Origin of the sequence: Streptomyces murinus (assembly GCF_002154555.1) — a bacterium.
Taxonomy (GTDB): domain Bacteria; phylum Actinomycetota; class Actinomycetes; order Streptomycetales; family Streptomycetaceae; genus Streptomyces; species Streptomyces murinus.
In genome coordinates, this window is the sequence record NZ_MUNF01000119.1 from 1 (window position 1) to 55,912 (window position 55,912).

The following is a 55,912-nucleotide window of genomic DNA, read 5'->3' on the forward strand; positions in this document are numbered from 1 at the left end:
GTCACCGTGGCCGACGACGGCGGCTCCAGCGGACGGCTGCGCGACGAGCTGGGCGTGCTGCCGCCCGGCGATCTGCGCAAGGCGCTGGCCGCGCTGTGCGGGGACGACGACTGGGGCCAGACCTGGTCCCGCGTCATCCAGCACCGCTTCCAGTCCCAGGGCGATCTGCACGACCACGCGGTGGGCAATCTGCTGATCGTCGCCCTGTGGGAGCAGCTCGGCGACCATGTCCAGGCGCTGGACCTGGTCGGCAAGCTGCTCGGCGCGCACGGGCGGGTGCTGCCCATGTCCGCCGTGCCGCTGGAGCTCCAGGCCCTGGTCAAGGGGCACGATCCGGAGCACCCGGAGGCCGTGGACACCGTGCGCGGGCAGGCCACCGTGGCGCTGACGCCCGGCGAGGTGCAGTCCGTGCACCTGGTGCCGAACGACCCGCCGGCCGTCCCGGAGGCCCTCGCGGCGGTCCTGGACGCGGACTGGGTGGTGCTCGGCCCCGGGTCCTGGTTCTCCTCGGTGATCCCGCATCTGCTGGTGCCCGAGCTGCTGGACGCCCTGACCGAGACCAAGGCCCGCAAGGTCCTTTCCTTGAACCTCGTTCCGCAGCCGGGGGAAACCGAGGGCTTCTCCCCGCAGCGTCATTTGGAGGTTTTGGGGCGACACGCCCCTAAACTCGCCCTGGACGTGGTGCTGGCCGACGAGGCCGCCGTGCCCGACCGCGACTCGCTCACCGAAGCCGCCAAGCGGCTGGGGGCCGCGGTCGAGCTGGCCCCGGTGGCCCGGACCGACGGAACACCCCGGCACGACCCGGAGCTGTTGGCCGCCGCGTACGACCGTATTTTTCGGATGCATGGAAGGATCGGCCCATGGCGATGACGGCAGCGGTGAAGGACGAGATCTCCCGGCTCCCCGTCACCCGGACCTGCTGCAGGAAGGCGGAGGTCTCCGCCATTCTGCGGTTCGCCGGCGGCCTGCACCTGGTGAGCGGGCGCATCGTGATCGAGGCGGAGCTGGACACGGCGATGGCGGCCCGCCGCCTCAAGCGGGACATCCTGGAGATCTTCGGCCACAGCTCGGAGCTGATCGTGATGGCGCCCGGCGGACTGCGCCGCGGCTCGCGCTATGTCGTCCGGGTCGTCGCGGGCGGGGACCAGCTCGCCCGGCAGACCGGCCTGGTCGACGGCCGCGGCCGGCCGATCCGCGGGCTGCCCCCGCAGGTGGTCTCGGGGGCCACCTGTGACGCGGAGGCGGCCTGGCGCGGGGCGTTCCTCGCGCACGGCTCGCTGACCGAGCCCGGCCGCTCCTCCTCCCTGGAGGTGACCTGCCCGGGCCCGGAGGCCGCGCTGGCACTGGTCGGCGCCGCCCGCAGGCTGTCGATCGCCGCCAAGGCCCGGGAGGTGCGCGGGGTGGACCGCGTGGTCGTCCGGGACGGTGATGCGATCGGCGCGCTGTTGACGCGGCTCGGCGCGCACGAGTCGGTGCTGGCCTGGGAGGAGCGCCGGATGCGCCGCGAGGTGCGGGCCACGGCCAACCGGCTCGCCAACTTCGACGACGCGAACCTGCGGCGTTCGGCGCGCGCGGCGGTGGCCGCGGGGGCGCGGGTGCAGCGGGCGCTGGAGATCCTCGGCGAGGAGGTGCCCGAGCACCTCGCGGCGGCGGGACGGCTGCGCATGGAGCACAAGCAGGCCTCGCTGGAGGAGTTGGGCGCCCTCGCCGACCCACCGCTGACGAAGGACGCGGTCGCGGGCCGGATCCGCCGGCTGCTGGCCATGGCCGACAAGCGCGCGTCGGATCTGGGCATTCCGGGCACGGAGGCCAATCTGGCGGACGAACTGGCGGACAACCTGGTCGGCTGACCCGACCCACGCCCGACACGCCGGTGCCGAACCCCCGTCCGAGGGGGTCCGGCACCGGCTTTCGTCTGTCCGCGTCCGGTGAACCGGAGTGCTCATACCACAGGTGAGCGGAGCCCCCATCAACGGTGCGGAATCGGGGTAGTCAACAGGTGAGCCGACCCGCTCACGAACGAGTGACACTGGCGTCAACAAGGGGCGACATTAGATAGCAAAAACGGGTGAATCCACTGCCGATCCGAGACGGTCCGTACCTCTACTGCCAGGTACGGAAGGCCTGCCCATGTATGCGTCATCTCGATGTCACCGAGGGGGTCGCGGAGAGGTAGGGTCGGTGGTGGTCGGGGACATCCCAAACAGAGCTCGCCGGCTCGCATGCCGGCGTACCACGAGGAGATCGGTTCGTGACGATCCGCGTAGGCATCAACGGCTTCGGCCGCATCGGTCGTAACTACTTCCGCGCACTGCTGGAGCAGGGTGCGGACATCGAGGTTGTGGCTGTCAACGACCTGGGTGACACGGCCACCACGGCCCACCTGCTCAAGTACGACACGATCCTGGGTCGCCTCAAGCAGGAGGTCTCCCACACCGCCGACACGATCACCGTCGACGGTCACACCATCAAGGTGCTGTCCGAGCGCAACCCGGCCGACATCCCCTGGGGTGAGCTGGGCGTCGACATCGTCATCGAGTCGACCGGCATCTTCACCAAGCGCGAGGACGCCGCCAAGCACCTGGCCGGCGGCGCCAAGAAGGTCCTCATCTCGGCTCCGGCCAAGGACGAGGACATCACCATCGTGATGGGCGTCAACCAGGACAAGTACGACGCGGCCAACCACCACGTCATCTCGAACGCGTCCTGCACCACCAACTGTGTGGCCCCGATGGCGAAGGTCCTGGACGAGAACTTCGGCATCGTCAAGGGTCTGATGACCACGGTGCACGCGTACACCAACGACCAGCGCATCCTGGACTTCCCGCACAAGGACCTGCGCCGCGCCCGCGCCGCCGCCGAGAACATCATCCCGACCACCACCGGTGCCGCCAAGGCCACCGCCCTGGTCCTGCCGCAGCTCAAGGGCAAGCTGGACGGCCTGGCCATGCGCGTCCCGGTCCCGACCGGCTCGGTCACCGACCTCGTGGTCGAACTCAGCCGCGAGGTCACCAAGGAAGAGGTCAACGCCGCCTTCCAGAAGGCCGCCGAGGGCGAGCTGAAGGGCCTCCTCGACTACACCGAGGACCCGATCGTCTCCTCGGACATCGTCAACGCCCCGGCGTCCTGCACCTTCGACTCCTCCCTGACCATGGTCCAGGAGGGCAAGAACGTGAAGGTCATCGGCTGGTACGACAACGAGTGGGGCTACTCCAACCGTCTCGTGGACCTCACGGCCTTCGTCGGCAACCAGCTCTGATCGCCGAAGACCGCAGCAGTACGACCGTGACATGAGAGCAGGGCTCGGTCAGCGCACCGTCGCGCTGACCGGGCCCTGTCTCGCGCACGGATCACGTCCTCATACGATCAAGGTGCACCACGAGCCCTCCTCAGGAGTCCACTCAATGAAGACGATCGACGAACTTCTCGCCGACGGCGTAAGCGGCAAGCGGGTCTTCGTCCGCGCCGACCTCAATGTGCCGCTGGCCGACGGGACGATCACCGACGACGGCCGCATCCGCGCCGTGCTGCCCACCGTCAAGGCGCTCGCCGACGCGGGCGCCAAGGTGATCGTCGCCTCGCACCTGGGCCGCCCCAAGGGCGCCCCGGACCCCGCCTTCTCGCTGCTGCCCGCCGCCGAGCGCCTCGGTGAACTGCTCGGCTCCCCGGTCGCCTTCGCCCAGGACACGGTCGGCCCCGCCGCCCACGACGCCGTCGACGGCCTTCAGCCCGGCCAGGTCGCCGTCATCGAGAACCTGCGTTTCAACCCGGGCGAGACCTCCAAGGACGACGCCGAGCGCGGCGAGTTCGCGGACCGGCTGGCCGCCCTCGCCGATGTGTACGTCGGCGACGGCTTCGGCGCCGTGCACCGCAAGCACGCCTCCGTCTACGACCTCCCGGCCCGGCTGCCGCACTACGCCGGCTACCTCATCGCCACCGAGGTCGGCGTCCTGAGGAAGCTCACCGAGGACGTCAAGCGCCCCTACGTCGTCGCGCTCGGCGGCGCCAAGGTCTCCGACAAGCTCGCCGTCATCGACCAGCTGCTCGGCAAGGCCGACCGGCTGCTCATCGGCGGCGGCATGGCCTACACCTTCCTCAAGGCCAAGGGCTACGAGGTCGGCATCTCCCTCCTCCAGGAGGACCAGATCCCGGCCGTCACCGAGTACATGGAGCGCGCCGAGAAGCTCGGCGTGGAACTGCTGCTCCCCGTCGACGTCCTGGTCTCCCGGGAGTTCCCGGACCTGAAGACCAAGGCGCCGAGCCAGTACAACACCGTCGACGCGGACAAGATCCCCGCCGACCAGGAGGGCCTGGACATCGGCCCGAAGACCCGGGAGCTGTACGCCTCGAAGCTCGCCGACGCCCAGACCGTGTTCTGGAACGGGCCCATGGGCGTCTTCGAGCACCCGGACTACGCCGAGGGCACCAAGGCGGTCGCCCGGGCGCTCGTAGACTCGAACGGTTTCACCGTCGTCGGCGGCGGTGACTCCGCCGCGGCCGTGCGCACGCTCGGCTTCGACGAGAACGCATTCGGCCACATCTCGACCGGTGGCGGCGCCTCCCTCGAATACCTCGAGGGCAAGACGCTTCCCGGTCTCGCCGCACTGGAGGACTGACCCCGTATGACCACCCGCACGCCGCTGATGGCGGGCAACTGGAAGATGAACCTCAACCACCTCGAGGCCATCGCCCACGTCCAGAAGCTCGCCTTCGCCCTGGCCGACAAGGACTACGAGGCCGTCGAGGTCGCCGTCCTGCCGCCCTTCACCGACCTGCGCTCCGTACAGACCCTGGTCGACGGCGACAAGCTCAAGATCAAGTACGGCGCCCAGGACATCTCGCAGCACGACTCCGGTGCCTACACCGGCGAGATTTCCGGCCCGATGCTGTCCAAGCTGAAGTGCGCCTATGTGGTCATCGGCCACTCCGAGCGCCGCCAGTACCACGCCGAGACCGACGAGATCGTCAACGCCAAGGTCAAGGCCGCCTACAAGCACGGCCTGACCCCGATCCTGTGCGTCGGCGAGGAACTGGACGTCCGTGAGGCGGGCAACCACGTCGCCCACACCCTCGCCCAGGTCGAGGGCGGTCTCAAGGACCTCCCGGCCGAGCAGGCCGAGACGATCGTGATCGCCTATGAGCCCGTGTGGGCCATCGGCACCGGCAAGGTCTGCGGCGCCGACGACGCCCAGGAGGTCTGCGCCGCCATCCGCGCCAAGCTCGCCGAGCTGTACTCCCAGGACGTGGCCGACCAGGTCCGCATCCAGTACGGCGGCTCCGTGAAGTCAGGCAATGTCGCCGAGATCATGGCCAAGGCCGACATCGACGGCGCCCTGGTCGGCGGCGCCTCGCTGGACACCGACGAGTTCGTCAAGATCGTGCGCTTTCGCGATCAGTGACGGGTCGGCTACGCCATCCATGAGTAGGCGGTAGCCGCGATACGTCGTACTCTTGCGGGGGCACGGCCCAGGTGCTGTGCCCCCGTCGTCCATCCGAATCCGAGGAAGTTGGTCCAGCCGTGGTTTTGGGGTTCTCGATCGCCCTGATCGTCTTCAGCCTGCTGCTGATGCTGCTGGTGCTGATGCACAAGGGAAAGGGCGGCGGTCTCTCCGACATGTTCGGTGGCGGCATGCAGTCCTCCGTCGGCGGCTCCTCTGTCGCCGAGCGCAACCTCGACCGGATCACCGTCGTGATCGGCGTGCTGTGGATCGCGTGCATCGTGGTCCTCGGCATCCTGATGAAGACGAACAGCTGATCCCGGCCTTCCAGGCACACTCATTCCGTACGTTGAGCCCCATGTTCGGTACGCGCTCCCGAGCGCGGCCTATCATGGGGCTTGCGTCTGGGCGCGGGGGCGGTAACTCCCATCACTGGACGCGCGTTGGGCCTTACGTAGACTGAGGCGCTCGCAGCGAAGCGGTACGCCGACTCGCTTCGCGGCACCATCACGCAGGGAGTTACGACCGTGGCAAGTGGCAACGCGATCCGAGGAAGCCGGGTCGGGGCGGGGCCGATGGGCGAGGCCGAGCGCGGCGAGTCCGCACCGCGGCTGCGCATCTCCTTCTGGTGCTCCAACGGGCACGAGACCCAGCCGAGCTTCGCCAGCGACGCACAGGTCCCCGACACCTGGGACTGCCCGCGCTGTGGCTTTCCGGCCGGCCAGGACCGGGACAACCCGCCGGACCCGCCGCGCACCGAGCCGTACAAGACGCATCTCGCGTATGTGCGGGAGCGGCGCAGCGACGCGGACGGCGAGGCGATCCTCGCCGAGGCACTCGCCAAACTGCGCGGCGAGATCTAGACGTTGAGCCCGGCCGGGCACCCTCGGGGTGCCTGGCCGGAGCTGTTTCGCCGCTCGCTCCCGATCGATTGTCAGTGGCACCCTCTACGGTTCTCGTGAAGGCGACGACCGTGAGGGGGAGTTGTGACGACGGTGGCGGCGGGGGAGTCGCGGGCGCCCGCGTGGCGCGGGGGTTTCGGGCGGCTGTGGAGTGCCGCCGTGCTGTCCCGCTTCGGTGACGCGCTGCGCACCGCCGCCCTGCCGCTGCTCGCCGCCTCGCTGACCGACCGGCCCCTGCTCATCGCCGCCGTGACCGCCTGCGGCTATCTGCCCTGGATCCTCTTCGGGTTGTGCGGCGGGGCGATCGCCGACCGGGTCGACCAGCGGCGCGCCATGTGGACCGTGGACACGGTACGAGGGATGCTGGTCGCCGCCTTCGCGGTGGCCGTGGCTCTCGGACACGCCTCGATCGCGCTGCTCGTCGCGCTGGCCTTCACCCTGACCACGCTCCAGACCCTCTTCGACAACGCCTCCACCGCCCTGCTGCCCGCCCTGGTCGGCCCCGAGGCCCTCGGCAATGCCAACGCCCGGCTGATGACCGGGCAGAAGATCGCGGGCGGGCTGTTCGGAGCGCCCGTCGTACCGGTGCTGCTCGCCGCGGGGGCCGCCGCGCCCTTCCTGGCCGACGCGGGCACCTTCCTGCTGGCCGCCGCGCTGGTCGCCTCGCTGCGCACCGGTGCGCCCGAGCGGGCCCCGAGACCGGCGGGCAGCACCCTGCGCCGGGAGATCGCCGCCGGAGTGCGCACCCTGTGGCAGGACCGGCCGCTGCGCGGACTGTGCGCCGCCACGGCGCTGTGCAACATCGGCATGGGCGCCCTGATCGCCACCCTGGTCGTGCTCGTGACCGGCTGGCTGCACGCGGGCACCGCCGGCTATGCGGCGGTCACCACCGCGTACACCGTCGGCGGTCTGGCCGGGGGCGCGGTGAACCGGCGGCTCACGGCCGCGCTGGGCCCGGTGCGCACCGTCCTGCTCGCCGGTACGGCACAGACCGCGGCGCTCGTCGTCATGGGCTCCGTGCCCCGCCTGACCGCTCTGGTGGCGGCCATGGCGGCCTTCGGGTTCATGGGGATGCTGTGGAACGTCAACAGCACCACCCTGATGCAGCAGCGCGCTCCCGCCGGCGCCCTCGGCCGGGTCAGCTCCGCCTTCCGCACCCTGGGCGCCGCCGGAGCCCCGCTGGGCGCCCTGCTCGGCGGCGCCGCGGCCACCGCCTGGGGCCGGGGCACACCGGCCCTGCTCGCGGCCGCCTTCTTCGTCCTCTCCGTCCTCGCGCTCATACCGGCCGCCCGGCCGGACGCACCCGTCGCCGCGCCGGGGGACGGCGCCACGACGGCTCGCGTCCCCGGGTGATCAATTAGGTTGGAACCGCTGGGACAGGCACGAAAGAAGGCGGAAGTCGGAAATGAACGCAGACGGCCGTACCAGGCTCAACCAGATGCCCGAGTGGACCGCTCTCGCCAAGCACCGGGAGGAGCTGGCCGACACCGGTCTGAGGGAGTTGTTCGCCGCCGACCCCGAGCGCGGCACCGGGTACACGCTGCGGGTCGGCGATCTCCACATCGACTACAGCAAGCACCTGGTCACCGGCGAGACGCTGCGGCTGCTGCGCGAGCTGGCCGCGGCGACCGATGTGTTCGGGCTGCGGGACGCCATGTTCCGCGGCGAGAAGATCAACGTCACCGAGGGCCGTGCGGTGCTGCACACCGCGCTGCGCGCGCCCCGGGACGCGGTGATCGAGGTCGACGGCGAGAACGTGGTGCCCAAGGTGCACGCCGTCCTCGACAAGATGAGCGACTTCGCGCAGCGGGTGCGCTCCGGTGCCTGGACCGGTCACACCGGTCGGCGGATCCGCAATGTCGTCAACATCGGCATCGGCGGCTCCGACCTCGGGCCCGCGATGGCGTACGAGGTGCTGCGCAGCTTCGCCGACCGGGATCTGACGGTCCGTTTCGTGTCGAATGTGGACGGCGCCGATCTGCACGAGGCCACCCGCGATCTGGACCCGGCCGAGACGCTGTTCATCATCGCCTCCAAGACCTTCACCACCATCGAGACGATCACCAACGCCACCTCCGCGCGCACCTGGCTGCTGCATGCGCTCGGTGACGACGCCGCGGTGGCCATGCACTTCGTGGCGCTGTCCACCAACGCGGAGAAGGTGACCGAGTTCGGTATCGACCCGGACAACATGTTCGAGTTCTGGGACTGGGTCGGCGGCCGCTACTCGTACGACTCGGCGATCGGCCTCTCGCTGATGATCGCCATCGGCCCGGACCGGTTCCGGGAGATGCTGGACGGCTTCCACCTGGTCGACGAGCACTTCCGCACCGCGCCCGCCGAGACCAACGTCCCGCTGCTGCTGGGCCTGCTGGGCATCTGGTACGGCAACTTCCACGACGCCCAGTCGCACGCCGTACTGCCGTACAGCCACTACCTGTCCAAGTTCACCGCGTACCTCCAGCAGCTGGACATGGAGTCCAACGGCAAGTACGTGGCGCGGGACGGCAAGCAGGTCGACTGGGGGACCGGGCCGGTCGTGTGGGGCACGCCGGGCACCAACGGGCAGCACGCGTACTACCAGTTGATCCACCAGGGCACCAAGCTGATCCCGGCCGACTTCATCGGCTTCGCCGAGCCGGTGGCCGAGCTGAGCGGTGAACTGAAGGCGCAGCACGACCTGTTGATGGCCAACTTCTTCGCCCAGACCCAGGCGCTGGCCTTCGGCAAGATGGCCGAGGAGGTCCGCGCGGAGGGCGTGCCCGAGGAGCTGGTGCCGCACAAGACCTTCCAGGGCAACCGGCCCACGACCACCGTCCTGGCGAGGGAACTCACCCCGTCCGTGCTGGGCCAGCTGATCGCCTTGTACGAGCACAAGGTGTTCGTCCAGGGCGCCGTGTGGAACATCGACTCCTTCGACCAGTGGGGCGTGGAGCTGGGCAAGGTCCTCGCCAAGCGTGTCGAACCCGCCCTCACCGAGGGCGCGGAGGTACCCGGCCTCGACGCCTCGACCAAGGCGCTGGTCGCCACGTACCGGGAGCTGCGCGGCCGTAGCTGACGCGGCCGTAGCTGACAAGAGCGGGGAGCGCGGGGCATCGAGCGGTCCGCCGGCCGGTGTCCCGTACACTCCGATGATCATGAAGAACGCTACTCGGGGGAGTGTGCAGTGGCACGGGGGAACGGGGCGCGGAGCGCCCGGGGCGATCGCAACTATCTGAAGGCCCATCACGCGGCATGGGCGGTGTTCCATCCCGCCTGGATACCGGAACCACTCGATCCGGGCGTCGAACAGCTCAAGCGGATCCGGGTGGCCGCGGGCACGGTCGCCGCCGTCGGCGTCTACACCTTCGTGGAGGGCGGCTTCGCCGTCACGGAGATGCTGGAGAACCTGCTGGTCGCCTGCGGGGTCCTGCTGGTGATCGCCCCGCTGACGGTCGGGGTGATGCTGTGGATCTGGCGGCGCGGTGGCAGCCTGCGCGCCCTGCGGCCGCCGCTGCTGCGGGCCCTGGGACTGCTGCTCACCTTCGTGGCCGCGGCCGCCCTGACCCTGTTCCTGCTCCAGAACAGCAGCCGGACGGACATGGGACTGCTGATCCTCCCGCTGGGCCTGCTGACGCTGTGGCTGGTCTGGTTCGTCGGCGCCGGGGCCCTGCGCGTCACCGGGAACTTCTTCGGCACGGCCGCCGTGCACCGCGGTCTGCCGCCGCTGCTCGCCATCGTCACCACTTGGCTGATGGCGCTGCCCGACCTGTTCACCGGTGATCTGCACGGCCTCGGGCTCACCCTCGGCATCGTCTTCATCCTCGGCGCCCCGCTGACGGTCACCGGCATAGCGCTGTACGAACTGGCCGTCCTGAAGCGGAGGTTCGGCATACGGCTGGCGGACCATCCAGCGCTGCACCTCGGCCGGACACCGTACGACCCCCGGTACTCGTACGGCCGCTGAGCCCCGAAACGGGAGACGGCGGGGAACATCGGCCCCCGCCGTCTCCTCCGCCTACCCGTCGAGCGATGTCACGGGGACGCCGGCGGATACAGCGAGCGCGGCAGCTGGGAGGCCGCCGCCGAGTCCAGCAGCCACAGGGTGCGGCTCCGGCCGCGGGCGCCCGCCGCCGGGGCCTGGATCTCACCCGCGCCGGACAGCGCGATGGCCGCCGCCTCCGCCTTGTCCTCGCCCGCCGCGAGCAGCCAGACCTCACGGGCCGAGCGGATCGCGGGCAGGGTGAGCGAGATCCGGGTCGGCGGCGGCTTGGGCGCGCCGTGCACGCCCACCACCGTGCGCTCGGTCTCCCGTACGGCCGGCAGCTCCGGGAAGAGCGAGGCCACATGGGTGTCCGGGCCGACGCCCAGCATCAGCACGTCGAAGGTCGGTACCGAGCCGTGGTTCTCCGGCCCGGCCGCCTTCGCCAGCTCCGCCGCGTACGCCTCGGCCGCCGCCTCGACGTCCGTGCCGTACGGCCCGTCGGAGGCGGGCATGGCGTGCACGCGCGCCGGGTCCAGCGGGACGGAGTCCAGCAGGGCCGCGCGTGCCTGGGTGACATTGCGCTCCGGGTCGCCCTCGGGCAGATAGCGCTCGTCGCCCCACCACAGGTCGAGGCGGGTCCAGTCCACGGCGTCCCGGGCCGGCGCCTGGGCCAGCGCGGCCAGCAGACCGTTGCCGTTGCGGCCGCCGGTGAGGACCACGGACGCGCTGCCCCGGGATGCCTGCGCGTCCACGATCTTCGTGATCAGGCGGGCCGCGGCGGCCTGGGCCATCAGTTCCTTGTCGCGGTGGACGACCAGCTGAGGTGTGCTCACTTCGCCGACGCCTTCCTGGAGGGTGCCTTCTTCGCGGCCCGGGACGACGTCGCCTTCTTCGCGGGCGCCTTGGCCGCGGCCGGCTGCGCCCCGTCCGGAGAAGCCGAAGCCGAATCCGGAGTCGAAGCCGAAGCCTCCTGCTCCGGGACCGTGTTCAGCCGGTCCACCCCGTACCGCAGCGCCGACGCGTAGGTGTCGTCCGGGTCCAGCCGGCGCAGCTCCTCCGCGATCAGCTCGGCGGTGTCGCGCCGCTTGAGCGCCACCGCGCGGGCCGGCTGCCCCTTGATGGACAGCGTGGCCAGCGAGCCGTCCGCGCGGTCCAGGGTGATCGGGCCGCACGTGGTGTCCATGCGGACGCCGGTCAGACCGGGGCCCGCGGACGGAGAGCGCCGTACCGGCACGTCCAGCCGGTCCGCGAGCCACATCGCGAGCAGCTCGCAGCTCGGGTTGAACGCCTCGCCCTCCACCTCGACCGCCTGCACCCGGCAGTCGACCTGGTCCAGGGCGGCCGCCAGCATCGAACGCCAGGGCGTGATCCGGGTCCAGGACAGATCGGTGTCGCCGGGGGTGTAGGCGTCGGCGCGGGCCGTGAGTTCCCGTACCGGCTCCTCGGCGGTGTAGGTGTCGGTGACCCGGCGCTGGGCCAGCGCGCCCAGCGGGTCCTTCGCCGGGTCCAGCGGGGCGTTCACCGGCCACCACACGACGACGGGGGCGTCCGGCAGCAGCAGCGGCAGCACGACCGAGTCGGCGTGCTGGGACACCTCGCCGTACAGCCGCAGTATGACGGTCTCGCCGGTGCCCGCTTCCGCGCCCACCCGCACCTCGGCGTCGAGGCGCGAGCTGGTGCGGTCGCGCGGGGTGCGGGAGATCCGCTTGATGACCACCAGCGTGCGCGAGGGGTGCTCGCGTGAGGCGTCGTTGGCAGCCTTCAGGGCGTCGTACGCGTTCTCCTCGTCGGTGACGATGACGAGGGTCAGGACCATGCCGACGGCGGGGGTGCCGATGGCCCGACGCCCCTGCACGAGCGCCTTGTTGATCTCGCCGGCGGTGGTGTCGGTCAGGTCGATCTTCATGGCCTGCGCCAGCTCCGTCCGTCTCGTGCGAGCATCTCGTCCGCCTCGGCGGGGCCCCAGGTGCCCGAGGGGTACTGCGCGGGCCTGCCGTGCTTGTCCCAGTACTGCTCGATGGGGTCGAGGATCTTCCAGGACAGCTCGACCTCCTCCGTGCGCGGGAAGAGGTTGGCGTCGCCGAGCAGCACGTCCAGGATCAGCCGCTCGTACGCCTCCGGGCTGGACTCCGTGAACGACTCGCCGTAGGCGAAGTCCATGGACACGTCCCGGATCTCCATCGAGGTGCCGGGCACCTTGGAGCCGAAGCGGACCGTGATGCCCTCGTCCGGCTGGACGCGGATCACGATCGCGTTCTGGCCCAGCTCCTCCGTCGCCGTGTGGTCGAAGGGGGAGTGCGGGGCCCGTTGGAAGACGACGGCGATCTCGGTCACCCGGCGGCCGAGCCGCTTGCCGGTGCGCAGATAGAAGGGGACGCCCGCCCAGCGGCGGTTGTCGATGCCCACCTTGATCGCCGCGTACGTGTCGGTCTTCGACTTCGGGTCGATGCCGTCCTCTTCGAGGTAGCCGATGACCTTCTCGCCGCCCTGCCAGCCCGCCGCGTACTGTCCGCGCACGGTGCCCTTGCCCAGGTCCTTCGGCAGCCGTACGGCGCCGAGCACCTTGGTCTTCTCCGCGGCCAGCGCCTGCGCGTCGAAGGAGGCGGGCTCCTCCATCGCGGTCAGCGCGAGCAGCTGGAGCAGATGGTTCTGGATGACGTCGCGGGCGGCGCCGATGCCGTCGTAGTAGCCGGCCCGGCCGCCGATGCCGATGTCCTCGGCCATGGTGATCTGGACATGGTCCACGAAGGACCGGTTCCAGATCGGCTCGAACATCGTGTTGGCGAAGCGCAGCGCCAGGATGTTCTGGACGGTCTCCTTGCCGAGGTAGTGGTCGATCCGGAAGACCTGGTCCGGGGCGAACACCTCGTGCACGATGGCGTTCAGTTCCTCGGCCGACTTCAGATCGTGTCCGAACGGCTTCTCGATGACCGCGCGCCGCCAGGAACCGCCGGACTGGTCGGCGAGTCCGTGCTTCTTCAGCTGCTGGATGACCACCGGGAAGGAGCGCGGCGGCACCGACAGGTAGAAGGCGAAGTTGCCGCCCGTGCCCTGTGCCTTGTCCAGCTCCTCGATGGTGGAACGCAGCCTTTCGAACGCCTCGTCGTCGTCGAAGGTGCCCTGCACGAAGCGCATCCCCTGGATGAGCTGCTGCCAGACCTCCTCGCGGAACGGCGTACGGGCGTGCGCCTTGACGGCGTCGTGGACCTCCTGCGCGAAGTCCTCGTTGGCCCACTCGCGGCGGGCGAAGCCCACCAGTGAGAAGCCCGGCGGCAGCAGACCCCGGTTGGCGAGGTCGTACACCGCGGGCATCAGCTTCTTGCGCGACAGGTCGCCCGTGACCCCGAAGATGACCAGACCCGACGGCCCCGCGATACGCGGGAGCCGTCGGTCGGCCGGGTCACGGAGCGGGTTCGCTCCGGATCCCGAAACGGGTGACAAGTCAGCCCTCCGAAGGGGCGAGGCGCTCGAGCTCCGCCTGGGTGGACTTCAGCAGGTCGTTCCAGGACGTCTCGAACTTCTCGACGCCCTCGTCCTCCAGCACCTGGACGACCTCGTCGTACGAGATGCCGATCTTCTCCAGCGCGTCCAGGTCGGCGCGGGCCTCGGCATAGGTGCCGGTGACCGCGTCGCCGCGGATCTCGCCGTGGTCGTCGGTGGCCTCCAGGGTGGCCTCCGGCATGGTGTTGACCGTGTTCGGCGCGACCAGTTCCTCGACGTACATGGTGTCCTTGTACGCCGGGTCCTTCACACCGGTGGAGGCCCACAGCGGACGCTGCTTGTTGGCGCCCGCGTTCTCCAGCACGTTCCAGCGGTCGGAGGAGAAGACCTCCTCGTACGCCTGGTAGGCGAGGCGCGCGTTGGCCACGCCGGCCTTGCCGCGCAGCGCCTTGGCCTCGTCGGTGCCCATCTCGTCGATACGGCGGTCGATCTCGGTGTCCACCCGGGACACGAAGAAGGACGCCACCGAGTGGATCTTCGACAGGTCCAGGCCGCGCTCCTTGGCCTTCTCCAGACCGGAGAGGTAGGCGTCCATGACCGCGCGGTAGCGCTCCAGGGAGAAGATCAGCGTGACGTTGACGCTGATGCCCAGGCCGATGACCTCGGTGATCGCCGGCAGACCGCCCTGGGTGGCCGGGATCTTGATCAGGGTGTTGGGGCGGTCCACCAGCCAGGCCAGCTGCTTGGCCTCGGCGACGGTCGCCTTGGTGTTGTGCGCGAGGCGGGGGTCCACCTCGATGGAGACCCGGCCGTCCTGGCCGTCCGTGGCGTCGAAGACCGGGCGCAGGATGTCGGCGGCGTCACGGACGTCCGCCGTGGTGATCATGCGGATGGCCTCTTCGACGGTGACCTTGCGGGCGGCGAGATCGGAGACCTGGAGGTCATAGCCTCCCCCACTCTCGGCTGCGCTCGAGCGGGAGGTGCCCCCACCCCCCGAGATCGCCTTCTGGAAGATCGTCGGGTTCGTGGTGACGCCCACGACGTGCTGCTGGTCGATCAGCTCGGCGAGGTTGCCGGACGTGATCCGCTTGCGCGACAGGTCGTCCAGCCAGATCGCGACGCCTTCGTCGGAGAGGCGCTTGAGTGCGTCTGTCATGGAATTACATCTCCTACGTGTCGTATATGAGCGTCAGCGCTGGGCGGCGGCGATGGATTCCCGGGCCTTCGCGGCCACGTTCTCCGCGGTGAAGCCGAACTCCTGGAAGAGCACCTTGCCGTCGGCGGACGCACCGAAGTGCTCCAGGGAGACGATGCGGCCGGCGTCCCCGACGTACTTGTGCCACGTCAGTCCGATGCCCGCCTCCACGGAGACACGGGCCTTCACGGACGGCGGCAGCACGGAGTCCCGGTACCCCTGGTCCTGCTGCTCGAACCACTCGACCGAGGGCATGGACACGACCCGGGTCGGGACGCCGTCGGCCTGGAGCCGCTCACGCGCCTCGACGGCCACGTGCACCTCGGAACCGGTGGCGATCAGGATGACCTCCGGCTCGCCGCCCTCGGCCTCGAACAGGACGTAACCGCCCTTCGCGGCGTCCTCGTTGGGCTCGTACGTCGGCACGCCCTGGCGGGTCAGCGCGAAGCCGTGCGGCTGGCCCTTGCCGAACTCCTTGGTGTAGCGCTTGAGGATCTCGCGCCAGGCGATCGCGGTCTCGTTGGCGTCGGCCGGGCGGACGATGTTCAGGCCCGGGATGGCGCGCAGCGAGGCCAGGTGCTCGACCGGCTGGTGGGTGGGGCCGTCCTCGCCCAGACCGATGGAGTCGTGCGTCCACACGAACGTCACCGGCAGGTGCATCAGGGCCGACAGACGCACGGCGTTGCGCATGTAGTCGGAGAAGACGAGGAAGGTGCCGCCGTAGACACGGGTGTTGCCGTGCAGCGTGATGCCGTTCAGCTCGGCGCCCATGGAGTGCTCGCGGATGCCGAAGTGGATCGTACGGCCGTACGGGTCGGCCTCCGGCAGCGGATTGCCCTCCGGCAAGAAGGAGCTGGCCTTGTCGATCGTGGTGTTGTTCGAGCCGGCGAGGTCGGCGGAGCCGCCCCACAGCTCGGGGATCACCGGGCCGAGCGCCTGGAGCACCTTGCCGGAGGCGGCACGGGTGGCGACCGACTTGCCGGGCTCGAAGACCGGGATCTTCTCCTCCCAGCCGGTGGGCAGCTCGCCCGCCGCGATGCGGTCGAACTCGGCGGCGCGCTCGGGGTTGTCGTCCCGCCACACCTGGAGGGTCTTCTCCCACTCGGCCTTCGCGCGGGCGCCGCGCTCCAGGGCCTTGCGGGTGTGCGTGATCACGTCGTCCTCGACGGCGAAGGACTGCTCCGGGGCGAAGCCGAGGACGCGCTTGGTGGCCGCGACCTCGTCCGCGCCGAGCGCCGAGCCGTGCGCGGCCTCGGTGTTCTGCGCGTTCGGGGCCGGCCAGGCGATGATCGAGCGCATCGCGATGAAGGAGGGCCGGTCGGTGACCTGCTTGGCCGCCTGGATCGCGGCGAAGATCGCCGCCGGGTCCAGGTCGCCGTCCGCCTTCGGCTCCACGCGCTGCACATGCCAGCCGTACGCCTCGTAGCGCTCGGCGGTGTTCTCGGAGACGGCCGTCTCGGTGTCGCCCTCGATCGAGATGTGGTTGTCGTCCCACAGCAGGATCAGGTTGCCGAGCTTCTGGTGGCCGGCCAGCGAGGACGCCTCGGCGGAGATGCCCTCCTGGAGGCAGCCGTCACCGGCGATGCAGTAGATGAAGTGGTCGAACGGCGACTCGCCCTCGGCGGCCTCCGGGTCGAACAGACCGCGCTCGTAGCGGGCGGCCATCGCCATGCCCACCGCGTTGGCCACACCCTGGCCCAGCGGGCCCGTGGTGGTCTCGACGCCCTTGGTGTGTCCGTACTCCGGGTGGCCCGGGGTCTTGGAGCCCCAGGTGCGGAAGGACTCCAGGTCCGCCAGCTCCAGGCCGAAGCCGGCCAGGTAGAGCTGGGTGTAGAGGGTCAGGGAGGAGTGGCCGGCGGACAGCACGAAGCGGTCGCGCCCCACCCACTCCGGGTCGGCCGGGTCGTGCCGCATCACCTTCTGGAAGAGGGTGTAGGCGGCGGGGGCCAGGCTCATCGCCGTACCGGGATGGCCGTTGCCGACCTTCTGTACGGCGTCGGCGGCCAGGACTCGGGCGGTGTCCACGGCCCGCTGGTCCAGGTCGGTCCACTCAAGGTCTGTGGTGGTCGGCTTGGTGCTCACCCTGGGTCAGGGCTCCTCTCCACATGTCGGTCGCCGGTCTTTCGGGGCACATGCCCACCCGGCCGTCCGGCGTGCTTCTGCCCGCCGGACGTTGTCGAGCCTACCCTCGTAAGGACGTGCGTTTTCGCGGGTGATTCCAGACTGCCGGGCATCGACGGGATCCGCCTCCCGACTGGGCGAGACGGCATTTGGCACATGAATAAAGAGGCGCTCATCTGACCGCTCAAAAGAGTGGTGGGGGCCCTCTTCTGCGATCTCCGGCAAAGGGTGTTCCGAGAGGTCCCGGGAGCGCCCCGCGGGGGTCCGTCCGTGTGACCGCCAACACGACCCCACCCCCGCGAAGGCCGGGGTATGGGCAACGTCTAAAGTGGCGTGGTACGCGCGAGCCCTTCATGAAGACCTCATCCGGGGGAGGCTCGCTGGGATGTCTCTGTCAGGGGTGTGCGTGACGGCCGTCGAATCCCGTCCAGCTGCCGTGCTCGGTGGTACGAACCCGAGCCCGGCCCACCGGCCGTTCGGGGCCCGTGCCAAGGCATTCGTGGCGCTGACCAAGCCGCGGATCATCGAGCTGCTGCTCATCACCACCGTGCCGGTGATGTTCTTGGCGCAGCAGGGTGTGCCCGACCTGAAGCTGGTGCTGCTGACCTGCCTCGGCGGCTACCTCTCCGCGGGCGGCGCCAACGCGCTGAACATGTACATCGACCGCGACATCGACGCCGTCATGGACCGCACCGCGCAGCGGCCGCTGGTGACCGGCATGGTCAGCCCGCGCGAGTGCCTGGCCTTCGGCATCGGTCTCGGGGTCGTCTCCACGCTGCTGTTCGGGCTGACCGTCAACTGGCTCAGCGCCTGGCTGTCGCTCGGCGCGCTGCTCTTCTATGTCGTCGTCTACACGATGATCCTCAAGCGCCGCACCGCGCAGAACATCGTGTGGGGCGGCATCGCGGGCTGTCTGCCGGTGCTGATCGGCTGGTCCGCGGTCACGGACTCGATGTCCTGGGCGCCGATCATCCTCTTCCTGGTGATGTTCTTCTGGACGCCGCCGCACTACTGGCCGCTGTCCATGAAGGTCAAGGACGACTACGCGCGCGCCGGTGTGCCGATGCTCCCGGTGATCGCCTCCAACAAGGTCGTGGCCCGGCAGATCGTCATCTACAGCTGGGTGATGGTCGTCGTCTCGCTGCTGCTCACCCCGCTGGGGTACACGGGCTGGTTCTACACGGTCGTGGCCCTCGCGGCCGGCGGTTTCTGGCTGTGGGAGGCGCACGGGCTGCAGAACCGGGCCAAGGCCGAGGTCACCGGCGTGAAGCTCAAGGAGATGCGGCTGTTCCACTGGTCGATCACCTATGTGTCGATCCTCTTCGTCGCCGTCGCGGTGGACCCGTTCCTGCGCTGAGGCACCTTCTTCCTGACGCCGGCTTCCTCCGCGGGCGTTCTGCACGGGAGGGGCGCGTGGTCAAGGCCACGCACCCCTCCCGTCGCCGTTCGATCTACTCGTCGGTAGCATCCAGGCATGGCAGACACGCAGCAGGTTGACGCGAAGGCCGAGCGCACGGTGGCCCGGCTCGCCCGGAGGATCAGCGCCTTCTCCAAGGCCCATGGCGGTGCGGAGGGGCAGGTGGCGTACATCGGGGAGCGCGGGGCGCGGATCGTGCTCGTCGGCGAGGACGGCGGCTGGGGCGATGTGGTGGCCCCCTCCTACGCGATCGCCGAGCAGGCGGTGGCGAAGGCCGGGATCACCCGGCACGAGCAGTTCGACGGGGAGTTCGCGGCCAAGGTGACGACCGGGCCGTACGAGTGGAAGCGGATGGCGGGGATCCAGCTCGGGGGCTGATCCCCGGGCCGGCCACGGGAGCGCCGCGGTGTGCGCCCGCGTGGCGGAGCCGTATGCCTGATACCGAATACCGCCCCGCGCGCCCCGGTGGAGCGCCACACTGGGCGGCATGCGGACGCGGACGGAAGCCCTGCTCGGATGTTTTCTCGACGCCCTCACGCCGTTGCGCCCCCGTGCCGTCTGGGCGCACGGCTCGCTCGCCGGCGGTGACTACCAGGAGGGCCGCAGCGATCTCGATCTGATCGCGGTGCTTCCGGCGCCGCCGGGTCTGAAGACCGTACGCGAGGTCGTGTCCCTGCACCGGCGGCTGCGCCGGGAGCCGCTCGCCGCGCAGCTGCACTGCGGCTATCTCGCCCCGGCCACCCTCGACGATCCGGGCCGGGCGCATCTCACCTGGGCGCACGGCCATGTGCTGCGCCGCCCGGTCACCCCCGTCACCCGGCGCGAGCTGCACGCCTTCGGGCGGGTGCTGCACGGGGAGGTACCGGCGGGCCTCTTACCGCCGGTTCCGGATCAAAACCTGCGCGCGTTCGTCGTGGCGGACCAGCGGGACTACTGGCGGCCCGCCGTGGACCGGGCCCGGCTGTGGCGCCAGGACATCTGGGTCGACCTCGGGCTGCTGACCTTCGCCCGGGCGACCGTGACCCTGTGCGAGGGACGGCTGATCTCCAAGCGGGAGGCCCTGGCCGGGCTGCCGGACCTCGGCGCGCCCGCCGAGGTCGTCGAGGACATCACCCGCAGGCGGTACGAGGACCCGGCCCCGGTGGGTGACGACACCTGGCTCACCCGGCGCGCCGCGCTGACCCGGGCCTATCTGGGCCCGGCGATCGACGCGCTGGTCGCCGGGTACGGGTGAGCGAGGCGTACGGGTGAGCCAGGCGCTCGCAGGCGCTCGCAGGGGTGCGTCAGGCGTTCGTGGGAACCGTGGCCCCGGCCGCGGGCTCGGGCACCCCGAGCTCCGTCTCCGGGCGCTCGCGCAGCGCCAGCAGGACCCGCAGGACGCCGATCCACACCAGGCAGGAGCCGAGCATGTGGACGCCGACCAGCAGCTCGGGCAGGTGCGTGAAGTACTGCACGTAGCCGATGACACCCTGCCCCAGCAGGATCAGGAACAGCTCCCGGGTGCGGGCCAGCGGGCCGTGCGGGGCGTCGACGGCCTTGAGGATGAACCACAGGGCGAACGTCAGCGTCACCACGATCCACGCGAGCACCGCGTGCAGCTTGGCCACGGTCTCCCAGTCGATCGGGATCCGCTGCACATCGCTGGAGTCGCCCGCGTGCGGACCCGCGCCGGTGACCACGGTGCCGACCGCGATCAGCAGCACGGCCGCGACCACCAGGAACCACACCAGCTGCACCACGGCCTTGCCGACCAGCGGCCGGGGCGCGGCGTCGCCCTCGCGGGTGCGCTGCCACATCACCACGGCGACCGTGGTCAGCGCGGTCGCCAGCAGGAAGTGCGCGGCGACGGTGTACGGGTTGAGGCCGACCAGCACCACGATGCCGCCGAGCACCGCATTGCCCATCACCAGCCAGAACTGCGCCCAGCCGAGCCGGGTCAGACCGCGCCGGTACGGCTTCTGGGAGCGGGCGGCGATGATCGCCCAGCCGACCGCCGCGCACAGCACGTAGGTCAGCATGCGATTGCCGAACTCGATGGCGCTGTGATAGCTCAGCGCCTGTGTCGGCGTCAGGGAGCCGTCGGTGCACTCGGGCCAGGTCGGGCAGCCGAGGCCCGAGCTGGTCAGCCGTACGGCACCGCCGGTGACGACGATCACCACCGACATCACGAGCGCGATGAGGGCCGCCCGCTGCACGGTCCCCGGCTTCGGGGTCCAGCGGTCGGCGATGAAGGCGAGCGGATTACGCAGGGCCGCTACGGCGTCGGCGCGGTTCAGCTTTGGCACGCCCACCATCGTAGGCCGCCGCTTGTGCACGCTTTCACGAGGGTCCCGTACCGGCGCCGTGTCGCCGCTCACTTCCGGGCCCCCGCCCCCCTCGGGAGGGGGCCCGCTCACTCCCAGCGGAAGAACTTCCCCGCCGCCGCGAGCCCCACGACCGCCCACACCGCGAGGATCCCCAGATCGCCCCAGGGCATCCCGGCGCCGTGCTGGAGCACGTCCCGCAGACCGTCGGAGAGGGCGGAGATGGGCAGCAGGCCGAGGATGTGCTGTCCGGCCGAGCCGAACTTGTCCAGCGGCACGATGACCCCGCCGCCGACCAGCAGCAGCAGGAACACCAGGTTGGCCGCGGCCAGCGTCGCCTCCGCCTTCAGGGTGCCGGCCATCAGCAGGCCGAGCCCGGAGAAGGCGGCGGTGCCGAGGACCAGGAGGAGGAGTACGGCGGCCGGGTCGCCGTGCGGGGACCAGCCGAGCGCGAGGGCGATCACCGTCAGCAGGATCACCTGGAGCACCTCGGTGACCAGCACGGACGCCGTCTTCGCGGTCATCAGGCCCCAGCGCGGCAGCGGCGAGGCGGCGAGCCGCTTGAGCACGCCGTAGCGGCGCTCGAAGCCGGTGGCGATGGCCTGTCCGGTGAACGCGGTCGACATCACGGCGAGGGCGAGGATGCCCGGCGCGAGGAAGTCGACGGCCTTGCCCTTGCCGGTGTCCACGATGTCCACGGAGCTGAACAGCACCAGCAGCAGGGTCGGGATGACGACCGTCAGCAGCAGCTGCTCGCCGTTGCGCAGCAGCATCCTGGCCTCCAGGGCCGCCTGCGCCGCGATCATGCGGGGCAGGGGCGCGGCCCCCGGCTTGGGCGCGTACGTACCCGACGCGGTGGTCATGAGCGCAGCTCCTTGCCGGTCAGCTCCAAAAAGACGTCTTCCAGGGTGTGCCGTTCGACCGAGATGCGGTCCGGCATCACCCCGTGCTGGGCGCACCAGGAGGTCACGGTGGCCAGCAGCTGCGGGTCGACCTGGCCGACGACGCGGTAGGCGCCCGGGGTCAGCTCGGCGGCCGTGCAGCCGTCCGGGAGCGCCTTGAGCAGCGAGCCGACGTCGAGTCCGGGGCGGCCGGAGAAGCGCAGGGTGTTCTCGGCGCCGCCCTTGCACAGCTCCTCGGGGGAGCCCTGGGCGATGACCTTGCCGCCGTCGATGATCGCGACGTCGTCGGAGAGTTCCTCGGCCTCGTCCATGTGGTGCGTGGTGAGGATCACCGAGACGCCGTCGGCGCGCAGGTCCCGCACCAGGTCCCAGGTGGCCCGGCGGGCCTGCGGGTCGAGGCCGGCGGTGGGCTCGTCCAGGAAGACCAGTTCCGGGCGGCCGACGACGGCCATGGCGAGCGCGAGGCGCTGCTGCTGGCCGCCGGAGAGCCGGCGGTAGGAGGTACGGCCGCAGCTGCCGAGGCCGAGCCGTTCGATCAGGGCGTCCACGTCCAGCGGGTGGGCGTGCAGCTTGGCGACATGGCGCAGCATCTCGTCCGCGCGGGCGCCGGAGTACACACCGCCGGACTGGAGCATCACACCGATCCGGGGCCGCAGCTCGGCCGACTGCCGCACGGGGTCGAGGCCCAGGACGCGCACCGTGCCGGAATCCGGCTTCCGGTACCCCTCGCAGGTCTCGACCGTCGTCGTCTTGCCGGCTCCGTTGGGTCCGAGTACGGCGGTCACGCCCGCCCCGGCCTCCAGGTCGAGGCCGTTGACCGCGGTCTTCGCGCCGTACCGCTTCACCAGGGCCTGGACCTGGACGACAGGCTCACTTCGCATGGGACCTGAGTCTAGGGAGAGCGCTCACCGATCAGTCGCGGGGGTGCGGGAACCCCTGCGTGACGGGCCTGCGCGCCCTGAGCCACCCCTCGGCGTAGGCCACGGCGTCCGGCACCGGGAACAGCCGGGCGTCGGCCGCGCCCACCTCGCCCCGCAGGACGGGACGCTCCCGCTCGAAGTCGCGGCCCAGCTCCTCGAAGGGCTCGGAGCTGATCGACACCTCGGTCACCGTCTCCCAGCCGCCGCCGGGTGCGGGCCGCCCGACCCGGACGAGCGGGCCGGGCACGCGGTACTCGGCCAGGTGGAAGGCGGTGCAGGTGCCGTAGCCCGTGCCGAGCAGCAGGACCCGGGCGCCCAGTTCCTCCAGGCGGGCCAGGGGGCTTCGCTCGCCGAGCCGGCAGTCGGGGGCGTGGCCGCCGGTGATCTCCCGCGCGCGGGGGCCGAGGGCCGCGAAGGAGGTCTGCGGATGCGCGCTGCGCAGGGCGCCCGGCCAGGTGCGCACCGTCTCCGGGATCACCCCGACGCCGAGGGTGGGGGTGATCAGGGGGTCGTACGGCGGCATGGTGGCCCGGATCCGGTCCCACCATTCCTCGGGTACCGGCGGGTTCCCCCACTCGGCCGGGTCGGAGAGGTCGGAGGACTGGGCCGGGACGACCAGGGTGCCGTGCGGACCGAGGGCGTCGAGAAGTGCCCGGACGACCGCCACGGCCCCGCCGTTCACCCACCCGAGGGAACTTAGGGACGAATGTACGAGGAGTGTCTCGCCGCTTTCGACACCGAGCCGCCGCAGTCCGGTGGCGATGTCGTCCCGGGTGACAAGAGGCCCGGTCGGAGGGGGTGTGGCCATGGCCGGGGAGTCTTCCGGACGGGCGTGCGGGACGCCACCGGATTCCGCGCGGAGCGGGCTCAGGATGATCGATCAGAGATCATTTTCGCAGGTCAGATTAGGTATACCTAAGTGATGCAGGGCACCGTCGATGATCCCGACGGCGCTTGTCAGGCCCGGATGAATTACGCAACAATGGCGTTGTGAAAAACGTCGACGAGGCTCGGGAGGCCCTCACGGGGGCCCCGCAGGAGGAGCTCGCGACCGGTGAGCGCTCCACGCGCAACCGCGTCGTGCGATCCATCCTGGACCACGGGCCCTCGACCGTCGCCGAACTCGCGGGCCGGCTGGGACTGACCCAGGCGGCCGTCCGGCGCCATCTGGATGCGCTGGCCGCGGACGACGTCGTGGAGGCCCGCGAACAGCGGGTGTACGGCACGCGCACACGCGGCCGTCCCGCCAAGGTCTTCGCGCTCACCGACTGCGGTCGCGACGCCTTCGACCAGTCGTACGACAAGCTGGCCGCGGACGCGCTGCGCTGGATCGCCGAGCACGAGGGCGGGCCCGACGCGGTCTCCGCCTTCGCCCGCGCCCGGATCGCCTCCCAGGCGAGGGCGTACCGCCGGGCGATCGAGAGCGTGAGCCCCGACAAGCGCGCGGAAGCGCTGGCCAAGGCCTTGAGCGCGGACGGGTACGCTGCTACGGCGCGCAGCGCACCGGTCGGCGAGCAGCTCTGCCAGCACCACTGCCCGGTCGCCCATGTCGCGGAGAAGTACCCGCAGCTGTGCGAGGCGGAGACGGAGATCTTCGCCGAGCTGCTGGGTACCCACGTCCAGCGACTGGCGACCATCGCGCACGGCGACGGCGTCTGCACGACGTTCATTCCCAAGATTTCCACTGACGCACCTGCAAGCACGGCCGGGAGGAACCCCGCATGACTCTCCCCACGGAGACTGCCCACCCTGAGCTCGAGGGCCTGGGCAAGTACGAATACGGCTGGGCCGACTCCGACGTGGCCGGTGCCTCCGCCCGGCGCGGTCTGAACGACGACGTCGTCCGCGACATCTCCGGCAAGAAGTCGGAGCCGGAGTGGATGACCAAGCTGCGCCTCAAGGGCCTCCGGCTCTTCGAGAAGAAGCCCATGCCGAACTGGGGCTCCGACCTCTCGGGCATCGACTTCGACAACATCAAGTACTTCGTGCGCTCCACGGAGAAGCAGGCGGAGTCCTGGGAGGACCTGCCCGAGGACATCAAGAACACCTACGACAAGCTGGGCATCCCCGAGGCCGAGAAGCAGCGCCTGGTCGCCGGCGTGGCCGCCCAGTACGAGTCGGAGGTCGTCTACCACCAGATCCGCGAGGACCTGGAGGAGCAGGGCGTCATCTTCCTGGACACCGACACCGCCCTCAAGGAGCACCCGGAGCTCTTCAAGGAGTACTTCGGCACCGTGATCCCGGCCGGCGACAACAAGTTCGCCGCGCTGAACACGGCCGTGTGGTCCGGCGGCTCCTTCATCTACGTGCCGAAGGGCGTGCACGTGGAGATCCCGCTCCAGGCCTACTTCCGTATCAACACGGAGAACATGGGCCAGTTCGAGCGGACCCTGATCATCGTCGACGAGGGTGCCTACGTGCACTACGTCGAGGGCTGCACCGCGCCGATCTACAAGTCGGACTCGCTGCACAGCGCCGTGGTCGAGATCATCGTCAAGAAGAACGCCCGCTGCCGCTACACGACCATCCAGAACTGGTCGAACAACGTCTACAACCTGGTCACCAAGCGCGCCGTGGCGTACGAGGGCGCGACCATGGAGTGGATCGACGGCAACATCGGCTCCAAGGTGACGATGAAGTACCCGGCCGTCTACCTGATGGGCGAGCACGCCAAGGGCGAGACCCTGTCCATCGCCTTCGCGGGCGAGGGCCAGCACCAGGACGCCGGCTCCAAGATGGTCCACATGGCGCCGAACACGTCGTCCAACATCGTGTCGAAGTCCGTGGCGCGCGGCGGCGGCCGCACCTCGTACCGCGGTCTGGTCGAGATCGGCGAGGGCGCCCACGGCTCCAAGTCGAACGTGCTGTGCGACGCGCTGCTCGTCGACACCATCTCCCGCTCCGACACGTACCCGTACGTCGACGTCCGCGAGGACGACGTGTCCATGGGCCATGAGGCGACCGTCTCCAAGGTCTCCGAGGACCAGCTCTTCTACCTGATGAGCCGCGGTCTGACCGAGTTCGAGGCGATGGCGATGATCGTGCGCGGCTTCGTCGAGCCGATCGCCAAGGAACTGCCCATGGAGTACGCGCTCGAACTCAACCGGCTGATCGAGCTGCAGATGGAAGGCGCGGTCGGCTGACCGCCCACCGCCCCACCATCACGCCACTGACCTGAGAAAGCGAGCAATACGACAGCCATGGCTGAGGCCCAGAACATCCCGGTGGGCTCCACCACCGCCGGCCAGATCGCGGTGGCCGCGGAGTCGACCGTCGCCACGCGCATGAGCGTGCCCCCGTCCTACGACGTCGCGGACTTCCCCGTCCCGCACGGCCGCGAGGAGGAGTGGCGGTTCACCCCGCTGGAGCGCCTGCGCGGGCTGCACGACGGCACCGCCGTCGCCACCGCTGACGGCGTGAAGGTCGATGTGCAGGCCCCCGAGGGCGTCGTCGTCGAGACCGTGGGCCGCGAGGACGCGCGCCTCGGCCGGGCCGGCACCCCCGTGGACCGGATCGCCGCCCAGGCGTACTCCGCCTTCGAGCAGGCCTCGGTCGTGACCGTCCCCAAGGAGACCGTGCTCACCGAGCCGGTCCGCATCGCCGTGCACGGCCAGGGCGGCACCGCCTTCGCCCACCAGGTGATCGAGCTGGGCGCCTTCGCCGAGGCCGTCGTCGTCATCGACCACACCGGCGACGCGGTGCTCGCGGCCAACGTGGAGTACGTGCTGGGCGACGGCGCCAAGCTGACCGTCGTCTCCGTCCAGGACTGGGACGACAAGGCCGTCCACACCGCCCAGCACGACGCGCTGATCGGCCGGGACGCGTCCTTCAAGTCGGTCGTCGTCACCTTCGGCGGCGATGTCGTACGGCTGCACCCGCGCGTCTCCTACGCGGGCACCGGCGGCGAGGCCGAGCTGCTCGGCCTGTACTTCACCGACGCCGGGCAGCACCAGGAGCACCGCCTCCTGGTCACCCACAACACCCCGCACTGCAAGTCGCACGTCGTCTACAAGGGCGCGCTCCAGGGCGACGGCGCGCACGCGGTCTGGATCGGCGACGTGCTCATCGAGGCCAAGGCCGAGGGCACCGACACCTACGAGATGAACCGCAACCTGGTGCTCACCGACGGCGCCCGCGTCGACTCGGTGCCGAACCTGGAGATCGAGACCGGCGAGATCGTCGGCGCCGGCCACGCCTCCACCACCGGCCGCTTCGACGACGAGCAGCTCTTCTACCTGATGGCCCGCGGCATCGCCGAGCAGGACGCCCGCCGCCTGGTGGTCCGCGGCTTCTTCGCCGAACTCGTCCAGCAGATCGGCGTCGCCGACATCGAGGAGCGCCTGCTCGCCAGGATCGAGCAGGAGCTGGAGGCCTCGGTCGCATGAGTTTCGTACGCGCCTGTGGGCTGAGCGAGCTGACGGAGGACACCCCCAAGCGGGTGGAACTCGACGGCACGCCGGTCTCGGTCGTCCGTACCGAGGGGGAGGTGTTCGCGATCTACGACATCTGCTCCCACGCGAACGTCTCGCTCTCCGAGGGCGAGGTGGAGGACTGCCAGATCGAGTGCTGGCTGCACGGCTCCGCGTTCGACCTGCGCACCGGCAAGCCGTCCGGCCTCCCCGCGACGCGCCCCGTACCCGTATACCCCGTAAAGATCGAAGGGGACGACGTGCTCGTCTCCCTCACCCAGGAGTCCTGAGGCATCCATGGCAACGCTTGAAATCCGAGACCTGCACGTCACCGTCGAGGCCGACAACGCCACGAAGGAGATCCTCAAGGGCGTCGACCTGACCGTGAAGCAGGGCGAGACGCACGCCATCATGGGCCCCAACGGCTCCGGCAAGTCGACCCTCGCCTACTCGCTCGCGGGTCACCCGAAGTACACGATCACCGAGGGCACCGTGCTGCTCGACGGCGAGGACGTCCTGGAGATGTCCGTCGACGAGCGCGCCCGCGCCGGCCTGTTCCTGGCCATGCAGTACCCGGTCGAGGTCCCCGGCGTCTCGGTCTCCAACTTCCTGCGCACCTCCGCCACCGCCGTGCGCGGCGAGGCCCCGAAGCTGCGCACCTGGGTGAAGGAGGTCAAGGAGGCCATGGAGCGTCTCCACATGGACCCCGCCTTCGCCGAGCGCAATGTCAACGAGGGCTTCTCCGGCGGCGAGAAGAAGCGCCACGAGATCCTTCAGCTCGAACTGCTCAAGCCGAAGATGGCGATCCTGGACGAGACCGACTCGGGCCTGGACGTCGACGCGCTGCGCATCGTCTCCGAGGGCGTCAACCGCGTCCGCGAGACGGGCGAGGTCGGCACCCTGCTGATCACGCACTACACGCGCATCCTGCGCTACATCAAGCCCGACCACGTCCATGTGTTCGCCGGCGGCCGCATCGTCGAGTCCGGCGGCCCGGAGCTCGCGGACAAGCTGGAGAACGAGGGCTACGAGGCATATGTGAAGGGTGGCGCATCCGCGTGACACAGCTGTCGGGCCTCCTCGACACCGAGGCGATCCGCAAGGACTTCCCCGTTCTGGACCGTGTCGTCCATGACGGCAAGAAGCTCGTGTACCTGGACAACGCGGCGACCAGCCAGAAGCCGCGCCAGGTACTGGACGCCCTCAACGAGTACTACGAGCGTTACAACGCCAACGTCCACCGCGGCGTGCACGTCCTCGCCGAGGAGGCCACGGCACTCTACGAGGGCGCGCGCGACAAGGTGGCGGAGTTCGTCAACGCGCCGAGCCGCGACGAGGTGATCTTCACCAAGAACGCCTCCGAGTCCCTCAACCTCGTGGCCAACATGCTCGGTTGGGCCGATGAGCCCTACCGGGTCGACCATGAGACCGAGATCGTCATCACGGAGATGGAGCACCACTCCAACATCGTGCCGTGGCAGCTGCTGGCGCAGCGCACCGGCGCGAAGCTGAAGTGGTTCGGCCTGACCGACGACGGCCGCCTGGACCTGTCGAACATCGACGAGGTCATCACCGAGAAGACGAAGATCGTCTCCTTCGTGCTGGTCTCCAACATCCTCGGCACCGTCAACCCGGTCGAGGCGATAGTGCGCCGCGCCCAGGAGGTCGGCGCGCTGGTGTGCATCGACGCCTCCCAGGCCGCGCCGCACATGCCGCTGGACGTGCAGGCTCTGCAAGCCGACTTCGTGGCCTTCACCGGCCACAAGATGTGCGCTCCGACCGGCATCGGTGTGCTGTGGGGCCGCCAGGAGCTGCTGGAGGACCTGCCGCCGTTCCTGGGCGGCGGCGAGATGATCGAGACCGTCTCGATGCACTCCTCCACGTACGCCCCGGCGCCGCACAAGTTCGAGGCGGGCACGCCCCCGATCGCGCAGGCGGTCGGCCTGGGCGCGGCGATCGACTATCTCCAGGCCATCGGCATGGAGAAGATCCTCGCGCATGAGCACGCGCTCACCCAGTACGCGGTGGAGCGCCTGGCCCAGGTCCCCGATCTGCGGATCATCGGCCCGACCACGGCCGAGGACCGGGGCGCCGCGATCTCCTTCACCCTGGGCGACATCCACCCGCACGACGTGGGCCAGGTCCTGGACGAACAGGGCATCGCGGTCCGCGTCGGCCACCACTGTGCCCGTCCGGTCTGCCTGCGCTACGGAATTCCCGCGACCACGCGAGCGTCGTTCTATCTGTACTCCACGCCGGCCGAGATCGACGCTCTGGTCGACGGCCTGGAGCACGTACGGAACTTCTTCGGCTGAGAGGCGTGTCGAAAACCGTGAAGCTGGACTCCATGTACCAGGAAGTCATCCTGGACCACTACAAGAACCCGCACGGGCGTGGTCTTCGGGATGGCGACGCCGAGGTGCACCATGTGAACCCGACGTGCGGCGACGAGATCACCCTCCGTGTGAAGTACGACGGCACGAAGATCGCGGATGTCTCGTACGAGGGCCAGGGCTGCTCCATCAGCCAGGCCTCGGCCTCCGTGCTCAACGAACTCCTCGTCGGCAAGGACCTGCCCGAGGCGCAGAAGATCCAGGAGACCTTCCTGGAGCTGATGCAGTCCAAGGGCAAGATCGAGCCGGACGACGCGATGGAGGAGGTCCTGGAGGACGCGGTCGCGTTCGCCGGTGTCTCCAAGTACCCCGCGCGGGTCAAGTGCGCCCTCCTGAGCTGGATGGCGTGGAAGGACGCGACGGCCCAGGCGCTGGATGGCGCCGAAGCCGAAAGGAAGACCGCATGAGCGACACCGTCGAGATGAAGCCGGCCTCGGAGGAGGAACTCCGTGAGGCCCTGATGGACGTGGTCGACCCCGAGCTGGGCATCGACGTCGTCAACCTCGGTCTGATCTACGGCATCCACGTGGACGACTCCAATGTGGCCACCATCGACATGACCCTGACCTCGGCGGCCTGCCCGCTGACGGACGTCATCGAGGACCAGGCCAAGTCCGCCACGGACGGCATCGTCAACGAGCTCCGGATCAACTGGGTCTGGATGCCGCCGTGGGGCCCGGACAAGATCACGGACGAGGGCCGCGAGCAGCTGCGCGCGCTGGGCTTCAACGTCTGAGGACGGTCTGAGGACGGCCTGAGGGCGGTCCGGCACAGGGCTTGTGCGAGGGGCTGCGGCAGGAATGCCGTGGCCCCTTTCGCATGCCTGTCGCCCGCCCCGGCGCCCACTGTTCGCCGACCTGTCCCACAGTCGTTATGTACGGTCGTACGCATCATATGTACGCTCGTACACATGGGATATCTGACGCTCGCCGGTGCCATAGCCGCCGAGGTGACCGCCACGACGGCGATGAAGTACAGCCATGGGTTCAGCAGGCTCGGGCCCTCGCTGGTGACGGCGCTGGGGTATCTGGTGTCCTTCCTGCTGCTGGCGCAGACGCTGAAGACGGTGCAGATCGGTACGGCGTACGCGATCTGGTCCGGGGTGGGGACCGCGGCCATCGCCGTGCTCGGGCTGCTGCTGTTCGGGGAGGGGCTCGATACGGTCAAGGTCGCGGGGATCTTGCTGATCATCGGGGGAGTGGTGGTGCTGAACCTCGGCGGGACGAGTCACTGATGGCCCGGCGCTACGACCCCGACCGGCGCCGGCGGATCATCGACGCGGCGATCCGGGTGGCCGGGCGGGACGGGCTCGCCGGGCTGAGCCATCGCACGGTCGCGGCCGAGGCGGACGTACCGCTCGGCTCCACCACGTACCACTTCGCCACCCTGGACGATCTTTTGGTGGCCGCCCTGTGCCAGGCGAACGAGGGGTTCGCCGCGGTGCTCGACGCCAGTGGGGCGCTGGCCGACGACGACCTCGCGGCCGGGCTCGCCCGGGTCCTCGGCGACTGGCTGAACGGCGACCGCGCGAGTGCGGAGCTGGAGTACGAGCTGTACCTCGCCGCGCTGCGCCGCCCGGCCCTGCGGCCCGTCGCCGCCCGGTGGGCCGAGGAGACCGGCGCGCGCCTGTCCGCCCGGGTCGACGCGGTGACGGCGCGGGCGCTGCTCGCGCTGATGGACGGGATCTGTCTCCAGGTGCTGCTGACGGGCGGCTCGTACGACGAGGAGTACGCGCGGGAGGCGTTCGGGCGGGTGATCGGCTGAACGCGAGGCGGCCGGCCGAGGGCGGGCGGACGGGGCCGGGCGAACAGGGCTGAGCGGACGGGGCCGGGCGGATGGGGCTGGGCGGACGGGGTGAAGGCGGATCCCGCGACCGGCACATGAGACACGGTTCGCCCCCGCACCCCGCGCCACGTTAGGTTTTGTCCCATGACCGACACTGCTTCCCGTACCACCGGCGCCGTCGCCGCCGGCCTCGCCACGATCGCCTCCGACGGCACCGTTCTCGACACCTGGTTCCCCGCGCCCGAGCTGGTCGCCGAGCCGGGCCCGGCCGGCACCGAGCGGCTGACCGCCGAGCGCGCGGCGGAGCTGCTGGGCGGCGGCGCGACCGCGGCGATCGGCCCGGACGCCCGCAGGGGCGTCGAGGTGGTCGCGGTCCGTACGGTCATCGCCTCGCTGGACGAGAAGCCGCTCGACGCGCACGACACCTATCTGCGGCTGCACCTGCTCTCGCACCGCCTGGTCAAGCCGCACGGCCAGAACCTGGACGGCATCTTCGGCCACCTCGCCAACGTCGCCTGGACCTCGCTCGGCCCGGTCGCGGTGGACGACATCGAGAAGGTGCGGCTGAACGCCCGCGCCGAGGGCCTGCACCTCCAGGTCACCTCGATCGACAAGTTCCCCCGTATGACGGACTACGTGGCCCCCAAGGGCGTCCGTATCGCCGACGCCGACCGGGTCCGCCTCGGCGCGCACCTGGCCGAGGGCACCACCGTGATGCACGAGGGCTTCGTCAACTTCAACGCCGGCACGCTCGGCACCTCGATGGTCGAGGGCCGGATCTCCGCCGGTGTCGTCATCGGCGACGGCTCGGACATCGGCGGCGGCGCCTCCACCATGGGCACCCTGTCCGGCGGCGGCAATGTGATCATCTCCGTCGGCGAGCGCTGCCTGGTCGGCGCCGAGGCGGGCGTCGGTATCGCCCTCGGCGACGAGTGCGTGGTCGAGGCGGGTCTCTACGTCACCGCCGGTACCCGCGTCACCATGCCCGACGGCCAGATCGTCAAGGCCCGTGACCTCAGCGGCGCCTCCCACATCCTCTTCCGCCGCAACTCGGTCACCGGCACGGTCGAGGCCCGCCCGAACAACGCGGTCTGGGGCGGCCTGAACGACATCCTGCACAGCCACAACTGACCTGTCAGAAAAGCCCGGAGCGCCCCTCGCCCGTCTGGTGAGGGGCGCTCGGTCATGTCGTTGTCGGGGACAGGCCGGCGGCGAACTCCGCCAGGGTGGTGAAGTCGCCCGCGCGCAGGCCGATGCGGGGGTTCACATGGTGCAGGAGGGCCGGGCCGGGGTGGTGGTCGGCCACGAACACCGCGTCCTCGGTGCTCTGTTCGTCGTCGACCCAGGCGAACGGCCGGCCCCCGGCGTACGCCACGATCGGCTCCGTCTTCCAGTGCACCCCGTCGGACCGGTGCGCGAACAGGCCCGCGCCGAAGTCGACATAGGGCAGTTCGGGCAGTCCGAGGACAGGGGCGATCCAGTGGTTGGCCTCGGCCATCCAGGTCGTCGCCCAGCACAGCTCGTAGTCGAGGGCCAGCAGCGCGGGGCCGTGGGCCGGGTTCAGCCAGACCCGCAGGGGGCGGCGCGAGGCCAGCGGCACCCGGATCGTCGTATACCCCTCGGGCCGGCGCTCCCGTTGGGCCGCGTACGGGTTCAGCGGACCGTCGACGTCCAGGAAGAGCAGGGGGCGGCTCACGGGGACACCGTACGGCAGGCGGGGGGAGCGCGGATCAGGATTCGGTCAGTTCTTCGAAGCGCGCGTGCAGTTCGGCCGTCGCCTGCGGGGAGGCGGGCAGCAGCGGGGCGCGGACCGGGCCCGCGGGCAGGCCGAGCCGGGACAGGAGGGCCTTGGCGGTGACCGTCCCGGGCAGGCCCGCGGCCATCATCGACTCGATCAACGGGGTCGCCCTCAGCTGGAGTTGCCGCGCCCGTGCGGTGTCGGCCGCGTCGAAGGCGTCGAGGACGGCGCGGATGTGGCGCGGGGCGGCGTTGGCGACGGTGCTGATACAGCCGGCCGCGCCGATGGCGTAGAGGGCGAGGTTGTGTTCGTCGCAGCCCGCGTAATAGGCCAACTCCGCCCGGGACAGCACCTTCTGGGTGCCCAGCAGGTCGTAGGAGCAGTCCTTGACGCCGACGATCCTGGGGTGGCCGGCGAGGCGCAGGATCGTCTCCGGGTCGATACGGGTGCCGGTGCGGCCCGGGATGTCGTAGAGCAGGACCGGCAGTCCGCTCGCGTCGGCGACGGTGCGGAAGTGCGCGGCGACGGCCTCCTGCGGCGGCCTGCTGTAGTACGGCGCCACGACCAGCACGGCGTCGGCGCCCGCCTTCTCAGCCGCCAGGGCCAGTTCGGTGGTGTGCCGGGTGTCGGCGGTTCCGACGCCCGCGATCAGCGGGATCCGCGCGCCGACCGCCTCCCGTACGGCCGTGATCAGCTCCGCCTTCTCGCCGTCGGTGGTGGTCGGCGACTCGCCCGTGGTGCCGTTGAGGACCAGTCCGTCGCAGCCCTCCGCCACCAGATGGGCGGCCAGTTCCTGGGCGCCGGCCCGGTCCAGCGCCCCCGCCGCGGTGAACGGGGTGATCATCGCGCAGAGGACGCGGCCGAAGGGGGACGGGCTGTGTGTGATCGTCATACCCGCTAGTGTCGGCAAGTCTTCGATGTAGCTCTACTTAATTATTCTTCAGAGTATCGGTAAGTTTGCTTATCTGTTCGCTTGCCTGTTCAAGTGTGGCGCAAGGTCGTGTGTCCAACTCGGCCGTTCATGGGTCACTATGGGCGAAGGGTCACCACCGACGTCAGCCATGGAGGCACCATGAAGCTCGGCAAGGCACTGGCCACCGGGGTCGCCGAGGAGCGGCCGGACATCCGTGACGAGGAAGAGACGGTCCGGCAGCCTGCCGAGGCCGCCCGTACCGCACCGGCAGAGCCGGCCCGCGAAGAGGTCCCGGCCGGCCGATGAGGCCCCGGCTCCCGGCGGAACGCCCCACGGAGCCGCCGACCGGCTACAAGATCGCCCACCCGGTGCTGTCCCAGGACGGCACCCGGGCGGGGTTCACCGGGGTGTCGCTCGGCGGTGCGCTTCCCTACGGGGTGCTCGACCAGGCGTCCTGCGTCTACGGCCGCAGGCACCGCCCGCCCGCGCGCCTGTGCGACTGCGGTTTCCACTGCGTCCATGAGCGCACCGCCGCCGACGCCCTGCGCTGCACCGCCGAGCACCGCACCGCGCTGCTCCTCGAAGTCTCCGTGCTCGGCGCCTACATCCGCTTCGAGCGCGGATTCCGCTACGCCCGCCAGCGGGTGCGCACCGCCACCGCGGGCCCCTGCGCCTGCGGCGCCACCGCGACCCTGCTGGCCGACGCCGGCTGGGGCCGCCCCGGCTGGCGCGCCCTGGCCCCTGGCTGCGCGGGCTGTGCGCGCGGCCGTACGTCCGTCACCCTCGCGGAGTTCGCCCGGCTCGCCGGGGAGGGCCTGCGGGTACGGGCGGACGGCGGCGTCCCGGCCGAGACCGTCACCGAGTTGACGCCGGGCACCGAGATGGGCGTGCCCGAACTGGTTGCCGAGGCAGCCCTGTTGCAGGCGCGGCTCGACTGGTTCCAGTCCCAGCTCGCGCGGCTCGGCGACCGCGGGACCGGGGGAGCGGACAAGGGCTGACGCTCCCCGGCCCGGGTACCCGGATGCTCCCGTACAGAAAGGAGGCGGGACACCGTGACCATGACCTCGCACACGCGACCGCACACGCGCCCCGCACTCGACGGCCACCCCTCCACGGGGGAACTCGTCAATCGCGCCACCGAACAGCTCTCCCTGCTGCTGCGGCAGGAGGTCGCCCTCGCCAAGGCGGAGCTGGCCCAGAAGGGCAAGCGCGCCGGAACCGGCGGCGGGCTGCTGGGCGCCGCGGGCGCCCTCGGCTATGTCGGGCTGATCGTGCTGGCCGGCGCGGCCACCGCCGCCCTCGACCTGGTCCTGCCCCTGTGGGCGGCGGCGCTGACCGTCGCGGTCGCGCTGTTCCTGGTGGCCGCCGTGCTGGCCGCCACCGGACGCGCCCAACTGCGCCGCGCCGGATCGCCCATGCCCGAGGAGACCCTCGGCAGTGTCCGGGCCGATGTCGACGTGATCAAGGAAAGGGCACATCGATGACCCACAGGACCCCGCACGGCTCGGGCGCCAAGGGCCCCGACGAGCTGCGCGCGCAGATCGAGCAGACCAGGAACCAACTCGGCGACACCGTGGCCCAGTTGGTGGACCGCGTCGATGTGAAGGGGCGCGCGCGGGCACGGGCCGCCGATCTGAAGGACAAGGCCGGTGCCATGAAGGTGCAGCTGCGCTCCAGCGCCGCCCAGGCCGGGCACGGCGCCCAGGGCCGGGCCACGCATGCGGCGCACGCGATGAAGGGCCGGGCCGCGCAGGCGGGCCACGTGGTGCAGGGGACGGCCGCGCGCACCGGGCACACACTCCAGAGCCGGGTCGCCCAGCACGGCGGCTCCCAGGACGGGCAGCCGCTGCGCGACCGCGCGCTGGAGGCCGGGCGCCAGGCCCAGAGCAGGGCGATGGACGCCGGGCACCGCGTGCAGGACCGGGCCGCCGTGGCCCAGCGGCAGCTCGCGCCCCCCGCCCACAAGGCCGCCGAGGGCCTGCGCGGGGTGCCGCGTCCGGTGCTGATGGCGGGCGCGGCCGGGGTGGTCGCCCTGATCGCGGCCGGGGTGCTGCGCGGCGGCCGGAGCCGCGGCACGGCCCGTGGCGCGTCCCGCGTCATGAGCCGCCGCCCCTGCTCCTGCTGAGCGTCTGAAGGGAGCGCCGAAGAAGCGCTCGAAGGAGCGTCCGAAGGGCTCCCTGGCGCACGCCCCCGCCCCCATTTCCAGCCATGTCACGCCCACCCTCCCACCGAAAACTAAGTCCGTCTGGACAAAAAAAGTTTTCGGTGGGAGGGTGGACGCATGCTGGATGTGACCGTGATCGAGGACCCCGAGGCCGCGGCCGTGTCGCTGGACCCCGTCCGGGCCCGGCTGCTCGCCGAACTGGCCGCCGGACCCGCGTCGGCCGCGATGCTGGCCGGCAAGGTCGGACTGCCCCGGCAGAAGGTGAACTACCACCTCAAGACGCTGGAGCGGCACGGACTGGTCGAGCTGGCCGGGGAGCGCCGCAAGGGCAATGTCACCGAGCGGCTGATGCGCGCGAGCGCCGCGTCGTATGTCATCTCGCCCGCCGCCCTGCCCGCCGTGCAGCCGGACCCGGACCGCTTCCGGGACCAGCTGTCCGCGCGCTGGCTGCTGGCGCTCGGCGCCCGCCTGGTGCGCGACGTCGGGGCGCTGATCGGCGGCGCGGCCAGGGCCCGCAAACCGCTCGCGACATACGCCCTGGACGGCGAGGTGCGGTTCGCCTCCGCCGCCGACCGCGCGGCCTTCGTGCAGGAGCTGACGGCGGGCGTCAGCGCCCTGATCCGCAAGTACGACGCCCCGGACGCCGAGGGCGGCCGGGACCACCGGGTCGTCGTCGCCCTGCACCCCACGGTCAAGGACCGGCCCGCAGCCCTGGAACCCGCACCGGAAGCCGAGTAGGAGCCCCGCCATGAGCAAGGAATTCGAGATCGTCCGCGAGTTCGAGGTCGATGTGCCGCCGGACCAGGTCTGGGCGGCGATCACCACCGGGACCGGGGGCTATCTGTGGCCGATGGAGCCGCCCGAGCCGCGGCAAGGCGGGCGGGGGCCGTTCGGCTCGACCGTGGTCGTCTGGGAGCCGCCGCACCGCTACGTCAACCGCAGCGAGGACGTGGGCATGCCCACGCAGTCGCTCAACCAGCTCGACCACACCATCGAGCCCCGCGACGAGGGCCGCCGCGCCTTCGTGCGCTACGTCCACAGCGGGATCTTCACCGACGACTGGGACACCCAGTACGACGGCGCGAACAAGCACACCGACTTCTATCTGCACACCCTGCGCGAGTATCTGACGCACTTCGCGCCGGCCCCGGTCGCCTTCGCGCAGCTGAACGGCCCCGCCTCCTCGGCCGTACCGGAGGCGCTCGCCACCGCGGCCCGCGCGCTCGGACTGCCGGACGGCGCGACCGCGGGGACGAAGGTGAGCGTCCGCGGACCCGGCGGGCGGACCCTGGACGCCGTACTCGACTACCGCGTACCGGAGTTCATCGGACTGCGCACCGAGCGTGCCCTCGTCCGCTTCTTCGGCCGGGGCCGCTGGGGTGCGCCGCTCGGCATCAGCGTGCACGACTTCGCGCCGGACGCCGATGCCGGGGCGGACGGGGCCGCCTGGCAGGACTGGCTGAACGGGGTGTTCAGCCAGTCCTGAACCCCTCCTGGATCAGGGGCGGAAGCGCAGCACCTGCGGGTCGTGGTCGCTGATCTGGTCGTTGAACTCCGAGTTGATGTGCACGCTGTCGTACTGGAACGAGTCGCGGCGCACCGCCGGGCTGATCAGGATCTGGTCCAGGACCTGCGAGTTGCCCTCGTAGTCGTAGGTGTAACGCTCGCTCCTGGGCAGCGACTTGATCGCCGACCACAGCTCACCGTGACCTTCGAGGATCTTCGCGGTGCCGGAGAACTCGAAGTCGTTCATGTCGCCGAGGGCGAGCACGTTCGCGTTCTTCTGGACCTTCAGGAGGTCCTTGACGAACGCGTTGACCTCCTGCGCCTGGGCGTGGCGCTGGGTCTCCGAGCTGCGCGTGACCGGCTGGTACTGCGCGGTCAGGCTCTGGTCGCCGCCCTTGGAGATCAGGTGGTTGGCGATCACGAAGACGGTCTTGCCCTGGAAGACGAACTGGCCGACGAGCGGCTTGCGGCTGTCCTCCCAGGCGGCGCTGGCCGGGTCGATCCGGCCCGGGGACGCGGTCAGCTGGGCCTTGCCGTGCTCCTTGACGACACCCACCGCGGTGGTGGAGTCGCCGCCCGCGCGGTCCACGAAGGACACCCGCTCGGGGTTGAACAGGAACACCTGGCGGATGTTGCCGCCGGGCTCGCCGCCGTCCTTGTCGTTGACCGGGTCGATGGAACGCCAGTCGTACTTCGGGCCGCCCGCCGCGACGATCGCGTCGATCAGCTTGTTCACCGTGACGCTCGCGTCGACCGTGCCGTCGTCCGTGGCACCGTTGTTGTCCTGGATCTCCTCCAGGGACACGATGTCGGGGGACTGGAGGTTGTGCACGATCGCCGCGGCGTGCTGGTCGAACGTCTTGTCCGACGGGTCGAGGTTCTCGACGTTGTACGTCGCGACCGCGAGCTGCTTGCCGGTCTGCTTCTTCGTGGTCTCGCGCTGGAGACCACCGCTCTTGAGCGTCCCGATCTGGCCGGCGACCAGGGTGTAGCCGCCGTACTGGTTGAAGTCCATCGGGCCGGTGGTGGTGCCGGTCAGCGTGTCGCCGACGTTCGCCTTCGGGAAGTCGGCGGTGGCGCCCAGCGACTGGATCTGGAGGCGGCCGGTGTTCTGCGAGTCGTAGGACCCGTAGACCGTGCCACCGCGGCGGTCGTGGTGCTCGTGCGGCTTCACCGTGACCCACAGCTCGGCGTACGGGTCGGTGGCGGTGACCACATGGGCGTTCTTGACCTGGACGTTCATGCCCTCAAGGGACTCGTAGTAGTCCAGGGCGTACTTCTTGGGCTGGAGCGGCAGGTTGTTGATCGAACCGCCGTTCGCGGTGTCACCCTGCGGCGTGTACCGGCTCGGCACCGACTTCGCGTCGATGACGACCGGCGCCGGGACGGCGTTGCCGGTGGAGACGGTGGTGATGGTGGGCTTGGTGATCTCCGTGACGGACTGCTCGCCGGAGGCGACGCCGCCCGGGACGTACTCGGAGACCGTGCCGGTCACCGTCACCGAGTCGCCGACCGCGACCTTCGGCGTGGAGCTGGTGTAGACGAATATGCCCTCGCTGGTGGCGGGGTTGTCGTCGGGCGTCGTGTCCTGGAGCCAGAAGCCCTTGGACGAGCCGTAGGTGCGCGTGGCGGTGACGATGCCCGGCACGTCCGTCACCTTCTGCCCGGCGTACGGCGACAGGCGGGTGGTGCCCTGGATGTCGTGGATGCGCACCGCGTCGGCGTGCGCGGGGGAGGTGAGGACGACGGCCGACGCGGCGGAGCAAACAGCGGCGACGGTGAGCGCGGCGAGACGCGCGGTGGACCTGCTCGGCAAGGGATCCCTCCGGGGATGTTACGGGGCGCCGGGACGAGGTGGATCGGCTGCGTGTGGGGGCCGTTGCCCTCCGTGACACGCATAGAGCCGAGTGAACGGTCGTTCCCCGACTTCTACGCGCGTCAATCTCCAGCCTGCGCCCGGGACTTGTCAAGGTTTCGGCCATGTACTGGGGTTGACGAGGAGATGAACCGGGCGGCATGGGCCCAAATCCGTCTAAGCTGAGGGGCTGAGCACGTTTCACGGTCCGAGGAGATCCAGCCGATGTCAGACAGCTCCCCCCTGCCGCCCGTACGGCTGCACTCCGAAGCGGAGCTGGCACGCGCCGCGCTGTCCACGCCCCTGCTCGCGCGGGCGGCCCGGCTCGCCCGCTGGGCCGGCCCCGACACCCGGGTGGACGCGGGCGGGGGCCTGGTCGAGGAGCAGCTTCCCGGCGCCGCCGACCAGCTCGGACTGACCGGCGACGACGCGGCCGCCTACGCAGCCGAGGCCTGGCGGGTCGCGCTGGACTCCGGACTGGTCGAGATCGCCGACGAGGATCGCGGGACGGTCCGCACCGGCGAGGCGCTGGCCCTGCTCACCGGTTCCCCGCAGGAGGTGCTCACGGTGTGGCTCGCCGCACTGGAGACCGTGCTGGCGGACGCGAGCGTGCCCGATCTGGACGATCTGGTGGACGCCCTGGACGAGGGCGGGGAGATCGATTTCGCGTCACTCGACTGGGACCCCGAGGCCGAGGCCGAGTTCCTCGACGGTGTGCTCGGCAACCTCTACCTCCTGACGGTCAGTGAGGACGGCGCCGGGGACGGTCCGGTCCCGCTGCCCGCCCTCGCCGCGTCGATGATCGTGCCGGACGACATGGGCGAGCCCACCGACGACGTCCTGGAGCAGGTGTCCGACGCGATGATGCGCCTGGACGACCAGTTCCGGACGCTGGAGCCGGTCGGCCTGGTCGAGTACCGGCCGGTGGACGAGGCGTTGATGGCCGACGCCGACGAGGAACTCGCCGCGCCGGTGGAGGAGGCCGATGTCTCCCGCTACGGCATGGTGCGGCTGACCCCGCTCGGCGCCTACGGGCTGCGGGCGCGGCTGATGGAGGCCGGTTTCGAGGCGCCGGTGGTCGGCGAACTCGCCGACAAGGGGGCGGACGTACTGCTCGACGGCACCGCCGCGTTCGGCCCGTCGGCCGCTCTCGCCGAGACCGAGCTGTGGCTGAACCGGCATGAACCGCTCTCCGGCGCACGGGAGTTGCTGGCCGCGGCCCGGGGAACCGACGCCGGGGGACCGCTGCGCCGGCTGCGCTGCCAGCAGGCGCTGTCCCTGGTCGGCGGGGAGGCCGAGCCCGCGCTGCGGGAGGTGCTGGACGACCCCGAACTCGGCGGCCTCGCCCGGGTGTGGCTCAGCGAGCGGGGCGCCGCCGAGGTGCCCGCGCCCTCCCAGGACCTGGTGTTCTGGCTGACCATCGACACCGTCGCCGCCCAACTGGCCGCCGAGGGCAACAGCGAGGAGCTCCAGGCGCTGGTGGAGGGGCTCGCGGAACAGCACAGCGGGTTCTTCGCGGCCGCGTGGCGGGTGGAGCACCCGGCGACGGCCGATGTGCTGGAGGCGATGGGCCGGCTGCACCCGGACAAGAAGGTGGCCAAGGAGGCCCGCAAGGCCGCGTTCAAGGCGCGGTCGCAGCAAGGGGGTTGAGGGGTCCGGCCGGGGGTGCCTGCGTGGCACCGGCCTGCCGTGACGCTTGGTCCGCTCTTGAGATGGCGCATACGGTTTCTTGAACAAGGGTGCCTGTGGTGGCCCCGCGTTCAACTCCCGTTCAGGCGCCGCCGGGAGCGTGTGCGCCGAACGAGGACCGCCGCCCTCCACGGCACACCCATCCGTCACAGGAGACACCATGTCGCTCACCCGCAGGGACTTCGCCAGAACCTCCGCGATCACCGGTGCCGGGATCGCCCTGGCGGGCAGCGCCGGCGTGCTCGCCACCGCGCCGAACGCCCTCGCGTCCACGGAGACCGACACCGCGCACGGGGACGCCGCGGCGGCCCACGGCCAGGGACACGGCCACGGCCTGCCCGGCGTCGGCTACGGCCCCCTGAAGTCCGACCCCAAGGGCATCCTCGCCCTGCCCGCCGGCTTCAGCTACCAGATCATCACCTACAGCGGCAAGACCCGCCTGGAGTCGGGCGAGTTCACGCCGTCCAACCACGACGGCACCTCCGCCTTCGAGGGCCCCCGGGGCACCACCCTCCTCGTCAACAACCACGAGCTGGCGGGCCCGCGCGCCAACTGGACCCACCCGGTGCCGCTCACCGAGGGCCTGGTGTACGACCCTGCCGCGGCCGGTGGCTGCACCGTGGTCGAGGTGCGCCGCGACAAGGTCGCAGAGTGGGTCGGCATCGCCGGCACCGCCACCAACTGCGCGGGCGGCAGCACTCCGTGGGGCACCTGGCTGACCTGCGAGGAGACCGAGGACAAGGCCGGCCAGAACGGCATGACCAAGGACCACGGCTACGTCTTCGAGGTGGACCCGGTCGACCACCGGGCCAACCGCGCCCCCAAGCCGATCAAGGCGCTGGGCCGGTACGCCCACGAGGCCGTCGTGGTCGACCCCAAGCGCGGTCACCTCTTCCTCACCGAGGACGCCGCGGGCCCCAACGGCCTGCTCTACCGCTGGACCCCGCCGACCGGTTTCCGTCACGGTCGCGGCAGGCTGCGCACCCTCGCCGCCGACGCGGGCGTCCTCCAGGCCTTCAAGTGCTTCGACTCCGGCGGCCGGTTCGTGGACGACCTCTCCCGTGCCACCAGGACCGGCACGGTCTACGGCGTCGACTGGGTGGACGTGCCCGACCGTGACGCCCGGCAGGTCTCCACGCGCAAGCAGTTGGGCGAGGGCCAGGTCACCCGCGCCCGCAAGCTGGAGGGCATGTGGTGGGGTGACGGCGGCGTCTACATCGTCTCCTCCTTCGCCCGCGCGGAGAGCCCGGTCCAGCACGACGGCCAGGTCTGGTTCTACGACCCCCGGCGCCGGACCCTCACCCTCAAGGTGCTGCTCGGCGTGAACCCGGACCCGGGCAAGGACGGCGCGTTCGACGGCCCGGACAACATCACCGTCTCGCCGTACGGCGGTCTGGTCATCGCCGAGGACGGCGAGGGCGTCCAGCATCTGTTCGGGGCCACCGACAGCGGCCGTACCTATCCGATCGCGCGCAACGAGCTGAACATCGGCACCGAGGCCGAGCCGGAGTACAGCGAGTTCACCGGCGTCACCTTCTCGCCCGACGGACGGACCCTGTACGCCAACATCCAGACTCCGGGCATCATGGTCGCCATCACCGGGCCCTGGAAGCGGCAGAAGAAGTAACGGCCACCGAAGGGGGGCGCGGTCCTCGCGCCCCCCTTCGCTCAGAGAGCCTTGGCCGCCGGGTCCACCATGTTGCGGACCGTCCGCGCCTTCACGAAGTCGCCGATCGCGGTCATCTCCCACTCGCCGGAGAACTGGCGGATCAGCTTGGCCATCAGCACACCGGTCTGGGGTTCGGCCTGGGTGAGGTCGAAGCGGACCAGTTCCTCGTCCGTCGCGGCGTCCACGAGACGGCAGTACGCCTTGGCGACATCGGTGAACTTCTGGCCGGAGAAGGAGTTGACCGTGAAGACGAGTCCGGTGGCCTCCGGGGGGATGCGGCCGAGGTCGACCACGATCACCTCGTCGTCGCCCGCGCCCTCGCCCGTGAGGTTGTCGCCGGAGTGCTTGACAGCGCCCTTGAGGATCGTCAGCTTGCCGAAGTAGCAGCTGTCGATGTGGTTGCGCTGCGGGCCGTAGGCGATGACGGAGGCGTCGAGGTCGATGTCGGCGCCCCGGAACGCCGGCTCCCAGCCGAGGCCCATCCGCACCTGGGACAGCAGCGGCCGCCCGCCCTTGACCAGCGACACCGTCTGGTTCTTCTGGAGGCTGACCCGGCCCTTGTCCAGGTTGATCTTCCCCGAACCCGGGGCCGGAGCCGGGGGAGCGGCCGGCGGGGCGGCGGGCATCGGCGGAGCCATCGAGGCCGCCACCGGAGGCGCCACCGGAGGCGCCGCCGGCTGCGGGGGTGCCGCCGGAGCCGCCGCCGGTTCCTCCACCGTCACGCCGAAGTCCGTCGCGATGCCCGCGAGTCCGTTCGCATACCCCTGGCCGACCGCGCGGGCCTTCCACTGACCGCCCCGGCGGTAGACCTCCACCACCACGAGCGCGGTCTCGGTGCCCAGCTGCGGCGGGGTGAAGGTGGCCAGCACCGCACCGCCGTCCGCGTCCCGGACGGTGGCGGTCGGCTCGATGCCCTGGAAGGTCTGCCCGGCCGCGTCCGGGCTGGCCGTGACCACGATCTTCTCGATGTCCGGCGGCACCGCCGCGGTGTCGACCGTGATCGCGTCGGGCGCGGTACCGCCGCCGGACCGGTAGGCCACACCCGGTCCGGACGGCTGGTTGTAGAAGATGAAGTCGTCGTCCGAGCGCACCTTGCCGTCGCCCGTGAGCAGCAGGCCCGAGACGTCCAGCCGCACGGGAGCGGCCACGTCCACCGTGATGCGCGCGGCGGAGAGCGGAACGTTCGAGCCAGGGGTCATAGCTGTCATGTGGGGGGTAACGAACGAAACCGCTTTACCGTTCCCTTACCACCGGCATCACCCGTCACTCGCGGCACAGCCCTTCACGGCACGACGACGATCTTCCGTCCCACCCCCGCCGCGAACTGCTCCAGCGCCTGCGGATACCGCTCCAGCGGGAGCCGGTCGCTGATGAAGACCCCCGGGTCCAGGACGCCGTTCGCGAAGAGTTCCGCCGCCCGCTCATAGCTGTGCAGCACCGCCATCGAACCGGTGATGGTGATCTCCTGGTTGTAGATGCGGTACGGGTCGATCTGCACCCGGGTGGCGTAGTCGGCGACGCCGAACTGGAGGAAGGTGCCCGCCTTCGCCACCCGTCCCAGACCGTCCTGGATGGCTGCCGCGTTGCCCGTCGCGTCCACCACCACGTCCCAGCCCCCCGGCCGGTCGAGCTCGTCCGCGCCGGCCGCCGCGCCCGAGACCCCGAGCAGCCGGGCCGTCTCCAGGCGGGCCGGGTTCAGGTCCACCACGTCCACGCTCGCCGCGCCGGTGCGTTTGGCCAGCTCCAGCATCATCAGGCCCATGGTCCCGGAGCCGTAGATCAGCACATGGGAGCCGAGCCGGGAGCGCAGCACGTCATAGCCGCGCACCGCGCAGGACAGCGGCTCGATCAGGGCCGCGTCCTCGGTGCGCACATGGTCGGGCAGCTTGACGCAGTTGGCGACGGGGGCGACGGCGTACTGTGCCGCCCCGCCGGCCGTGGTCACGCCGATCGCGGCCCAGCGTGCGCACAGGTTGTTGTGGCCGCTGCGGCAGTAGCGGCACTCGTAGCAGTACAGGGACGGGTCCACGGCCACCCGGTCGCCGGTGGTGACCTCGGTGACCTGGGCGCCGGTGGCGACCACCGTGCCCGCGAACTCATGGCCCGGCACGATCGGCAGCTTGGGCGCGAACTCGCCCTGGAGGATGTGCAGATCGGTGCCGCACAGCCCGCACGCGGCGACCTCGACGACGACCTCGCGGGGCCCCGGTGCCGGGTCGGGGACCTCGGTGACGACGGCACGGCCCAGTGACTCGATGACGGCGGCCTTCATTTCACTGCTCCCAACGACAGGCCCTGGACCAGCTTGTCCTGGGCGGCGAACCCCGCGGCGAGCACCGGCAGGGAGATGACCAGCGAGGCGGCGCACACCTTGGCCAGGAACAGGCCCTGGCTGGTGATGAAGCCGGTCAGGAAGACGGGCGCGGTCTCGGCGACGACACCGGTGAGCACCCGGGCGAACAGCAGCTCGTTCCAGCTGAAGATGAAGCAGATCAGTGCCGTCGCCGCGATGCCGGGCAGCGCGATGGGGGCGACGACCCGGGCGAGGATCGTCGGCAGCCGGGCCCCGTCCACCCGGGCCGCCTCGATGACCGCGACCGGCACCTCGGCGAGGAAGGACTGCATCATCCACACCGCGATCGGCAGGTTCATCGCGGTGTAGAGGACGACCAGCAGCCAGATGTCGTCGAGCGTCCCGGTGTGCTTGGCGAACAGATAGATCGGCAGCAGTCCCGCGACGGCCGGGAGCATCTTCGTGGACAGGAAGAAGAACAGCACGTCCGTCCATTTGCGCACCGGCCGGATCGACAGCGCGTAGGCGGCGGGGAGGGCGAGCAGCAGGACGAAGAGCGTGGAGACCACCGATGCCACCGCCGAGTTGATCAGCGCGGGCCAGGGGCTCGCCCCACCGCCGACGCCGAAGAACTCGCGGTAGCCGTCCAGGGTGAGGGCGGCGCCGAAGGACGGCGGGTTGGTCGCCGCGTCCTGCTCGGAGTGGAAGGAGGTCAGCGCCATCCAGGCGATGGGCAGGAAGAAGACGATGCCGGCCAGCCAGGCCACGAGGCCCAGGCCATGGCGTCGCAGCGCGGTCATGAGCGGGCCACCTCCTCGCGGAACAGGGACGAGACCACGCGCAGGGCGAAGGTCGCGATGACAAGGGAGCCGATGACGACCAGGACGCCCGCGGCCGAGGCGAGGCCGTTCTCATGGGCCTGGTAGAAGCTCTGGTAGACGGTGTACGGCAGGTTCGCCGTGCCGAGGCCGCCGGAGGTGATGGTGAACACCGCGTCGAAGTTCTGCACGATGTAGATCGAGCCGAGCAGGGCGCCCAGTTCGAGGTAGCGGCGCAGATGGGGCAGGGTGAGATGGCGGAAGATCTGCCAGTCGCCCGCGCCGTCGACCCGGGCCGCCTCGATCTGCTCCCGGTCCCGGCTCTGGAGCCCGGCCAGCAGGATCAGCATCATGAACGGTGTCCACTGCCACACCAGGGACGCCTCCACCGCGAGCAGCGGGGTGTTCGAGATCCAGTCCGGCTGGGGGCCGCCGACGTAGTGCAACAGCCCGTTGAGCAGGCCGTACTCAGGGTTGTAGAGCACATGTTTCCAGAGCAGCGCGGCGGCCACCGGCACCACAAGGAAAGGCGCGATCAGCAGGGTACGGACGACGCCCCGGCCGCGGAAGCGCCGGTCCAGGAGCAGGGCGAGGAGCAGCCCGAGCACCAGGCTGGCCAGCACCACCGCCACGGTGAGCAGGACCGTCGTCCACACCGAGTGGCGCAGGTCCGCATCGGTGAGCACCTGGCGGTAGTTGGCGAGGCCGGTGAAGCGGCGGGCCTTGGGGTAGAGGGCGTTCCAGTCGAAGAACGAGATCACCAGCGTGGCCACGAAGGGCAGTTGGGTGACCGCGATCATGAAGACGAGGGCGGGCAGCAAAGGGGCCCGGGTGGCCCAGGCGCGCAGCCGGGCCGGGGGCCGTTTCAGCGGCCGGGCGGAGGCGGCCGGGTACGGGGCCGTGGTGGTGGCGGTCATCGTCCCTCGTACTCCTTGGAGATCTTCTCGGCGAGCTGCTGGGACTTCTTCAGGGCCGCGTCGACGGACTGGCGTCCGGCGATGGCCGCGCTGATCTCCTGGGAGACCCTGGTGCCGAGATCGGTGAACTCGGGGATGTCGACGAACTGGATGCCGGGCGCGGGGCGGGGCTGCACGCCGGGGTCGCCGGGGCGGCTGCTCTCGATGGCCTGCCGGGTCATCTCCTGGAAGGCCGCGGCGGATCGCCGGTAGTCGGCGTTGTCGTACGTCGAAGCCCGCTTGCCCGCCGGGACGTTCGGCCAGCCGCTGGTCTCTCCGACCAGCTGCTCGTACTCCTTGCTCGACGCCCAGGAGACGAACTTCCAGGCCTTGTCGGGGTTGTGGGAGGCGTGCTGGATGCCCCAGGCCCAGGTGTAGAGCCAGCCGGAGGAGGCGGTCCGCTCGACGGGGGCGGGGGCGTAGCCGAGCTTGCCCTTGACCGGGGAGCCCTTCGCCTCCAGGGAGCCGGCCGCGGAGGTGGCGTCGTACCACATGGCGACCTTGCCCTGCGTCATGTCGTTCAGGCACTCGGCGAACCCGGACTGCGCGGCGCCGGACTCGCCGTGCGCGCGGACCAGGTCGACATAGAACTTCGTCGCCTTGCGGAATGCGGGCGAGTCCAGCCGCGCCTTCCAGTCCTTGTCGAACCAGGTGCCGCCGAAGGTGTTCACGACCGTGGTCAGCGGCGCCGCCATCTCGCCCCAGCCGGGCAGTCCGCGCAGGCAGATGCCCCGCATACCGGGCCGCGCGCCGTCGGCCTGCGCGGCGAGGTGGGCCACCTGCTGCCAGGTGGGGTGGGCGGGCATGGTCAGGCCCTTCGCCGCGAACACGTCCTTGCGGTACATCAGGAAGGACGACTCGCCGTAGAAGGGCTGCCCGTAGAGCTTGCCGTCGTCGCCGGTGAGGGAGGCGCGCATCGGCGCCAGTACGTCCTTCTCGTCGTACGACGGGTCCTTCGCGACGTAGCCGTCCATCGGGCGCAGCCAGCCGTTGCGGGCGTAGATCGGGATCTCGTAGTTGGAGAGGGTGGCGACGTCGTACTGGCCCGCCTGGTTGGCGAAGTCCTGGCTGATCTTGTCGCGGACGTCGTTCTCCGGCAGCACGGTGAAGTTCACCTTGATGCCGGTCTCCTTGGTGAAATGCGTGGCGGTGAGCTTCTGGAGCTCCACCATCTGGGGGTTGTTGACCATCAGTACGTTGATCGAGTCGCCGCCGGATCCGGCTCCGCCCGCCCCGACCCAGCAGCCGGACAGCAGGGGGGTGAGCAGCGTCCCTGCGGCGGCCAGGACGAGCAGGGCTCGTGGCCTCCGTCGGCTCGGGGTGCGCATGGATCACTCCTGGATGTATGGGGATATAAGGGGTGTTCAGTGGGTGGGGAGCGCCCACGGGGGACGGGAGAGGGGCATCTCAGACCCGGATGACCTGCGGACCCAGCAGGGCGTAGCGATGGGCCTCGGCCACCGGGAGCTGGGTGCTGGTCACGATCGCCTCCAGCGCGCCGACGTCCGCGAACCGGCAGAAGCTCGCCGCGCCGAACTTGGTGTGCACGCCCGCGAACACGGTGCGCCGCGCCGCCCGCATCGCCTGCGCCTTGACCTCGCCGACCGCCGGATCGGGCGTGGTCAAGCCGTGCTCGCGGGAGATGCCGTTGGCGCCGACATAGGCGAGGTCGAGGACGAAGCCGGACAGCATCGTGGTCGTCCAGTGGTCGACGGTGGCCAGCGTGCCGGCCCGTACCCGGCCGCCGAGGAGCAGCACCTGGACGTGGTCCGCCCCGGCAAGGGCGCCCGCGACCGGCAGGGACGCGGTGACCACGGTCAGCGGCCGGTCCCTCGGCAGGGCCTCGGCGATGAGCTGCGGAGTGAAGCCCTCGTCGACGAAGACGGTCTCGGCGTCGCCCAGCAACTCGGCCGCGGCGGCGGCGATCCGGCGCTTCTCGGGCACCTGGCTGGTGGCCCGGAAGGCCAGCGTGGTCTCGAACCCGGCGCTCTCCACCGGGTAGGCCCCGCCATGGGTGCGGCGGATCAGCCCGTGGTCCTCCAGAGCGCGCAGATCACGCCGGACGGTCTCCTTGGCCACGCCCAGTCCGGCGGCGAGTGCGGTGACATCGACCGCGCCGGTGGCGCGCGCGGCCCGCACGATCTCGCGTCGGCGTTCCTCCGCCGTTCCGGTCATCTCGTCACCCTCCTCCCCGCGGAACTGCCCGTTCGGGCCCATGGGGGAAGTTGTACCGTCGGTCCGCCGCCCTGACCAGGCTTGTTGCCCGCCCGATGCTGCCCGCTTGAGCCCGTTTGCCGGGCGTGCTGCCCGCCGCGGACCTGCGCGGCGGCGCGGGCCGGTGTGGAAACGGGCGGCGCGCATGCCCGGATGCGGGGCCGGAGAGGCCCGTTCGACGCCCGTTCGCCCGTTTCCGGGCGGCGCGAGGGGATCCGGGGCGGCGCGATGTAGCCCGGAACCGCTCATGGGGCGTCCGGTGTTGACCGCCTCGCGAGGCCCCCTTAGCGTGAGCCCGTTCATGCATATGGACGATGGTCAGAGGAATGTACGCCGAGGAGTCCGCGTGAAGGCCGCCGCGTTCGTCTACCCCTGGGACGTCAACGGGGACCCCGACGCCCCCGCCCGCATCGCCGGGCTCGGCGTCGAGCAGGTGACCCTCGCCGCCGCCTACCACTCCACCCGCGCCCTGACCCCGCGCCACCCCCGCCATCGCGTCGTCACCGCCGAACACGCGGCCGTCCTCTATCCGCCGGGCGACCACTGGACCGGCCGCACCCCGCGCCCGTACCCCGCAGGCCGCTGGGCCCCCGGCGACGCCCACGGCGAGGCGGCCCGGGCGCTCGCCGGCGCCGGTCTCGCGGTGCACACCTGGGTGGTCCTCGCGCACAACTCCCGCCTGGGCGCGGAACATCCGGACACCTCCGTCGTCAACGCCTACGGCGACCGCTACCCCTGGGCGCCCTGCATCGCCCAGGAGGCCACCCGCGCCTACCTCGTCGACCTCGCCGCCGAGGCCGCCGTACGCCCCGGCGCGCAGGGCACCGAACTGGAGTCCCTCGGCTGGTACGGACTGGCGCATCTACACGCCCACGACAAGATCTCCGGTGTGCCCCTGGGCGAGGCCGGGGAGTACCTGATGTCCCTGTGCTTCTGTCCCTCCTGCCGTGCGGGCTACGGCGAACAGGGCCTGGAAGTAGAGGAGTTGGCCACTGCCGTACGGGCCGCCCTGGAGTCGCTGTGGCGGGGCGCGGTGGTCGACGGCGGCCTGCCTGCGGTGCCGGAACTGCTCGGCGAGGAGCGGGCCGCCGCCGTCCGGGCCTGGCGGGACAGGACGGCCCGGAGCCTCCAGGAGGAGGCCGTGGCCGCCGTGCGCGCCGCCGCGCCCGCCGGGTTCCAGATCCTGCTGCACGCCGACCCCGTCCCCGAGCACTGCGGCGCGAACGCGGGCGTCGACCCGGCCCACATCCTCTCCGTGGCCGACGGAGTCGTGGTCCCCTGCACCGCGGGCACGGCACCGCTGGCACCCTTCGCCGCGCACGCGGGGGAGCGGACCGTGCTGGCCGCCAACTTCACCGTCGTCTCCGGGATGGGCGGCAGCCCCCGCACCCTCGGGGCGGACGCGGCCCGCGCCCGGGCGGCCGGCGCGACCGAACTGCGGCTGTATCACGCCGGGTTGGCATCGGACGGGGATCTCGCGGCGGTGCGCGAGGCGCTGGCGGCGCGCTGAACCAGCGGCCGCGGTCGCCACCATCGCCAGGCCGTAGCAGGGCAGCAGCAGCCCGGGACCCGCCAGTTCGACCAGAGCGGCGCCCGCCGCGAGCCCGATGACGTTCGGCGTGAACATCAGCGTGCTCGCGGTGGCCGACACCCGGCCGAGCAGCGCGTCCGGGGTTTCCCGCTGCACGGCGGTGAGCGCGGCCGTCAGCACACAGGGCAGACCGAGATCGGATGCCAGCGAGGACGCGAGCGCCACCGGGTCGGACGGGACGGCCCGCGCGATCACCGCGAGCCCGGTCAGGGCTGTGCCCGCCGCCGCGAACCGCCGGGCGCCCAGCCGGCGCAGCGCGGGGCCGGTGAGCAGCCCGACCGTCACCGAGCCCGCGCCCTGGACGGCGTACAGGACGCCCGCGTAGGCGGGGGAGTGGCCGAGGCGGTCGATCACGGCGTACAGCGCGGCACCGGCGAGGGAGGTGAGCAGCAGTGTCGTACCGCCAGCCCGGACCAGGGGGCGCAGGCCGTCATGGCGCCACAGGTACCGGACGCCCTCGGCGGTACGGCGGCGCCAGTCGCCGTCCGGGGGCACCGGACGCTCCTCGCGCACGCGCAGCAGGGCGCACAGCCCGGCCGTGGCGGCGAAGCCGGCCGCGTCCAGAGCGGCGACGGCCGGGCCGCCGAAGGCCGCGTACAGACCGGCGCCGGTGAGCGGGGCGACGAGCTTCATGCCCTCGGTGACCGTCATCCGCAGTCCGTTGAAGTCACCGAAGAGGTCGGCATGCCGAACCATGGTGGCACTGAGGAGGGCCCCCGTGGATCGGTCGGATTCCCTGTGCGCCGATGAGTTCCGGGCCGCCGGCCGGTCCTCCCCTGAGGAACTCGCCCTAAGGAGCCGCCATGACCACGACCATGATCGACCTAGGACCCCAGACCCGTCTGGTGGCGCGGCTGGCCCGGGCGGTCACCGACGAGCAGCTGGCGGCCCCGACCCCGTGCCCCGCATACGCGGTACGGGAGTTGCTGGGCCACCTGCACGGGCTGTCCGTCGCCTTCCGTGACGCCGCCCGCAAGGATCTCGGCCCGACCACCGACACCGGCCCCGGCGCCGCCCTCCCGGTCCTCGCCCCCGGCTGGCGTGCCGAACTGCCGAAGGCGCTGGACGAACTGGCCGACGCCTGGTGCGACCCGGCCGCCTGGACCGGTATGACCCGCGCGGGCGGGGTGGACCTGCCCGGCGCGGTCGGGGGCGCCGTCGTCGCCGACGAACTGGTCGTCCACGGCTGGGACCTGGCCCGCGCCCTCGGCCACGCCTACACCCCCGACCCGGCCGCGCTGGACGCCGCCCGGTCCTTCCTCCTCGCCGCCGCGCAGGACCCCGGCCGGGGCGGTGGCATCTTCGGCCCCGTCGTCCCGACCCCCGAGGACGCCTCCCCGCTGGACCGCGCGCTCGGCCTGAGCGGCCGTGACCCGGGGTGGCGGCCGGCCGCGTGAGGGGCCGGGGCCGGGTGTCCCACGTCCTGACTGCGCCCTGGGGGAACCCCTCTTGATGCCCGAATTCCCGCCCCGGAACACGGAGTTCCGGGGCGGCGCTCGGACATGGCTGGAAAAAGACGTCCGTATCGATCGGGTAACAGGCCTCGCGGTACCGCTTGTTATGCGCGTAGACAATCCGTGACCTGGTCACTCACTCTAGCCACCAGATCCGGAGAATCCATGCGGAAGTCCCTCAGAGCGGCCGCCGCCGGCGCCGCCTGCGTCATCGCCGGTGCCGCCCTGTACGGCGCGGGCGCGGCCACCGCCGGTCAGTCGACGGCCAACTCCACCCACGAGCCCTACAACATCGGGCTCCTGACGAAGGACATCGACACCTACTACGGCACCACCGCCGACAGCAACGGCGTCTACCAGGCGTCGCCGACCAGCCCGTACGCCAAGGACCTGGCGCGGATCGACGCGGACGCCAAGAAGTACATCGACCGGGCCGCCCGTACCTCGCGCGCGCACCACCAGAAGCCCGCCGTCATGTTCGACATCGACGACACGGTGCTGCTGAGCCTCGACTACGAGAAGCGCAACAACTACGGCTACAGCTCGGCCACCTGGAACGACTACGTCAACCAGGCCAACCGTCCCGCCGTCTTCGGCAGCCCCGAGCTGATCCGCTACGCCCAGTCCAAGGGCGTCGCGGTCTTCTACAACTCGGGTCTCACCGAGGCGCAGCGCGGTGCCGCGGTCACCAACCTGAAGAGGGTCGGTGCCGACGTCAACCTGGACGCCGCCCACATGTTCCTCAAGGACTCGGCCAACCCGCCGGCCTACCTGAAGGACTGCGCCACCCCGGGCACCTGGACGTGCACGACCGTCCAGTACAAGGCCGGTACCCGCAAGCACATCGAGAAGGACCTCGGCTACAAGATCGTCGCCGACTTCGGCGACCAGTACTCGGACCTGGACGGCGGCTACTCCGGCCGTACGTACAAGCTGCCGAACCCGACGTACTTCGTCGGCTGAGACCTCCCGAACCTCCGTCCGAGGCCCTCGTAGGGCCCTCTGACGCCCGCGCCCCCGCCACCGGCCGCCGCATGGACGGCGCCGTGACGGGGGCGCGGTGGTTCTCGCCGGCTGTCGGTGTGCCTAAAGCCTCACTTCTTCAGCGCCGCCGCCATCATGGCCCGCGCCACCGGCGCCGCCAGCCCGTTGCCGCTGACCTCCGAGCGCGCCGCGTCCGACTGCTCGACCATCACCGCGACGGCCACCTCCTTGCCGTTGCTGTCGGACTTGCCGAACGAGGTGAACCAGGCGTACGGCGTCTTGCTGTTGTTCTCGCCGTGCTGCGCGGTACCGGTCTTGCCGCCGACGGTCGCACCGTCGATCAGCGCGTTGGTGCCGGTGCCGTCCTTGACCACGGTCTCCATGGCGGACTGGAGCTGGGCCGCGGTCCGGGCGCTGATGATCCGCTTGGAGCCGGTGTCGGCGTCGTAGTCGTGCACCACGTCACCGCCGCTGTCCACGGTCCGGGAGACCATGTGCGGCGAGGGCAGCTCACCGCCGTTGGCGATCGCCGCGGACACCATCGCCATCTGGAGCGGGGTCGCGGTCACGTCGTACTGGCCGATGCCGGTCAGCGCGGTCGAGGACTTGTCCATGTCCTTCGGGTAGACGCTGGGGTAGGCGCGCACCGGCACATCCTGGCGGTCGTCGTTGAAGCCGTACTTCTCCGCCATGGCCCGCACCTTGTCCTGGCCGAGGTCGACGGCCATCTTGGCGAAGACGTTGTTGCAGGAGTACTGGAGCGCCACCCGGATCGGGGCGTTGCGGCACGGCGCCGAGGGGTTCTCGTTGGCCAGGTCCCGCACCGTGCCCGGCAGCCGGTACGGATCGGGGCTGTCGGTGTGCTGGTCGACGTTCTTGTACAGCCCGCTCTCCAGCGCGGCCGAGGCCACGACCAGCTTGAACGTGGAGCCGGGCGGCAGCGGCTGGCGCAGCGCCCGGTTGTTCATCGGCTTGTCCGGGTCCGCGTTCAGCCGCTTCCAGGCACCGCCCGCCGTGTTGGCGTCGGTGAGCTGCGAGGGGTCGTACGACGGGGTCGACACCGCGGCCAGGATGCGGCCGGTCTTCGGGTCGATGGCGACGGCCCCGCCCTTCTTGTCGCCGAGCGCGTCATAGGCGGCCTTCTGCACCGCCGGGGCGATGGTGGTGACGACGTCGCCGGGGTCGGCCCGCTCACCGGTGAGGGTGTCCATGATCGTCTTCAGGCCCGGGTCCGTGCCGTTGAGCAGATCGGTGTAGATGCCCTCCAGCTGGGTGGGCGCGTACGCCTGCGAGGCGTAGCCGGTCACCGCCGCGTACAGCTTGCCGTCCTTGTACGTGCGCTTGTAGGCGAGATCGCCTCCCTTGGTCCGGGCCGAGCCGGTGATGGCGTTTCCGGCCACGATGATGTTCCCGAGCGGCTGCGAGTAGGTCGCGATCGCGTTCCGCCGGTTGTTCGTGTCGTCCGCGAGGGCCTGTCCGTCGTAGAACTGCACCCAGGTCGCCCGCACCAGCAGGGCGATCACCAGCAGCAGTGAGAAGACGGACGCTCGCCTGATCGTCTTGTTCATCCCGTTCATCCCGCACGGAAGACGTGCGGGAAGGGCACGAACGTTCCCGCTCGCCGGGATTTCTCATGTCCCGTTCATCCCGAGCGCCCCCGTTCATCCCCTGCTCATGCGTCGCTCATGCGTCCAGGACGAGCACGACCTCCTCGATCTCCTCGCCCCGGCCGTTGGCGAAGCCCCGGGCCCGGACGGACTCGCGGAAGCCGCACTTGGCCAGGACCCGCAGCGAGGCGGCGTTGTCGGCCGCCGCCCGTGCGTAGAGCGGCCGCTCGGGAACCTCGGCGAGCAGGGCGCGCAGCGCGGCCGTCGCCACGCCCCGGCCCCAGTGGGCGCGGTCGATCCAGTACGTCACCTCGCGCTCACCGGGCTCCCCGTAGACCGCCGCGCTGCCGGCCACCCGCCCGTCGGCCAGCACCGTGCGCAGCACGTCAGCAGAGCCGCGGATCCGTTTGAGACGGGCCTCGAACGCGTTCCGGTCGGCCGGGTCCTGGGGGCCGAACGCGGCCATCCGCAGCGCCACCGGGTCGGTCATCTGCCGGAAGAACAACGGCAGATCCTCGTCGTGGACGGTCCGCAGCGTGATCTCCATGGGGCCCGAGAATACGACGGTACGACCGCCGTGCCGGAGCGCGGCGCGCGGCTCGCCGCTGGGCCCCGGCCCGCGCTCAGAGCCTGCGGGTCGCCAGGGCCAGCCGGTCGCGGGCCCCGGACAGCGCGTCCTTGATCGTCTGTTCATGGGCGGGGGTCAGCCGGGCCACCGGAACCGAGCAGCTGACCGCGTCGCGGGCCGGGGCCCGGTACGGCAGGGCCACGCCGAAGCAGCGCAGGCCCACCGTGTTCTCCTCGCGGTCGACCGCGAAGCCCCGCTCCCGCACCCGGCGCAGCTCCTCGATCAGCCGCTCCCGGTCGGTGAGGGTGTGCTCGGTGAGCGCGGGCAGCTCCGGCGGCAGCAGCGCCCGTACCTCGTCGTCGGTGTACGTGGCGAGGATCGCCTTGCCGAGGGAGGTGGAGTGGGCCGGCAGGCGGCGTCCGACCCGGGTGAAGGGGCGCAGATAGTGCTGGGACTGGCGGGTGGCGAGGTAGACCACGCTGGTGCCGTCGAGCCGGGCCAGATGGATGGTCTCGGTGGTGTCGTCGGCGAGCCGGTCCAGCGCCGGGCGGGCGGCGGCCACCACCTCGTCGCCGTCGATGTACGAGGTGCCCACCAGCAGGGCCCGTACCCCGATGCCGTACCGGGTGCCCGTCGCGTCCGTCTCCACCCAGCCCAGCTCCACGAGGGTGCGCAGCAACATGTACAGACTGGACTTGGGGTA

Annotated in this window: 56 protein-coding genes and 1 pseudogene (1 of these 57 cut by a window edge); 35 read left to right on the forward strand and 22 right to left on the reverse strand. The window is 70.9% G+C overall.

Features of this window, described 5'->3' with window-relative positions; genetic code table 11:
• The 10 genes from CCN72_RS09420 to CCN72_RS09465 form a co-directional block, all read left to right on the forward strand.
• The coding region (locus CCN72_RS09420; RefSeq protein WP_086807112.1) for a gluconeogenesis factor YvcK family protein at positions 1–870 on the forward strand (870 nt) is incomplete at its 5' end.
• Positions 861–1,850, forward strand: a complete 990-nt coding sequence (gene whiA, locus CCN72_RS09425) for a DNA-binding protein WhiA (protein WP_086807113.1) — start codon at positions 861–863, stop codon at positions 1,848–1,850. The genes CCN72_RS09420 and whiA, both read left to right, overlap by 10 nt.
• A 401-nt stretch (positions 1,851–2,251) precedes the next feature.
• Entirely contained in the window at positions 2,252–3,259 is a 1,008-nt protein-coding gene (gap, locus tag CCN72_RS09430) for a type I glyceraldehyde-3-phosphate dehydrogenase (RefSeq protein ID WP_037662715.1), read from the forward strand.
• A 145-nt stretch (positions 3,260–3,404) separates the two neighbouring features.
• Complete coding sequence (locus CCN72_RS09435) at positions 3,405–4,616, forward strand: phosphoglycerate kinase (RefSeq protein WP_086807114.1); 1,212 nt, start codon at positions 3,405–3,407, stop codon at positions 4,614–4,616.
• A gap of 6 nt (positions 4,617–4,622) precedes the next feature.
• The gene (tpiA, locus tag CCN72_RS09440) at positions 4,623–5,399 is read left to right on the forward strand and encodes a triose-phosphate isomerase (protein WP_037662718.1); all 777 of its coding nucleotides are present in this window, start codon (positions 4,623–4,625) and stop codon (positions 5,397–5,399) included.
• 125 nt (positions 5,400–5,524) lie between these two features.
• Positions 5,525–5,755: a preprotein translocase subunit SecG gene (gene secG / locus CCN72_RS09445; protein WP_037662719.1), complete on the forward strand. Its 231-nt coding sequence runs from the start codon at positions 5,525–5,527 to the stop codon at positions 5,753–5,755.
• A 210-nt stretch (positions 5,756–5,965) separates the two neighbouring features.
• The gene (locus tag CCN72_RS09450; RefSeq protein WP_003957010.1) at positions 5,966–6,301 is read left to right on the forward strand and encodes an RNA polymerase-binding protein RbpA; all 336 of its coding nucleotides are present in this window, start codon (positions 5,966–5,968) and stop codon (positions 6,299–6,301) included.
• 123 nt (positions 6,302–6,424) lie between these two features.
• Positions 6,425–7,693 carry an MFS transporter gene (locus CCN72_RS09455; RefSeq protein WP_086807115.1) on the forward strand — a complete coding sequence of 423 codons (1,269 nt, stop codon included), beginning with the start codon at positions 6,425–6,427 and terminating at the stop codon, positions 7,691–7,693.
• A gap of 52 nt (positions 7,694–7,745) precedes the next feature.
• The gene (gene pgi, locus CCN72_RS09460) at positions 7,746–9,398 is read left to right on the forward strand and encodes a glucose-6-phosphate isomerase (protein ID WP_086807116.1); all 1,653 of its coding nucleotides are present in this window, start codon (positions 7,746–7,748) and stop codon (positions 9,396–9,398) included.
• A 108-nt stretch (positions 9,399–9,506) separates the two neighbouring features.
• Complete coding sequence (locus tag CCN72_RS09465; protein ID WP_086807117.1) at positions 9,507–10,286, forward strand: hypothetical protein; 780 nt, start codon at positions 9,507–9,509, stop codon at positions 10,284–10,286.
• A gap of 68 nt (positions 10,287–10,354) precedes the next feature.
• Here the strand turns inward: CCN72_RS09465 and pgl are convergent, their stop codons facing one another.
• From pgl to tkt, 5 genes are read right to left on the reverse strand one after another with little or no spacing between them, the layout of a single operon-like run.
• Positions 10,355–11,137: a 6-phosphogluconolactonase gene (gene pgl, locus CCN72_RS09470; protein ID WP_086807118.1), complete on the reverse strand. Its 783-nt coding sequence runs from the start codon at positions 11,135–11,137 to the stop codon at positions 10,355–10,357.
• Complete coding sequence (gene opcA / locus CCN72_RS09475) at positions 11,134–12,210, reverse strand: glucose-6-phosphate dehydrogenase assembly protein OpcA (protein ID WP_086807119.1); 1,077 nt, start codon at positions 12,208–12,210, stop codon at positions 11,134–11,136. The genes pgl and opcA overlap by 4 nt, the downstream gene beginning before the upstream one ends.
• Positions 12,207–13,745 carry a glucose-6-phosphate dehydrogenase gene (gene zwf / locus CCN72_RS09480; protein WP_085564178.1) on the reverse strand — a complete coding sequence of 513 codons (1,539 nt, stop codon included), beginning with the start codon at positions 13,743–13,745 and terminating at the stop codon, positions 12,207–12,209. Before zwf ends, opcA begins: the two co-directional genes overlap by 4 nt.
• 1 nt (position 13,746) lies before the next feature.
• Entirely contained in the window at positions 13,747–14,901 is a 1,155-nt protein-coding gene (tal, locus tag CCN72_RS09485) for a transaldolase (RefSeq protein ID WP_086807120.1), read from the reverse strand.
• A gap of 33 nt (positions 14,902–14,934) precedes the next feature.
• On the reverse strand, positions 14,935–17,022 hold the full coding sequence (gene tkt, locus CCN72_RS09490; protein ID WP_086807121.1) for a transketolase: 2,088 nt from the start codon (positions 17,020–17,022) through the stop codon (positions 14,935–14,937).
• 424 nt (positions 17,023–17,446) lie between these two features.
• Between tkt and CCN72_RS09495 the strand changes: the two genes are divergently transcribed.
• The 3 genes from CCN72_RS09495 (at position 17,447) to CCN72_RS09505 (ending at position 19,712) form a co-directional block, all read left to right on the forward strand.
• The gene (locus tag CCN72_RS09495) at positions 17,447–18,418 is read left to right on the forward strand and encodes a heme o synthase (protein ID WP_086807122.1); all 972 of its coding nucleotides are present in this window, start codon (positions 17,447–17,449) and stop codon (positions 18,416–18,418) included.
• A gap of 117 nt (positions 18,419–18,535) precedes the next feature.
• Positions 18,536–18,856, forward strand: coding sequence for a hypothetical protein (locus CCN72_RS09500; RefSeq protein WP_086807123.1), 321 nt, complete (start codon positions 18,536–18,538; stop codon positions 18,854–18,856).
• A gap of 109 nt (positions 18,857–18,965) precedes the next feature.
• Entirely contained in the window at positions 18,966–19,712 is a 747-nt protein-coding gene (locus tag CCN72_RS09505; RefSeq protein WP_086807124.1) for a nucleotidyltransferase domain-containing protein, read from the forward strand.
• A gap of 49 nt (positions 19,713–19,761) precedes the next feature.
• Here CCN72_RS09505 and CCN72_RS09510 read toward each other — a convergent pair whose 3' ends face one another.
• The 4 genes from CCN72_RS09510 to CCN72_RS09525 form a co-directional block, all read right to left on the reverse strand.
• The gene (locus CCN72_RS09510; RefSeq protein ID WP_086807125.1) at positions 19,762–20,772 is read right to left on the reverse strand and encodes a COX15/CtaA family protein; all 1,011 of its coding nucleotides are present in this window, start codon (positions 20,770–20,772) and stop codon (positions 19,762–19,764) included.
• Between the two features lie 98 nt (positions 20,773–20,870).
• Complete coding sequence (locus CCN72_RS09515) at positions 20,871–21,644, reverse strand: ABC transporter permease (protein WP_086807126.1); 774 nt, start codon at positions 21,642–21,644, stop codon at positions 20,871–20,873.
• Positions 21,641–22,564 carry an ABC transporter ATP-binding protein gene (locus tag CCN72_RS09520; RefSeq protein ID WP_086807127.1) on the reverse strand — a complete coding sequence of 308 codons (924 nt, stop codon included), beginning with the start codon at positions 22,562–22,564 and terminating at the stop codon, positions 21,641–21,643. Before CCN72_RS09520 ends, CCN72_RS09515 begins: the two co-directional genes overlap by 4 nt.
• A 31-nt stretch (positions 22,565–22,595) precedes the next feature.
• Entirely contained in the window at positions 22,596–23,411 is an 816-nt protein-coding gene (locus CCN72_RS09525; protein WP_086807128.1) for an AAC(3) family N-acetyltransferase, read from the reverse strand.
• 182 nt (positions 23,412–23,593) lie between these two features.
• Between CCN72_RS09525 and CCN72_RS09530 the strand changes: the two genes are divergently transcribed.
• From CCN72_RS09530 to dapD, 11 genes are all read left to right on the forward strand, one after another.
• On the forward strand, positions 23,594–24,328 hold the full coding sequence (locus CCN72_RS09530; protein WP_086807129.1) for a helix-turn-helix transcriptional regulator: 735 nt from the start codon (positions 23,594–23,596) through the stop codon (positions 24,326–24,328).
• Positions 24,325–25,746 carry a Fe-S cluster assembly protein SufB gene (sufB, locus tag CCN72_RS09535; RefSeq protein ID WP_037656716.1) on the forward strand — a complete coding sequence of 474 codons (1,422 nt, stop codon included), beginning with the start codon at positions 24,325–24,327 and terminating at the stop codon, positions 25,744–25,746. The genes CCN72_RS09530 and sufB overlap by 4 nt, the downstream gene beginning before the upstream one ends.
• 57 nt (positions 25,747–25,803) lie before the next feature.
• On the forward strand, positions 25,804–26,988 hold the full coding sequence (gene sufD / locus CCN72_RS09540; protein ID WP_086807130.1) for a Fe-S cluster assembly protein SufD: 1,185 nt from the start codon (positions 25,804–25,806) through the stop codon (positions 26,986–26,988).
• On the forward strand, positions 26,985–27,302 hold the full coding sequence (locus tag CCN72_RS09545; protein ID WP_086807131.1) for a non-heme iron oxygenase ferredoxin subunit: 318 nt from the start codon (positions 26,985–26,987) through the stop codon (positions 27,300–27,302). Before sufD ends, CCN72_RS09545 begins: the two co-directional genes overlap by 4 nt.
• Before the next feature lie 7 nt (positions 27,303–27,309).
• Positions 27,310–28,074, forward strand: a complete 765-nt coding sequence (sufC, locus tag CCN72_RS09550) for a Fe-S cluster assembly ATPase SufC (RefSeq protein WP_037656713.1) — start codon at positions 27,310–27,312, stop codon at positions 28,072–28,074.
• Complete coding sequence (locus tag CCN72_RS09555) at positions 28,071–29,327, forward strand: cysteine desulfurase (protein WP_086807132.1); 1,257 nt, start codon at positions 28,071–28,073, stop codon at positions 29,325–29,327. Before sufC ends, CCN72_RS09555 begins: the two co-directional genes overlap by 4 nt.
• Before the next feature lie 17 nt (positions 29,328–29,344).
• Entirely contained in the window at positions 29,345–29,812 is a 468-nt protein-coding gene (gene sufU, locus CCN72_RS09560) for a Fe-S cluster assembly sulfur transfer protein SufU (RefSeq protein ID WP_086807133.1), read from the forward strand.
• Positions 29,809–30,141: a metal-sulfur cluster assembly factor gene (locus CCN72_RS09565; protein ID WP_086807134.1), complete on the forward strand. Its 333-nt coding sequence runs from the start codon at positions 29,809–29,811 to the stop codon at positions 30,139–30,141. The genes sufU and CCN72_RS09565 overlap by 4 nt, the downstream gene beginning before the upstream one ends.
• A 174-nt stretch (positions 30,142–30,315) precedes the next feature.
• A complete protein-coding gene (locus CCN72_RS09570; RefSeq protein ID WP_037656709.1) occupies positions 30,316–30,639 on the forward strand; it encodes a DMT family transporter in 324 nt (107 codons plus the stop codon).
• A complete protein-coding gene (locus tag CCN72_RS09575; RefSeq protein ID WP_086807135.1) occupies positions 30,639–31,169 on the forward strand; it encodes a TetR/AcrR family transcriptional regulator in 531 nt (176 codons plus the stop codon). Before CCN72_RS09570 ends, CCN72_RS09575 begins: the two co-directional genes overlap by 1 nt.
• 165 nt (positions 31,170–31,334) lie before the next feature.
• The gene (gene dapD / locus CCN72_RS09580) at positions 31,335–32,321 is read left to right on the forward strand and encodes a 2,3,4,5-tetrahydropyridine-2,6-dicarboxylate N-succinyltransferase (protein WP_037656706.1); all 987 of its coding nucleotides are present in this window, start codon (positions 31,335–31,337) and stop codon (positions 32,319–32,321) included.
• A 52-nt stretch (positions 32,322–32,373) separates the two neighbouring features.
• Here dapD and CCN72_RS09585 read toward each other — a convergent pair whose 3' ends face one another.
• Together CCN72_RS09585 and dapA are read right to left on the reverse strand one after the other, a co-directional pair.
• Positions 32,374–32,886, reverse strand: a complete 513-nt coding sequence (locus tag CCN72_RS09585; protein ID WP_086807136.1) for an HAD domain-containing protein — start codon at positions 32,884–32,886, stop codon at positions 32,374–32,376.
• 34 nt (positions 32,887–32,920) lie between these two features.
• Positions 32,921–33,820 (reverse strand): 4-hydroxy-tetrahydrodipicolinate synthase, encoded by a 900-nt coding sequence (gene dapA, locus CCN72_RS09590; RefSeq protein ID WP_086807137.1) that lies wholly within the window; start codon positions 33,818–33,820, stop codon positions 32,921–32,923.
• Between the two features lie 180 nt (positions 33,821–34,000).
• Between dapA and CCN72_RS39565 the strand changes: the two genes are divergently transcribed.
• The 6 genes from CCN72_RS39565 to CCN72_RS09615 all read left to right on the forward strand — a co-directional run bounded on the left by CCN72_RS39565 (position 34,001) and on the right by CCN72_RS09615 (position 37,491).
• Positions 34,001–34,147, forward strand: a complete 147-nt coding sequence (locus CCN72_RS39565; RefSeq protein WP_167408664.1) for a hypothetical protein — start codon at positions 34,001–34,003, stop codon at positions 34,145–34,147.
• The gene (locus CCN72_RS09595; RefSeq protein WP_086807138.1) at positions 34,144–34,839 is read left to right on the forward strand and encodes a hypothetical protein; all 696 of its coding nucleotides are present in this window, start codon (positions 34,144–34,146) and stop codon (positions 34,837–34,839) included. The genes CCN72_RS39565 and CCN72_RS09595 overlap by 4 nt, the downstream gene beginning before the upstream one ends.
• 60 nt (positions 34,840–34,899) lie before the next feature.
• A complete protein-coding gene (locus tag CCN72_RS09600; protein ID WP_085568451.1) occupies positions 34,900–35,325 on the forward strand; it encodes a phage holin family protein in 426 nt (141 codons plus the stop codon).
• Positions 35,322–35,966, forward strand: coding sequence for a DUF3618 domain-containing protein (locus tag CCN72_RS09605; protein ID WP_086807139.1), 645 nt, complete (start codon positions 35,322–35,324; stop codon positions 35,964–35,966). The genes CCN72_RS09600 and CCN72_RS09605 overlap by 4 nt, the downstream gene beginning before the upstream one ends.
• A gap of 156 nt (positions 35,967–36,122) precedes the next feature.
• A complete protein-coding gene (locus tag CCN72_RS09610; RefSeq protein WP_086807140.1) occupies positions 36,123–36,743 on the forward strand; it encodes an ArsR/SmtB family transcription factor in 621 nt (206 codons plus the stop codon).
• A gap of 10 nt (positions 36,744–36,753) precedes the next feature.
• Positions 36,754–37,491: an SRPBCC family protein gene (locus tag CCN72_RS09615; protein ID WP_086807141.1), complete on the forward strand. Its 738-nt coding sequence runs from the start codon at positions 36,754–36,756 to the stop codon at positions 37,489–37,491.
• A 12-nt stretch (positions 37,492–37,503) separates the two neighbouring features.
• Here the strand turns inward: CCN72_RS09615 and CCN72_RS09620 are convergent, their stop codons facing one another.
• Complete coding sequence (locus tag CCN72_RS09620) at positions 37,504–39,327, reverse strand: endonuclease/exonuclease/phosphatase family protein (protein WP_086807142.1); 1,824 nt, start codon at positions 39,325–39,327, stop codon at positions 37,504–37,506.
• Between the two features lie 264 nt (positions 39,328–39,591).
• On the opposite strand from CCN72_RS09620, the gene CCN72_RS09625 reads away from it, so the two are divergent.
• Positions 39,592–41,016, forward strand: a complete 1,425-nt coding sequence (locus CCN72_RS09625; protein ID WP_086807143.1) for a hypothetical protein — start codon at positions 39,592–39,594, stop codon at positions 41,014–41,016.
• Between the two features lie 199 nt (positions 41,017–41,215).
• A complete protein-coding gene (locus tag CCN72_RS09630) occupies positions 41,216–42,682 on the forward strand; it encodes an alkaline phosphatase PhoX (protein WP_086807144.1) in 1,467 nt (488 codons plus the stop codon).
• Between the two features lie 41 nt (positions 42,683–42,723).
• Here the strand turns inward: CCN72_RS09630 and CCN72_RS09635 are convergent, their stop codons facing one another.
• The 6 genes from CCN72_RS09635 to CCN72_RS09660 form a co-directional block, all read right to left on the reverse strand.
• A complete protein-coding gene (locus CCN72_RS09635) occupies positions 42,724–43,923 on the reverse strand; it encodes a TerD family protein (protein ID WP_086807145.1) in 1,200 nt (399 codons plus the stop codon).
• Positions 43,924–44,006: 83 nt separating this feature from the next.
• Positions 44,007–44,996, reverse strand: coding sequence for a zinc-dependent alcohol dehydrogenase family protein (locus CCN72_RS09640; RefSeq protein WP_086807146.1), 990 nt, complete (start codon positions 44,994–44,996; stop codon positions 44,007–44,009).
• Positions 44,993–45,817, reverse strand: a complete 825-nt coding sequence (locus CCN72_RS09645; protein ID WP_037656693.1) for a carbohydrate ABC transporter permease — start codon at positions 45,815–45,817, stop codon at positions 44,993–44,995. The genes CCN72_RS09640 and CCN72_RS09645 overlap by 4 nt, the downstream gene beginning before the upstream one ends.
• Complete coding sequence (locus CCN72_RS09650) at positions 45,814–46,752, reverse strand: carbohydrate ABC transporter permease (RefSeq protein WP_086807147.1); 939 nt, start codon at positions 46,750–46,752, stop codon at positions 45,814–45,816. The genes CCN72_RS09645 and CCN72_RS09650 overlap by 4 nt, the downstream gene beginning before the upstream one ends.
• A complete protein-coding gene (locus CCN72_RS09655) occupies positions 46,749–48,119 on the reverse strand; it encodes an ABC transporter substrate-binding protein (RefSeq protein ID WP_086807148.1) in 1,371 nt (456 codons plus the stop codon). The genes CCN72_RS09650 and CCN72_RS09655 overlap by 4 nt, the downstream gene beginning before the upstream one ends.
• A gap of 79 nt (positions 48,120–48,198) precedes the next feature.
• The gene (locus CCN72_RS09660; RefSeq protein WP_086807160.1) at positions 48,199–48,966 is read right to left on the reverse strand and encodes a DeoR/GlpR family DNA-binding transcription regulator; all 768 of its coding nucleotides are present in this window, start codon (positions 48,964–48,966) and stop codon (positions 48,199–48,201) included.
• A 385-nt stretch (positions 48,967–49,351) separates the two neighbouring features.
• Between CCN72_RS09660 and CCN72_RS09665 the strand changes: the two genes are divergently transcribed.
• The gene (locus CCN72_RS09665) at positions 49,352–50,515 is read left to right on the forward strand and encodes a hypothetical protein (RefSeq protein WP_086807149.1); all 1,164 of its coding nucleotides are present in this window, start codon (positions 49,352–49,354) and stop codon (positions 50,513–50,515) included.
• Here the strand turns inward: CCN72_RS09665 and CCN72_RS40380 are convergent.
• A pseudogene (locus CCN72_RS40380) lies at positions 50,452–51,325 on the reverse strand (MFS transporter); the annotation flags it as partial. The gene CCN72_RS09665 and the pseudogene CCN72_RS40380 overlap by 64 nt on opposite strands.
• A 74-nt stretch (positions 51,326–51,399) precedes the next feature.
• Between CCN72_RS40380 and CCN72_RS09675 the strand changes: the two are divergent.
• Positions 51,400–51,993: a TIGR03086 family metal-binding protein gene (locus CCN72_RS09675; protein ID WP_086807150.1), complete on the forward strand. Its 594-nt coding sequence runs from the start codon at positions 51,400–51,402 to the stop codon at positions 51,991–51,993.
• 222 nt (positions 51,994–52,215) lie between these two features.
• Positions 52,216–53,013 carry an HAD family acid phosphatase gene (locus CCN72_RS09680; protein ID WP_085564147.1) on the forward strand — a complete coding sequence of 266 codons (798 nt, stop codon included), beginning with the start codon at positions 52,216–52,218 and terminating at the stop codon, positions 53,011–53,013.
• Between the two features lie 131 nt (positions 53,014–53,144).
• Here the strand turns inward: CCN72_RS09680 and CCN72_RS09685 are convergent, their stop codons facing one another.
• The 3 genes from CCN72_RS09685 to CCN72_RS09695 all read right to left on the reverse strand — a co-directional run.
• Entirely contained in the window at positions 53,145–54,602 is a 1,458-nt protein-coding gene (locus CCN72_RS09685) for a peptidoglycan D,D-transpeptidase FtsI family protein (RefSeq protein ID WP_086807151.1), read from the reverse strand.
• A gap of 115 nt (positions 54,603–54,717) precedes the next feature.
• Positions 54,718–55,188, reverse strand: a complete 471-nt coding sequence (locus CCN72_RS09690; protein ID WP_086807152.1) for a GNAT family N-acetyltransferase — start codon at positions 55,186–55,188, stop codon at positions 54,718–54,720.
• Between the two features lie 76 nt (positions 55,189–55,264).
• Positions 55,265–55,912: the 3' portion of an IclR family transcriptional regulator gene (locus CCN72_RS09695; RefSeq protein ID WP_086807153.1), read on the reverse strand. The gene runs 123 nt beyond the window's last position; 648 of the gene's 771 nt are visible here — the last part of the coding sequence; its start codon lies beyond the right edge, outside the window; it ends in the stop codon at positions 55,265–55,267.

What these genes read in the sequence shown, in the direction of transcription:
- CCN72_RS09435 (WP_086807114.1), top strand. Translation starts at nt 3,405, where the DNA reads ATGAAGACGATCGACGAACTTCTCGCCGACGGCGTAAGCGGCAAGCGG.
- CCN72_RS09525 (WP_086807128.1), bottom strand. Translation starts at nt 23,411, where the DNA reads ATGGCCACACCCCCTCCGACCGGGCCTCTTGTCACCCGGGACGACATC.
- CCN72_RS09610 (WP_086807140.1), top strand. Translation starts at nt 36,123, where the DNA reads ATGCTGGATGTGACCGTGATCGAGGACCCCGAGGCCGCGGCCGTGTCG.
- CCN72_RS09675 (WP_086807150.1), top strand. Translation starts at nt 51,400, where the DNA reads ATGACCACGACCATGATCGACCTAGGACCCCAGACCCGTCTGGTGGCG.
- CCN72_RS09510 (WP_086807125.1), bottom strand. Translation starts at nt 20,772, where the DNA reads ATGGTGGGCGTGCCAAAGCTGAACCGCGCCGACGCCGTAGCGGCCCTG.
- CCN72_RS09625 (WP_086807143.1), top strand. Translation starts at nt 39,592, where the DNA reads ATGTCAGACAGCTCCCCCCTGCCGCCCGTACGGCTGCACTCCGAAGCG.
- CCN72_RS09680 (WP_085564147.1), top strand. Translation starts at nt 52,216, where the DNA reads ATGCGGAAGTCCCTCAGAGCGGCCGCCGCCGGCGCCGCCTGCGTCATC.
- CCN72_RS09500 (WP_086807123.1), top strand. Translation starts at nt 18,536, where the DNA reads ATGGCAGACACGCAGCAGGTTGACGCGAAGGCCGAGCGCACGGTGGCC.
- CCN72_RS09570 (WP_037656709.1), top strand. Translation starts at nt 30,316, where the DNA reads ATGGGATATCTGACGCTCGCCGGTGCCATAGCCGCCGAGGTGACCGCC.
- CCN72_RS09615 (WP_086807141.1), top strand. Translation starts at nt 36,754, where the DNA reads ATGAGCAAGGAATTCGAGATCGTCCGCGAGTTCGAGGTCGATGTGCCG.
- CCN72_RS39565 (WP_167408664.1), top strand. Translation starts at nt 34,001, where the DNA reads ATGAAGCTCGGCAAGGCACTGGCCACCGGGGTCGCCGAGGAGCGGCCG.
- CCN72_RS09575 (WP_086807135.1), top strand. Translation starts at nt 30,639, where the DNA reads ATGGCCCGGCGCTACGACCCCGACCGGCGCCGGCGGATCATCGACGCG.
- CCN72_RS09595 (WP_086807138.1), top strand. Translation starts at nt 34,144, where the DNA reads ATGAGGCCCCGGCTCCCGGCGGAACGCCCCACGGAGCCGCCGACCGGC.
- tal (WP_086807120.1), bottom strand. Translation starts at nt 14,901, where the DNA reads ATGACAGACGCACTCAAGCGCCTCTCCGACGAAGGCGTCGCGATCTGG.
- CCN72_RS09685 (WP_086807151.1), bottom strand. Translation starts at nt 54,602, where the DNA reads ATGAACAAGACGATCAGGCGAGCGTCCGTCTTCTCACTGCTGCTGGTG.
- CCN72_RS09650 (WP_086807147.1), bottom strand. Translation starts at nt 46,752, where the DNA reads ATGACCGCCACCACCACGGCCCCGTACCCGGCCGCCTCCGCCCGGCCG.
- CCN72_RS09655 (WP_086807148.1), bottom strand. Translation starts at nt 48,119, where the DNA reads ATGCGCACCCCGAGCCGACGGAGGCCACGAGCCCTGCTCGTCCTGGCC.
- CCN72_RS09660 (WP_086807160.1), bottom strand. Translation starts at nt 48,966, where the DNA reads ATGACCGGAACGGCGGAGGAACGCCGACGCGAGATCGTGCGGGCCGCG.
- sufC (WP_037656713.1), top strand. Translation starts at nt 27,310, where the DNA reads ATGGCAACGCTTGAAATCCGAGACCTGCACGTCACCGTCGAGGCCGAC.
- opcA (WP_086807119.1), bottom strand. Translation starts at nt 12,210, where the DNA reads ATGAAGATCGACCTGACCGACACCACCGCCGGCGAGATCAACAAGGCG.
- CCN72_RS09495 (WP_086807122.1), top strand. Translation starts at nt 17,447, where the DNA reads ATGTCTCTGTCAGGGGTGTGCGTGACGGCCGTCGAATCCCGTCCAGCT.
- CCN72_RS09545 (WP_086807131.1), top strand. Translation starts at nt 26,985, where the DNA reads ATGAGTTTCGTACGCGCCTGTGGGCTGAGCGAGCTGACGGAGGACACC.
- CCN72_RS09515 (WP_086807126.1), bottom strand. Translation starts at nt 21,644, where the DNA reads ATGACCACCGCGTCGGGTACGTACGCGCCCAAGCCGGGGGCCGCGCCC.
- dapA (WP_086807137.1), bottom strand. Translation starts at nt 33,820, where the DNA reads ATGACGATCACACACAGCCCGTCCCCCTTCGGCCGCGTCCTCTGCGCG.
- sufB (WP_037656716.1), top strand. Translation starts at nt 24,325, where the DNA reads ATGACTCTCCCCACGGAGACTGCCCACCCTGAGCTCGAGGGCCTGGGC.
- CCN72_RS09600 (WP_085568451.1), top strand. Translation starts at nt 34,900, where the DNA reads ATGACCTCGCACACGCGACCGCACACGCGCCCCGCACTCGACGGCCAC.
- sufD (WP_086807130.1), top strand. Translation starts at nt 25,804, where the DNA reads ATGGCTGAGGCCCAGAACATCCCGGTGGGCTCCACCACCGCCGGCCAG.
- CCN72_RS09565 (WP_086807134.1), top strand. Translation starts at nt 29,809, where the DNA reads ATGAGCGACACCGTCGAGATGAAGCCGGCCTCGGAGGAGGAACTCCGT.
- CCN72_RS09690 (WP_086807152.1), bottom strand. Translation starts at nt 55,188, where the DNA reads ATGGAGATCACGCTGCGGACCGTCCACGACGAGGATCTGCCGTTGTTC.
- tpiA (WP_037662718.1), top strand. Translation starts at nt 4,623, where the DNA reads ATGACCACCCGCACGCCGCTGATGGCGGGCAACTGGAAGATGAACCTC.
- pgi (WP_086807116.1), top strand. Translation starts at nt 7,746, where the DNA reads ATGAACGCAGACGGCCGTACCAGGCTCAACCAGATGCCCGAGTGGACC.
- CCN72_RS09645 (WP_037656693.1), bottom strand. Translation starts at nt 45,817, where the DNA reads ATGACCGCGCTGCGACGCCATGGCCTGGGCCTCGTGGCCTGGCTGGCC.
- CCN72_RS09520 (WP_086807127.1), bottom strand. Translation starts at nt 22,564, where the DNA reads ATGCGAAGTGAGCCTGTCGTCCAGGTCCAGGCCCTGGTGAAGCGGTAC.
- dapD (WP_037656706.1), top strand. Translation starts at nt 31,335, where the DNA reads ATGACCGACACTGCTTCCCGTACCACCGGCGCCGTCGCCGCCGGCCTC.
- whiA (WP_086807113.1), top strand. Translation starts at nt 861, where the DNA reads ATGGCGATGACGGCAGCGGTGAAGGACGAGATCTCCCGGCTCCCCGTC.
- CCN72_RS09640 (WP_086807146.1), bottom strand. Translation starts at nt 44,996, where the DNA reads ATGAAGGCCGCCGTCATCGAGTCACTGGGCCGTGCCGTCGTCACCGAG.
- CCN72_RS09505 (WP_086807124.1), top strand. Translation starts at nt 18,966, where the DNA reads ATGCGGACGCGGACGGAAGCCCTGCTCGGATGTTTTCTCGACGCCCTC.
- CCN72_RS09635 (WP_086807145.1), bottom strand. Translation starts at nt 43,923, where the DNA reads ATGACCCCTGGCTCGAACGTTCCGCTCTCCGCCGCGCGCATCACGGTG.
- CCN72_RS09605 (WP_086807139.1), top strand. Translation starts at nt 35,322, where the DNA reads ATGACCCACAGGACCCCGCACGGCTCGGGCGCCAAGGGCCCCGACGAG.
- CCN72_RS09630 (WP_086807144.1), top strand. Translation starts at nt 41,216, where the DNA reads ATGTCGCTCACCCGCAGGGACTTCGCCAGAACCTCCGCGATCACCGGT.